The sequence below is a fragment of the Magnetofaba australis IT-1 genome (assembly GCF_002109495.1).
Lineage (GTDB): Bacteria > Pseudomonadota > Magnetococcia > Magnetococcales > Magnetococcaceae > Magnetofaba > Magnetofaba australis.
Genome location: NZ_LVJN01000014.1, coordinates 1 through 57,671, shown reverse-complemented (window position 1 = coordinate 57,671; position 57,671 = coordinate 1). Strand labels below are relative to the sequence as shown.

The following is a 57,671-nucleotide window of genomic DNA, read 5'->3' as shown; positions in this document are numbered from 1 at the left end:
GGCGCGGGCCGGGCCCTGGCCGTAGTCGTGATGATCGTGATCGTGGCTGTGACCATGCTCGTGAGGGTGTTCATGCGCATGTTCGTGATCGTGGCCATGGTCGTGGCCATGATCGTGCGAATGGTCATGGCTATGGGCGTGGCCATGATGGTGGTGATCATGGTCGTGATCATGCTTGTGGGCGGCATCGCCCTCGATGCGCGTTTCGCCCTGACCACATCCGCAAACGGTGCACATGTCGACTCTCCTCTACTCGACTTCCAACTCTTTGACTCGCATGGCGTCACCGGAGACCACCTGCAACTGAAACCCGCCGCACTCCGGGCAGGGGTCAAATCGCTGCTGGGTCTCCACCTGTTTGGAACAGGTCATACACCACGCTACGCCCGGCGGTTCGATGATCTCCAGCTTGGCGCCGTCGGCGATGGAGTCCCGCGCCACCGCATCGAAGCAGAAACGCATCGCCTCCACCTCCACGCCGGAGAGTTTGCCGATCTCCAGCCACACGGTTTTGACCCGTTTGAAGCCTTGGCTTTCGGCGTGCTCCTCGAGCAGTTGAATCACTCCCTCACACAGCGACATCTCATGCATCTGGCGCCACTTTCAGTTCAAATCCCACACAGGGGTCGATGGCGTAGATCGCCAATGTGGCCCAGCGTTGCAACGATTCGGCATCGCCGCGCAGGCTGGCCAACGTCTGCGCCGCCGCGCCATCGGGGTGAAAATTCCACTCGGTGGGGGCGAGGATGGCGTAGTCCAACGACACCTCGCCATCCAGTTTCACGCGATGCGCCAAACGGCCTCGCGCCGCCTCCACCACCCCCACGCCGTAGCCTTGCGGCTGCGCGCCGACGTCTGGCGTGAGCGCCTGCAGGCGGGCGTCGTCGCCGTCACGCAGGGCCAAAGCCAGTTGCGCCATCTCGGTGAGACGCGCCAGCACCCGCGTGAGTTGATCGTTGCCGTAGCGGCTCGCTTCTTCCAGCAGGGCGCTGCGGGTGCGGGTCAGCGCGCTGCTCTCATAACAGGCCCCCCGCCAGCGCGGCCGGGCGATGAAATCGCTATCCGACATCAGCGGGGCCAGCTCTTGCGCGCTCAATGTCGGTAGCGGCCCGACGCCGCTCTGCCCCCAGCCAGAGGGGGCGATATGCAGCGCCGCCGAAGCCATGGCCGCGCCCAGGGTCTCCACCGCATCATTCCAGTGGACGATCTTCTGAAGATGATGAAACGTCAGCCACTCTTCCAACTCCACGCCAAACACGGTTTCGCGCAGTATGCCAAGCAATGGCGTCCAGGCGGCGGCGTCCAGATTGGCGATGTCGCCCTCGGCCCCTGGCTGCATGGGGCTCTTGCCGTCACGCAGCAGCATGCTCAGTTTCAGATACTGCTTGGCGGCTTGGGCCATGGTCGCCTGTTGCGCCTGTTTGCCCAGCAGCGGCGGCCACTGCAGCAGGATCTGCCACAGATGCTCCTTGATGCTCTCCAGCGCCACCAGGCGGTTGCGTTGCGCCGCCATGGCGGGGGAGGGCGCAACGCCCCGAAACCCCTCCACAGCCCGCGCCGCCGCCACGCTCTGGGCCACGCCGCACACCACGAACAGCTTCGGCAGCAGCGCTAAGAGCTGCTCTACCGGCTTGCCCACCAGCATGCGCGACGCCCCCACCATACGTTGGGAGTCGATCACCGCCCGCGCCGGACCGCTGCGGTTCGGGTGCAGGGTGATGCGCAGGCCGCCGTCAAAACTCATGCAGGCTCCCCGCCGCGCAGACCCGTGAACAGATCGCGTCGGCTCACCGGCTGCGCCATCTTCTGCGCCGCGCCGCCCGAGGCGGGGCAGGCGCTGGAGCCCTCTTTGCTGACAAACCCATTTTCGGCCATCAGCGCCTGCCGCTCCTGCTCGAAGATATCGCGCATATCCTCGCCGCTGAGGAAGCGCTGCATGCGCGCCTCATCCAGCGGCGTATCGTCCAACGTGGGCTCTCTGTCGGCGCTGTCGGTCATCAGCACGTCGAGGAACGATTCGGCGCGGGAGACGGCGGAGTCGTGGGTGGGGAAGGGGTGCATGGGGGATTCCAGCGACAGCGTCAGGCAGCGCCCCACGCCATCGAACTCATTGATGGCCATCGCATGGCTGCGCTCGGGGAAGTCGATGTGGATCTTCTCGCCCAGCGGCGCGTTTTGCCAGGAGAGACCCGTGGGGTCCACCACCAGCAGGCTCATCAGCCAGGGGGTGATCACCACGCCGCACCACAGATCGCCGATGGGCTGCACCCCCACCGCTTCGACCTTGATAATCGGATTGAGCAGAGGCAGGCCGCGCATCTGATCGCGTTCGATGGCGCCAAACACGCTTTCCAGTTTGTCTTTCAGGGTGGTTTCATCCATGCCATCTCTCCGCTGGGTCTGCCGATGCGACGCCCGGGTTGGGCGCTGGGTGGTTGCCATACAGCAACGGCGGCGCCAAAACATGGTGAGAATAAGTTGATGAAACAGTAAGGGAAAAAATAGAATTTTTGAAATTACGATTTCACTGTGGATACCATTATTTCACGTCGACAAAATAATGGAAGCAAAAAAGACAGTGTTCACTGTGCGTGTTTCCACCAAACATCATTATTGGGGGGATGAAAGATATCGAGGGCTCCGCCCTCGAGCTCCCAACTTCCACACCGTGATTCAGGCCATCCTTGGCCTTCACCCTTTGGGCTCGCTGCGCGAGTCCGATTCGGCAATCCTGCCGAATCGTGGGGCCGCCCACGCCCCGCTGGGGGCGAAGCCCCCAGACCCCGCCGCCGACCAGTCGGCGGCCCATAGTCAGCGCTGGCCGGGCTTGCGTCACGCAAACATTGGCCGTTCAGAGCTTGTGTAAACTACGGGAGAAAAAAAGACGGGAGGGCCAAGGAGAGCCCCCCCGGTTGGAAGAGGAAAACAGGGAGAAGAAAAACTTAGCGCGGATCGAAAAACAGATCCAGATTGGCGTTGGGGTCGCCGTTGACAGCGGCGGTCAGTTCATCCATGGCGGCGTTGATGGCCTCAGCCTGCTCCGGCTCCAGCACCTCGCGCGCCGAACCCAGATAGTTGGAGACCCAGGTTCCCACCGGCTGCGGCCCCACCAACATCATGTTGACCTGCTGGCGACCCTGCCGCCCTTCGCAGATCGCCACAAAGTCATGGGACTCCACCACGCGCACCGGAATGCCTAGGCACATTTGGCCAGCTCCATCTGCGCTTGACGCGCCCAGTAGCCGATTTGCGGCGTCTCCTTGGGCGTCAGCGTTACGCCCAGGTCGGCCAGTTCCCGCACCAGTTGCGTCACCATGCGCTCCACCCCGGCTTCGCCCTCGGCGGTGAGGCCCAGTTGGTTCTCCAGCCCGTGGGGAACCAGACCGACGATGGTGACGGTTTGCGGCTGCTGTTCGGTGAGCGCCAGCAGGCCCAGCAGATCCGACAGCCCCAATTGGTGGTTGGAGAGTTTGGTCTGGAAGAATGCCGGGACCTGCTCATTGGCGATGCGCACCAGCGTGCCCAGGGGATCGCCGGTGTTGACCGCATCGGCCACGATCAGGTGTTTGACGTTGCGCATGGGCTCCAGCAGTTCAGTGCCGGTGGTGCCGCCGTCCATCACCGTCACCGTCTGCGGCAGGTGATAGCGGCACTCCAGCGCCTCCACTGCGCGCACGCCCACGCCTTCGTCCTGCATCAGCACATTGCCCAGGCCGATGAGCAGGATCTCCTTGTTATCAGGATACATGGTCCTTGGCCTTTTGCTCGGATTTGGCGGGTTTGCGCAGGGCCAGGAACACCACCCCGGCGACCACGACCATGGCCAGAATCGCCGCGGGGGGGTGGTCGGTGAGGAAGTGCAGCAGATTAAAGCCTTCGTGGTGACCGGTATGGGCCAGCGCGGAGGCGGGAGCCAGAGCCAAGGCGGCGGCAACAAGAGCAGATCTTTTCATTTGTGTCACTCCATCTCAATGCAACGACCGGGCGTCAGTCGATGCGAATAATAGCGTGCTTGCACGGAGTAAAACTAACGAGGGTCCAGGGAAATCGGGATTTGTCCCAATTTGGCCTGGCGGGTCCAGGGCGGCGCCCTGGCGGGGTGTGGGGCGGAGCCCCACTATCTTTTATCTCCCCGTTAGTTCTGCTCAATGTTAGTTCTCCGGCCCCAAGTTTACAGGGCTTTGACCTTGACGATTTCACGCTTCTCGGTATCCACCATGTGGATGGCGCAGGCGATGCACGGGTCAAAGGAGTGCACCGTGCGCAGCACCTCCAACGGCTTGTGCTCGTCGGCCACCGGCGTATCCAGCAGCGACATTTCGTAGGGGCCGGGGTCGCCGTTTTCGGCGCGCGGACCGGCGTTCCAGGTGGAGGGCACCACCGCCTGATAGTTGGCGATCTTGCCGTTGTTGATCACCACCCAGTGGGAGAGCGCGCCGCGCGGGGCTTCGTGGAAGCCGAAGCCGCGCACTTCGCCCTTGGGGAACACCGGCGCGTTGAAGGTGTCCAGATCCCCCGTGCCGATGTTGGCCACCAGTTTGGACCACTGCTCCTTGAGGGTGTCCATCATCACCGCGCAGCGCACCGCGCGGGCGGCATGGCGACCGATGGTGGAGTTAAGCGCCTCCAGCGGCACATCGCTCAGACCCGACACCGCCTTGAGGGTGCCGATGGCGCTGTTGAGGTGACGGATGGCGGGCTCATGCCCGGCGGCGACGCTGACCAGCACGTTGGCCAGCGGTCCCACCTCGGCGCGCTCGCCGTAGAAGGTGGGGGCCTTGATCCAGCTGTACTGACCTTCGGCGTTGAAGTCGTCATAGTTGGGGTCGGTCTCGCCCTGCCACGGATGCAGGGTGGCGTCGCCCTTGTACCAACTGTGCTTGGAGCTCTCGGCCACGCCGTCGCGGAAGTAGGCGTCGCCGTGGGTGAGAATGGGCTTGAAGGTGGATAGATCGCCGCCCTTGATGTAGCCGCCGGGAAGGTCGAACTTGGTCCCCTTGCTGTCCTGCGGGCAGTCGGGCACCGACAGATAGTTGGTCACGCCGCCGCCCACTTTGGTCCAGTCCAGATAGAACGCGCCCACCGCGGGCACATCCACCATGTAGACCTTGTGGATGAAGTTCTCCAGCTTGTCGATGAAGCCCTTGATGAACATCAGGCGCTCCATGTTCAGCACCGACGGCGCGTCGAAGCCGATGGAGTTGGAGACGCCGCCCACCGCCACGTTCTGAATGTGTGGGCTCTTGCCGCCGAGGATGGCGACGATTTTGTTGCAGTAGTTCTGCACCTCCAGCGCCTGGAGGTAGTGGGCCACCGCCATCAGGTTCACCTCCGGCGGCAGCTTCATGGCCGGGTGGCCCCAGAAGCCGGTGGCGAAGGGGCCGAGCTGACCGCTTTCGACGAACTTCTTCAGACGGTTCTGCACAGCGGTCATCTCGTGCACGCTGTTCAGAGTCCAGTCGGACAGGCTTTCAGCCAGTTGCGCCGCCTTCTTGGGGTCGGCTTGCAGCGCCGAGACCACATCCACCCAGTCCACCGCCGAGAGGTGGTAGAAGTGCACGATGTGGTCCTGAATGGCGTGGGCGGTCTGGATGATGTTGCGGATCAACTGGGCGTTGACCGGCACTTCCATGCCCAGCGCGTTCTCCACCGCGCGCACCGAGGTGATGGCGTGCACCGTGGTGCACACGCCGCAGAAGCGTTGGGTGTAGGTCCACGCCTCCAGCGGGTCGCGGCCCACCAGGATCTTTTCGATGCCGCGCCACATCTGGCCGGAGGACCACGCCTTGGTGACCTTGCCGCCATCGACCTCCACATCAATGCGCAGATGGCCTTCGATTCGGGTGATGGGATCAACAGTGATACGTTTCGCCACTTTCATTACTCCTTTGACAACGAATCAGGCGTGCTCGGGCCGATGCAGCACGGGCAGGGTTTTGACAACGACCAGATAGGCCATGATTTCAAACGCGATGATCCCCAGGGTCACCATGATCTCCGACACGGAGGGGAAGTAGCTGTAGCCGGGGCCGGGATCGTAGCCGATCAAAAAGGCGTTGAAGCGGTACAGCGAACCGGCCAGCAACAGGCTGGTGGCGGCCCACATCAACGGCTTGCCGCGAGTGCGCTTGGACGGGCTGAGCAGCACCCACAGCGGGAACGCGAACAGCGCGGTCTCGATGAGAAACATCAGGCTGTGCAGATCGCCAGCGAAGATGAAGCCCAGCTTGCCCCGCATGATCAGCTCGCCGAAGCGGATGACCAGATAGACGGACAACAGGCCGATGAGAATCTTGGCCAACCCTTTGAGCAGCGGCGTTTCGGTGGGGTGGTCGAGGCCGGTGGCGGCCAGCGAGGCTTCAAAAATCACCACCGCGAAGCCCATGCTCACGGCGGTGAGAATCGCCAGCACCGGCTGCATGTGCAGTGACTGCCACAGCGGGGTCACCTTGTAGCCCATGGCGATGAGCATGGAGCCCAGCGAGGATTGGTGCATGGTGGGCAGCAGCACGCCCAAGGCGATGAAGAAGAACAGCACTTTGTTCAGGCGCTTGAGTTTGTGCCCGGCCTTGGCTTTTTCAAACGGCACCGGGGCGAACTCAATGAGCAGCACCAGGATGTAGGTGAACACGCACAGGCCCACCTCCAGCATCACCGCGTTGAAGTTCCAGTTCCACGGCAGCAGGATGTTGTAGAACTGCCACCAGCGGCCCATGTCGAACAGCGCGCCGAAGCCGCCCAGGCCGTAGCCCAGCAGCGAGGCGAGGATGGCCGGACGGATCAGCGGGTGGTATTCGCCCTTGTTGAACACGTAGATGAGGATGGCCATGGCGTAGCCGCCGCAGGCCAGTGCGGTGCCCACCACCACGTCATAGACCACCCAGATGCCCCAGGGGTAGCCGCCGTTGATGTTGGCCACCGCGCCCATGCCGTCGGTAAAACGCAGGGCGATGTAGTAGAGGCCGATGGCCACGAACACGCCCAGCACCAGGAATGGCAGGGTGAAGATGCGTCCGCCCAGGGGGCGGTAGGTTGCGTGATGACTCATGACGCGCCCCCATTATTGTCAGCGCCCTCATCACTGCCCAGGTCGGTGTCCATGCCCGAGGCGTCGTGTTGGGAGCTGGTGTTGCGGCGCACGATGGCGGTGAGACCCGCCAACGCCACGGCGGGCAGCGCCAGATAGTTGTACAGGGTGTGCTGCACGCCCTCGGAGATGGAGGCGTAGGAGCGTTCGCCCAGCGGCGGCATGCCCAGTTTGTCGAAGGGTATGGCGGAGATGTGCATCACATTGGTTCCGCCCGCCTCTTTCTCGCCCCAGATGTGCTGCTGATATTCCGGCGCGCTCTTGGCGTGGTCGCCGGTGGATTTGACCACATTGCCGCGCGGGTAGGAGAGTTCGTCTCCCGCCTGGGCGGCCAGGCGCCGTTTGGCCTCCTTGAGCAGCTCCTCGCGGGGGCCGAACAGGGTGGCGCCTGTGGGGCAGACCTCGGCGCAGCCGGTGAGCTGGCCGTTGTCGATGCGCGACACGCCCTTCTGGTTGCACATCTGGCACTTCTGAATCTGCCCGAAGGGGTTGTCGTACTCGAACTGCGGCACGTTGTAGGGACAGCCGGTCATGCAGGTGCGGCAGCCGATGCAGGCGTCGGGGTGGTGGGTGACGATGCCGGTGACGCTGTGACGCCGCATGGCGGTCACCGGGCACACCGACACGCAGCCGGGATCCACGCAGTGCATGCAGCTGCGTTTTTCAAACGCAAAGCCGTCGGTGAGGGCGTCTTTGGTCTGGCCGCTGCCCTGTTTGTAGGCTTTGATCACGTTGAGGGTTTTACCCGACAGATCGCGCGCCGAATCCCAGGTGACGTTATCGCCATCGATCTCCGGCGGCATGCCGTTGACCTCTTTACACTTGCTCACGCACGCCTTACAGCCGATGCACAGGGTGGAGTCGAACAGCATCCCCACCGCCTGCGGCGCGGGTTTGAGATTCTCCCGCGCTTCGGCCGTCTGTGGCAGGGCCGCACACGCGACCGCGCCGCCAGCGACGCTTTTGAGAAATTCACGACGTTTCATACTCCGCCTCCTCACGCCTTGTCCGCGCTGTCGCCTTCCTTGTCGCCCAACTTCTTGGCGGCCATGACGCTGGCGCCGGCCACCGCGCCGACCACCGCGCCGGCCAGAGCCGCCGCGCCGACGCTGGCGCTGCTGGTCTCTTCCCGGCTATCGATGGCCGGGAAGGTGTTGGGCGCGGTGTGGGTCTCCACCTTGGCCAGGGAGAACAGCGGCTTGTTGAAGCCCACGCCGCCCTCGGAACAGCCGAAGCAGGGGTGGCCCACGCCGATGGGCCAGACGCCGCCGCCGAGGTTGTTGAACTCCAGGCTGGGGCAGTTGTTGTAGGTCTCCGGGCCCTTGCAGCCCAGCTTGTAGAGGCACCAGCCCTTCTTGTGGCCTTCGTCGCCGAACTGGGTGGCGAAGCGCCCGGCGTCGAAGTGGGGGCGGCGGTAGCAGTTTTCGTGGATCAGGCGGCCATAGGCCCACTTGGGACGGCCCTGGCTATCCAGCGGCGGCAGTTTGCCGTAGGTGACGAAGTAGAGCACCGTGCCCAGGAAGTTGGCCGGGTTGGGCGGGCAGCCGGGGATGGTGACCACGGTTTTGTCCTTGAGCACCCCGGGGGCGCCGGTGGCGCCGGTGGGGTTGGGGCCCGCCGACGGCACCCCGCCCCAACTGGCGCAGGAGCCAAACGCGACGATGGCGGCGGCGTGTTCAGCGGCCTCCAGGGTGGCGTCGAGCATGGTCTGGCCGCCGATTTTGCAGTAGATGCCGTTATCGGCGGTGGGGATGGAGCCTTCGATCACCAGCAGGTACTTGCCCTTGTTGGCTTCCATCGAGGCGCGCTTTTGCTCTTCGACGATATGACCAGCGCCCGCGTCCAGGGTCTGGTGGTACTCCAGCGAGATCAGATCCAGAATCAGCGTCTCCAGGCTGGGCTGTTCGGAGCGCAGCAGGGTTTCGGAGGGGCCGGTGCACTCCTGGCCGTGCAGCCAGATCACCGGCGGCCGTTTGCGCGCGGTGGCCACCGCTTCGGCCATGGCCAGACCGGCGTTGCCCGTCAGGCCCATGGAGGCGGCCACGCCTGCGCAGAATTTCAGAAACGCGCGGCGGGAGATTCCCAGGCGCTGTTCGACGTTGAGAAAGTCACTTTCAGTTGCTGCCATCGTACGGATCTCCGGCTGGGTGGGATGGGCGCAGGGAGGATTCACCTGACTGACATCTGGCCGTAACCCTTGAGCAATCGCAGGGCCAAATAAAAAAATCATAAAAGCAATGACTTGCAAAAATTGACACTTTAAGGCGCCGGATCAGGTGAAAGGCGATCAGTGTGTTGGCGGGCAACAGTGGAAGCTTGCTTATCAGTGGGCGGCGCAATGGGGGGACGCGCCTGCACTGGATGAGCGTGCGCTCGAAATGGCGCGCGCAGGCGCCGTCGTGGCGTGCAAAGTTGTCGCGCGCCATCGCGCTTGATGGAAAGAGTTGTTAATGTAACGCCTTGCGTCAAGAGGACGGGCGTGTCCGCCCGCAGTGGCGCACTCGGAGAGGCGGCATGGCGATTGGCGAATTCCACCCGCAAGAGGGCGCCTTCAGCGCGGTTGAGGCAACCAGCTGGGCGCGCGCAACGTGGCCCCTGGGCGTCAGTTTTGACAATGGCGACCTGCTGGTGGCGGTGTTCTCGCGCCGCGCCCAACGCATCCTGTTGGAGATTCATGACCGCGCCATCGGCGGTGATGTCGTCCACGACTACTGGCTGACGCGCAATCCCGATGACAACATCTGGCGCGCGCGCATTCGCCAGGCCCCAGCGCATAGCCTCTACGCCTTTCGCTGCTGGGGGCCCAACTGGACATTCAATCCGGCTTGGCGGCGGGGCGGCAGCGAAGCGGGCTTCATCGCCGACGTGGACGACGCGGGCAACCGTTTCAATCCCAACAAGCTGCTGTTCGACCCCTACGCGCGGGAGCTCTCCCACGACATGATCACCCCGGAGCTGCACGCGGCGGGGCTCGATTTCCACCTCTATCACACCGGCGCGTTTGAGTATCTGGGGCATGCGGCGCGCTGGCATGACACCGGCCCCTGGGCGCCCAAGGGCGTCGCGCTGCAGGATGCGCCGTTCCCCACGCCGCGCCCGCGCGTGCCGCCGGAGAAGGCGGTGATCTACGAAGCCCATGTGCGCGGGCTCACGCAACACCCTTCGGCATCGAACCTGAAGAGCATTCTCACAGGCTTGCCGGATTTTGCCGCGGTGGAGGATGTGCCTGAGGCGCTGCGCGGCACCTACGCCGGGGCGGCGTATATGGCGCCCTATCTCAAGGCGCTGGGTTTCACCACCATCGAGCTGCTGCCGATCCACTTCATCGCCAACATCCGCGATCCCGCCCTGCAGCCGCGCGATAACTACTGGGGCTACATGAGCCTTGGCTTCTTCGCCCCCAATCGGCGCTACGCCCACGACCAATCCCCCGGCGGCCCCACCCGCGAGTTCAAGGCCATGGTGGCCGCCTTCCACGCGCAGGGGATGGAGGTCTATCTGGATGTGGTCTACAACCACACTGGCGAGGGCGGCAACTGGTATGGCCGCCAGGACACCACCGCGTTTGTCAGTTTCGGCGGCTTCGACGCCCCGGAATATTACGTGCTCAGTCATGAGAACCATCTGCTAGACGGCGCCACCGGCTGCGGCAACCAGATCAGCTTCTCCAGTCCGGTGTGTCATGAACTGGTGATGGATTCGCTCCACTACTGGATTCACGATATGGGGGTGGATGGCTTCCGCTTCGATCTGGCGCTGGCGCTGGGGCGGTTGCCCAACCACTTCCAGAAGGATGACTGGGCCAATCAGCGCAAATTCTTCGATCAACACCCGCTGCTGCTGCGCATCGCCGAGTTGGGCAAGCGCGAAGAGGTGGAGATGATCGCCGAGGCGTGGGATCTGTGGGGCTATGAGGTGGGCGCCTTCCCGGCCCACTGGGGGGAGTGGAACGGACGCTTCCGCGACGCTTTGCGTATGTTTGTGCGCGGCGATGGCTCCGCCGTGGAGACGGTGCGCATGCTCAATGGCGACTACGAGAACTTCAGCGACAAGGGCGGCCCGCAACACTCCATCAATTTCCTGGTGGCCCACGACGGTTTCACCCTGGCGGATCTGGTCAGCTACGACCACAAGACCAACGCTGTGTTGGAATGGCCATTCGGCCCCTCCGACGGCGGCAGCGACGACAATCTCTCCAGCGGCTGGGGCGGCGACCACGCCCTGCGACGTCAGCAGATGCGCAATTTCTGGACATTGCTGATGTTCTCCCGCGGCGCGCCCATGGCGGTGGCGGGGGATGAGTTCGGGCGCACGCAAAACGGCAACAACAACACCTGGGACGTGGACAGTCCGGCCACCTGGAACAACTACGCCATGATCGCCAGCCACTGTCCGCAAGCGGTTCCCAGCGGCTGCGAAGCGCCCTACCATAATAACCTGGGCTGCGCCGAAGCGGCGCCGGAAGCGGTGAATCCGCTGTTTGTGTTCGTCCACTATCTGCTCAATTTGCACCGCGTCTCGCCTGCGCTGCAGCAGCGCCAGTATGCCGATATGGAGATGGACTCCGGCGCCGATGTGACCTATCAGTTCCTGCCCGAACATGGGCAGGGCCATATTGAGCCGCATCACCGCTGCATCCGCTTGCAGATCAATGGCCGCGCGGTGGGTGAGACCGACTATCTGTTGTGCATCAATATGGGCGAGCAGGCGGCGGACTTCGCCGTGCCTCTCGCACAGCCGGGATTGCGTTGGGTGCGCATTATCGACACCGACCGCTGGGCCGAGGCGCGCGGCAACTGCTGGCCCCAGGGCGAACGCGACGAGGTGATGCACAGCTATGGGGTCAATCCGCGCGCCATCGCCGTGCTGCATGAGGTGCCGCAGAAGAGCCCCGGATAAGGAAGCTGGCCGCCGCACAACCGAGGCGCAAATGCAAGATGGTAATTTTGCATGATTTCCTTATTATGATGTGTGGTTGATGGAGCAACCGCCCCAGCAGGACAATCCGCAGGAGTTTGGCATGAACGCCGTACCCGAATACTTGGTTGACGCCCCCAATCTGTGTGGTTCCCAAGAGGTTCTGCGGCAGACCACCGAAGCCGCCGCACAGGTGGCGCACTGGTTGGAGCGCAGTGACATCGATTGGAGTCGCGTGCGCGCCGCCAGCGCCGTGGCGCTGCGCATGCACCAGCCGTTGATCCCCTCCGAGCAGGGGCGCGAGCTGACCCAGGCGCGTCTGGTTTGCCACCTCAAGCACATGTTCGAGCAGCCCCATCTGGGCGATAACCACAACGCGCCCATCTACCACTGGTGCTACAAACGCATCGCTCAGTTTGTGCCGCAACTTCGCCATGAGGGGGCCTCGCCGCGGGTGATGCTGGACTACAGCGGCGCGCTGCTGCATGGGCTGCGCGTGTCGGGCTTTCATGATGTCCTCGACGCCCTGCGCGGGATCACCTGTAGCGACAGCTATACGCCCCAGGTGGAGTGGCTCGGCTCGGCGTGGGGCAATGTCTCCGCCAGCCACACGCCGCCGCAGGATTTCGCCCGCCATGTGGTCGCGTGGCGACACACCTTCGCCGCACAGTTCGGGCTGGAGGCGCTGGCGCGGGTGCGCGGTTTCGCCCCGCCCAACATGGAGCTGCCCAACCACCCGGAACACGCTTTTGAACTGGTTTCCACCCTGCGCCTGAATGGCTACCAGTGGATTCTGCTGCCGGAAGAGGCGGTGGAGGATCCCGCCAGCGGCGCCCAGCCTCACGGACCACACGGCGCCTATCGACTGGTTGCGCGCAACGGCGCGGGAGAGGAGGCGACCATCCTGGCGCTGCTCATCGGCCCGGGCAATCGCAACTTGATGGTGGGGCAGATGCAGTCCGCCCACGCCGCGCGCAGCATGCAGCGCATCGACCTCGGCGGCGAGTCAATCCCGCCTATGGCGGCGCAGTGGGGGCCGGGCGAGGAGGGCGGGGTGGTGATGAACGAATTCCCCCACGCCTTCCGTCAGGCCGCCCATGAGACCTCCGGCTCCGATACGCCGATGATGAATGGCGGCGAATATCTGGAGGCGCTGTTCGCCTCGGGGGTGGCGGTTGATGATCTGCCCATTGTGCAACCGGCGCAGCAGCGCGCGGTGTGGGAGCGGCATACGGCGGGGGCGGGCGCCGAGGTGCTGCAAGGGGTGATCGACGCCCTGCGCGCGGAGAATCCGCACTTTCCCATGAACCAGCCCCGGCGCACCGATGACGCCGCCTGGGTCGCCGCCCATGAGGCGGAGTTGAGCCCCGCCGAGCGTCTGAGCGCGCGCTTTGCGCAAGTGGTGGATGGCGGCGGTTTCGATGCGCAGTCGCCTGCGGTCAACCGCGCGCTGCTGCATCTGTTGTGCGCTCAGGAGATGGCGTTGGGCGGCGGCGAACAGGGGCTGTTGGGCGAATATGGTCGCGAGATCATCCGCCGTGGCCACGCGGTGCTGGATTATGATTTTGACGCCGAGCAGGCCAAACCGGTTGCGGCCCCTGGGAAGCCTTCCGCCGCGCCACTCGCGCCCAGCGTCCCCGTCGCGCCGAGCATTCCTGTCGCGCCTGCGTCGGCGTCGCCTGCGCTGGCCTCCATTACCGCCCCCGCGCCGCTGGACCCGGTGGTGACGCGCCTGAAACGCAAGCTGTTCAAAGATCCCTTTGGCGTATTGGGGCTGCATCTGGAGAGTGGCGAAACCGGCGAAATCGCCTGCGTGCGCGCCCATTTGCCGTTGGCGGAGAGGGTCAAGCTGTGGGAGGCCGACGCCGAGATGGAGCGGCTGGAGGGCAGCGACTTCTTCGAGTGGCGCGGACCTGCCGACCAGGTCCCCACCCGCTACCATCTGTGGAGTCAGGACGCCGACGGCCGCGAGCGCATCGATTACGACCCCTACTGCTTCCCCGACACCCTGTCGGCATTTGACGCGCATCTGTTCAACGAGGGCTCGAATCGGCAGGCGTGGCGCTTTCTCGGCGCCCATGAGATCGAGATCGACGGCATTCAGGGCGTGCGCTTTGCCGTGTGGGCGCCGTCGGCGTTTCGCGTCAGCGTGGTGGGCGAGTTCAACCAGTGGCACGGCCTGCGCCATCTGATGCGCCGCCATGAGGGCAGCGGCGTGTGGACGCTGTTCATCCCCGGTTTGGGCGGCGGCGAGTTGTATAAGTTCGAACTGCAAGCCACTGAGGGCGAACCGCCGTTCCTCAAATCCGACCCCTATGGCCGCGCTTTTGAGTTGCGCCCGGAGACCGCTTCCATCATCGTGCCCCCCAACGACTTCGCCTGGGGCGACGCGGCGTGGCTGGAGCAGCGCAAACAGTTTGACTGGCAGGGCGAACCCATCAGCATCTACGAGGTGCATCCGGGCTCCTGGCGACGCGGCGACGAGGGGCAGTTCCTCAGCTATCGCGAGCTGGCCCATGCGCTGATCGACTACGTCAAACAGATGGGCTTCACCCATGTGGAGTTGATGCCCATCACCGAGCACCCATTCGACCCTTCGTGGGGCTATCAGGCCACCGGCTACTTCGCCCCCACCAGCCGCTTCGGCTCGCCCGACGACTTCCGCTATCTGGTGGATGCGCTGCACCAGAACGGCATCGGCGTGATTCTGGACTGGGTGCCGGCGCACTTTCCCAAGGATCAGCACGCCCTGGCCCGCTTTGACGGCACCGCGCTGTATGAACACGCCGACCCGCGCCAGGGCGAACATCTGGACTGGTCGACGCTGATCTTTAACTATGGCCGCCATGAGGTGAAGAGCTTCCTCATTTCCAGCGCGGTCTACTGGCTCACCGAGTTCCACATCGACGGCCTGCGCGTGGATGCGGTGGCCAGCATGCTCTACCTGGATTACTCGCGAGAAGAGTGGATTCCCAACCGCTACGGCGGACGCGAGAATCTGGAGGCCATCGCCCTGCTGCGGGATCTGAACCGCGCCGTCCACCAGGAGGCCCCGGGGGCGCTGGTGTTCGCCGAGGAGTCCACCGCCTGGCCCATGGTGACCAAACCCGGCGAAGTGGGCGGGTTGGGGTTCAATCTCAAGTGGAATATGGGCTGGATGAACGACACCCTCTCCTACATGGCCATGGACCCGGTCTATCGCAAGCATCACCATGATCAACTGACGTTCAGCTTCGTCTACGCCTTTAACGAGAACTTCGTGCTGCCGCTCTCCCACGACGAGGTGGTGCACGGCAAGGGCTCGCTGCTGGGCAAAATGCCCGGCGACGAATGGCGTCGCTTCGCCAATCTGCGCGCGCTGTATGGCTACATGTTCGCCCATCCCGGCAAGAAGCTGCTGTTCATGGGCTGCGAGTTCGGCCAGCCCACCGAGTGGAGCAGCAGTCGTCCGCTGCCGTGGGAGCTGCTGGAGCAGGAGCCCCATCAAGGCATCCAACGCCTGATCGCCGACCTCAATCGCTTCTACTGCGCGCAGTCGGCGCTGCACGGGCGCGATTTTGATGCCGCCGGGTTTGAGTGGGTGGAGAGTCACGACCGCGACAATTCAGTCATCATCTTCGTGCGCAGCGGGCCTGAGGGGCATCTGGTGATGGCGGTCAACTTCACCCCCGTGGCCCATGAGGCGTATCGCATCGGCGCGCCGCAGTTGGTCCCTTACCGTGAGGTGTTCAACACCGACTCGGCCTACTATGGCGGCGGTAACATGGGCAATGCGGGGGCGGATTTGACCCCAGACCCCAGCCCGTGGATGGGCCGCGCGCAGAGCGTGATGGTGCGTCTGCCGCCGTTGGCGATGATCGCGCTACAGCCGGTGGCGGAGGCCGAGCGGGTGATTCAGCCTGCGCAACCGTCTGCCGACCAAGCGGAATAGGTCGTTTTGGCAGGTCGTCGCCTGGGACTGCGTGCGCAAATGGTGTGGCGCGTTGGGGCCTGGTGTGGTATAGAATCCGTCGTTCGCGCTAGCCATCCCAACGCCCCGCGCGGCGGGAAAGAGCGGTCTGTCTGCTCTCCTTCTCCGGTTGGGATGATGCGGGCTCGCGCCCGCTTCCGAATCCGTGCGCAAGAGGCGCCACATGACTCAATCTCGGAACGCTCCGACCGATCCGGCGTCGCCCCAGGGCCAGACGTCCGATGGCGCGCGCGATCCGGCGGTTGATGACAACGGCTTCGGCATGGCGCAAGCGGCGCATCACGCCCGCGAGCCGAGCGACGAACAGGCGCAACTGCGAGACCTGATTGCGCGCATCGACGCCCAGGCGCCGCCCGAGATGGATGCCGCTGTCGACGATGCGCCCTTCTCCTTGCCCGTCAATGAGGGGCAATGGTTTCTCTTCGAGAATGCCCCCGCAGCCCCTGAAGCCCTTGCCGATTCCGTCGTCGAACCTGCTCCCCGCGCGTTTCCCCTGCATGTGAGCGCGCCGGTGTTGACGCTTGCAGCGCAGCCTGTGGAGTCGCCCACCCCGGCGCCCCGCCATGATGCCGAACCCGTCCAGTCTGAGCCGCCTATCCAGCCTGAGCCGCTCCGCTCTGATGCGGCCCCAGTTCAGTCTGCGCCGCCCGACTGGTCGGAGCCTGCGCTGGCGCCGATCCATGGCGAGATGGCGTTTGTCCCGCAGCCGTCGTTTCCGCTGTGTGAGCCGCTGCGCGCGCCGCTGGAGCCTCTGTTCGCCGGCTCCGCCGCACTGCCGATGATGGCGCCGTTGGCTTCGGCGGAGGAGTGGGACGCCCGCGCCGAGCAGGCGCTCAACCGCTGGTTGCCGCCCACCGAGACCCAGAACACGCTGGTGGAGCTGGCCGCTTCGCCGCACTACTGGGGCCATCCGTTGGCGGCTGAAACCTTCCCCAATCCGCTGCAAGAGCCTGCGCCAACGCGCGCCGCGCCGTCTCAATGGCGTTCGGGCCATGGTCCGGCGTTCGACGCCCTGGAGTCGTAGGGTGGAGCCCGACCAATCCATACTGCAGGGCGCTTTTCTACTGGTTCTGCATGCGCATCTTCCCTACGCGCGCCATCCGGAACACCCGCGCGCGCTGGAGGAGTGCTGGCTGTTTGAGGCCATCAGCGAAACCTATCTGCCCCTCATCGAGATGCTCGAACGCCTGGCCGCCGAAGGACGGCGCGGGTTGTTGGCTCTGAGCGTCTCGCCGCCGCTGGCGGCGATGCTGGAGGATGAACTGCTGCAGAAGCGCTTCGATGACTATCTGCAGCGCCAGTGCGCACTCCTCGAGGATCTACTGGAGAAGCCCGATCCCGCCACCATCGATCTGGAGGCCCCGCTGCGTTGGCACTTGGCGCGCATCCAGGGGATCGCCGCGCGCTACCACGCGCGCGGCGGCGATCTGCTGGGGGCGCTGGCGCGACTGGCTCGCGCTGGGGTGATCGAACTGCTGCGCACCACCGCCACCCACGCGGTGCTGCCGCTGCTGCGCCACTGGCCGGAGTCGCTGCAGGCGCAGCTGTCGCTGGGCGCGCAGGCGCATCAACAGGCGTTTGGACTCACCGCGCCGGGGTTGTGGCTGCCCGAGTGCGCCTATGATCCCATGCTGCTGCCGCTGCTGCGCCGCGCGGGGGTCAACTACTGCTTCCTCGACGCCGCCTGTCTCACCAGTCAGGATCTGGGCGCAGGCGAGGCGCCGCCTATGGCGGAGCTGGGCGAGCGGGTGGTGGGATTTTTCCGTCACAATGGGCTTTCGCGTCTGGTGTGGGACGCGCAGATCGGCTATCCGCATCACGCCGCCTACCGCGAATTCCACCACGATCTGTCGGATCTGCTGCCGCTCAAACGCATCGGCCCCTATTTGGCCCACGCGCAGATCGCCTCGCCGTCGGGGGTCAAGCCCTACTGCGTTACCGGCGGGAGTGCGCCCAAGGCGCCCTATGATCCCGCTGCGGCGCAAACGCAGGCGCGCGCCGACGCTGCGCATTTCGTTGAACAGTTGGCCGCGCGCCGTGGTGACCACACACAGGGACCCATCGCGGTGCTGCCGTTCGACGCCGAGCTGTTCGGCCACTGGTGGTTGGAGGGGATCGACTGGCTGGAGGCGCTGCTGCGCGCCGCGCCGCAAGCTGGAGTGACGTCCACGCTGCCTGCGGCGGCCATGGGGCAGGCGGCGCCGACGCCGCTGCATCACCCCGCCCGCGCCGCCACCTGGGGTCGCGACGGCGACAACAGCGCTTGGCTCAATCCGCGCAACGCCTGGGTCTATCCGCTGTTGGATCAGGCGCATATTCGCCTGCGCGCGGTGTATGACGCCCCTGAAGCGGACTCCGACGCCGGACAGCGCGCGCTGTGCCACATGGGGCGCTGTCTACTGCTGGCGCAGGCTTCGGACTGGCCGTTTCTGCTGGACCACGGCGCCCATTCCGACTACGCCGCCGGGCGCGTCAAAAGCTATTTGGCGCGTTTTCACCATTTGGCCACACAGGTTCAAAGCGGCGTCATCTCGGCGTCGGAATTGACGCTGTTGGAGGAGCTGGACCCGATTTTTCCTCGTCTGACTGCGCAAATGCTGCAATGCTGTGAAATTGTAGGCGAATAGGTTGAGCGAGCGCGCGCCGTAGCGCCGTCTCGCGCCGATCAGGAGGGACCATGTATATTGTTCAGATCAGTTCCGAATGCGCGCCGGTGGCCAAAACCGGCGGGTTGGGCGACGTGGTCAACGGGCTCTCCTACGAGTTGGCCATTCGCGGCAATCACGTTGAGGTGATCCTGCCCAAGTACGACTGCATGCGCTACGACCGCATCGAGGATCTGCGCGTCTGTTATGAAGACCTGTGGGTGCCGTTCGATGGGCAGTGGATCCACTGCACCGTGCTGGAGGGGCGCTCCGAGGGGATCAACTTCCTCTTCATCGACGCCCATGGCGAGTGGAACGCCTTCAATCGCGGCGTGCTCTACGGCCACCGTGACGACGCCGCGCGCTTCACCTTCTTCTCCCGCGCGGCGCTGGAGTTTCTGTTCAAGAGCGGACGTCGCCCGGAGATCATCCACTGCCACGACTGGCAGACCGGCCTGGCCCCGGTGATGTACTACGAGATTTACAATGGCCTGGGCTGGAACGACGCGCGCTTCTGTTACACCCTGCACAATATGGGGCATCAGGGGCGCACCGGCGCTCAACTCTTGAGCCAATGCGGGCTCAACGCCCACGGTCTGATGAACCACGGGCAGTTGCTCGACGATCAGCACCCCCACACCGTGAACATGATGAAGGGCGGCATCGTCTTCTCCAACTTCATCACCACCGTCTCGCCCACCTATATGGAGGAGATCCGCTTCTCCGAGCAGGGGCAGGGGCTGCAAGGGGTGCTCAACCGCCATGGCGACAAAGTGGGCGGGGTGCTCAACGGCCTCAACTATGGGGTGTGGAACCCGGAGCTGGATCCCTTCATCCCCAGCCACTACGGCCCGGACAATCTACCCGCCAAATTCGCCAACAAGGCGGCGCTGCGCAATCGCTTATTGATGCGCGAGGCGTTCAAACCCATCGTTGCTGTCGTCAGCCGATTGGACCCGCAGAAGGGGGTGGATCTGATCCGCCACAGCATCTCCGTGGCGCTGGCCAACAACTGTCAATTCGTGCTGCTGGGCAGCGCCTCGGAAGCGTGGATCAACGATGAGTTCTGGCGCATCAAGCATCAGCTCAACGACAATCCTGACTGCCATCTGGAGATCGGTTACGACGAGGAGTTGTCGCATCTGATCTACGCCGGGGCCGATATGCTGGTCATTCCCAGCCAATACGAGCCCTGCGGTCTGACCCAGATGATTGCCATGAAGTACGGCGTGGTGCCGGTGGTGCGCAGCACCGGCGGTCTGGCCGATACGGTGTTTGACGCCAACTACGCCGACAAGCCGTTTGAAGAGCGCAACGGCTACGTGTTCAACGATCTGACCCACGATGGGTTGGAGTCGGCCATGGGGCGCGCCATCGGCCTGTGGCACCGCTTCCCTGACTACTTCCGCCAGTTGCGCTTGAACGGCATGCGCCAGGACTACTCCTGGAATCAGCCGGGGCAGGATTATATCAACATCTTCAATCACATCCGTGTGAAGTAATCCCGCCGTCCCGTTTGGGGCGGCATGCGTGCTTTCATTAAGCAACGATTTCGTCGCCCCATTTCCTTTAGTATGAGGTGATGGGGCGTGCGGCGCACCACGGGGTTTGGCGCTGCGCCAGAAATTCATTTTTCCTCCATTGTGATCTGGCGATGCGCGATTTCAAGCGGCTGCTCTCCAATGAGAACCACAAAGTCAGCCATGAGGCCCTGGGCTGGCTGCTGGCCCTGTCAGCCTACTTTTTCATGCACCATATCGTCTCCGTGTATGACGCCAGGGAGATCCCCTTCGGCGCCGTGACGCCTGTGCTTGGTCATGTTTTTGGCTGGGTCTACAGCATCGCCGACTATCATGAAATTCAGGGGTTGCTGACAGCGATCTACTATCTGTTTGTCACCACGCAGATCCTCATCACCTTGGCCTGGTTCTCTCTGTTTCATGAGAGTGGTCGCGAGCTGCTGCCGTGGGGGCTCAACAGAGGACGTCAGCGCGCGCCGAAAACAGCCTGGGTCGTACTGATGTTTGTGGCGTTGATCGGCTACGACACGGTGTCCATGGTGGGCGGCGAACCCTGGGATTCCTATCGCTCGGTGGATGACTTCATCTTCATCAAATCGGCGATGATTGTGTGTGTGCGCGGCTTGATGTACCTGGGGCTGGGGCTGGTTATCGCCTTTCGCGCAGTGCAGGATACGGACGTTTAGGCAAACGGCCTGATTGCAAAGGAGTCACGCGCGCAGATCGCTTGGATCTGCGCGCGTTTTGGTATAGTCATCGCAATCCAGAATTATACAGAGTACAAAATGTTTGCGTGACGCTGATTGATCTTGTGCTGACTATTGGCCGCCGACTGGTCGGCGGCGGGGCCTGGGGGCTGTGCCCCCAGCGGGGTTTGGGGCAGCGCCCCAAGGTTTGGCTTTTGGGGAGATCGAGGGCGGAGCCCTCGACATCTTCTGATTTCAAATGTCTTATTTTGGTTTGCGGTGACTATATTGGCTTAGGGCTTCTTCTTACGCGCCGTGCTGCGGGCGGGAGCCCGCTTGGACTTGGCCGGGGCTTTTGCCGGGGCGTTGGGAGTCGTTTTGGCGGGCGCGCCCGCCGCCGTTGTCTTTGCGGAATCGCTGGTCGCTGGGGCTTTTGCGTTGCTGGTCGATTCCGCAGGCGTGGCGGTGGCTTTGGGCGTTGTCGACGCAGCAGTTTTCGCCGCCACAGGTTTGGCCGGGGTTTTGGCGGCTGGCGGCTCTGCAGGCGCGGGCGCCGTGGGGGCTTTCGTCGTTGTCGACACAGTGGGTTTCGCCGTCGCAGGTTTGGTCGGGGCTGCTTTGGCGGCGGGCTTGCGCGCAGGACGTTTGGACGCGGTTTTGCGCGGCGCAGGCTTTTTTGTCGCCGGAGTGTTGGCTGTGGATTTGTCGCTGGCGGTCGCTTTTGGCGCCGCTGCCGCAGGGGGCTCGGCCGCAGCAGGCTTGGGCGTGGAAGCCGCCGCCGGGGCTGTGGCGCTTTTCTGCGCTTCAGGGGCGCTCTTTTGCGTCGCTTTGCTCTCCACCGGCGTCGCCGCCGGGGCGGGCGTCTGTGGCGTGGGCGCGGCGGATTTTGATTGGGGTGGCGCAGAGGCCTGTTTGGCGCCCTGTTCCGACTGCGTGAGCAGCGCTTCCACGGCGTCCAGATGGTCGTGCAGTTGCGGAACCCAGTCATCGCCCCAGAACAGATAGCAGCTGGTCTCCGACAGCAGCAGACGCTCCCGCGCCGCCTGCAAGGCGTCGGCGGCGGGGCCGGATTGGGTTGTGGTCGCCTCCTGCAAGCGCCAATAGCGGTCGCAGAGGGCGTGCAGACGGGTCAAGCCCGCCTGCTGGGTCTCACTGCCCGCCCACTGACTGAAATCCATCCCCGAAGAGGAGCCCACATTCCAGGCGCCGGTCTCCACATGGGCCGAGCGGGTGGGGGGATGCGCCTTCAGGTGGGCGCTCAAGGTCACCGGACGCAGCGGATATTCGGTGGTTTGGCAATGCTCCATGCAGGGGCTGAAGAAGTGGCCGAAGAAGCCAGCCTGTTCGTCCATCTGGCGGAACCAGCCGCCGTTTTCGCCATCGGACCAGGTGGTTAGCAGGCGCACGCCGTCGGGCAGCGGGCTCTGTTCATTCTTGTGCAGAAAATCGTTGGCCAGCCACGCGGCGTCCAACCCGCTCTCCTGGGCGTTGCTCATGTCGCGGTCCCGCGCCACCACCATGATGCGCGCGCCGTCATACTCCGCCCAGTAAGGGACGTAGGGGTCAAACGGCGCATCATCGGTCGGGCGCACATGCACCCCATCCACCACCACGTATTCATAGCCGCACTTCACCAGGGCGGGGATCATCTCCATGGTGAAGGCCATCTCCGCTGGCCAGAAGCCTTTGGGCGCGCGGCCAAACACGGAGGTGATCATGTCCCGCCCGCGCTGAATCTGCTCGGCCCAGTCGCGTTTGGGAATCAGCGGGGTGAGGGGGTGATAGTAGCCCATGCCCAGCAGTTCAATATTCTCTGCGTCGCGCCACTGCTGCAGCACCTCAGGGATCTCGACGATCTCTTCCGCCGCTTTTTGCACTTCGGGGTCCAGTAGCTGCTCCAACAGAACGCCGGAGAAGCCGACCTGGAATGCGGCCACATCGGCGTACTTCTCCGCATAGCGGGGCGGACGCGCATAGCAGCTGAGAATCTGCTTGGCCTCCCAGGGATTCTCCTCCAGCAGCAGCTTCAGATTGCCGGGGGGCTGGTGCATGTGCAGTCCTAAGGCGTGAAAACGCTTTCCGTTGAACATGGGACGTCTCCATTGGCGCCAAACAGCGCGCGGGGCGGGCGCTCAGGCGCGCAGCGCGGGGTCCGGCGACCATGCGCCGGACCCCGCTATCGGCTTAATCCACTGGTGTGGGCTGAACCTTCCAGATCTTCTCACAATACTCGCGAATGGCGCGGTCTGACGAGAATTTGCCAATGCGCGCCACATTGAGAATCGATTTGCGCGTCCACAAGTCCGGTTGCGCCCACAGATCATCCACTTGCGACTGCGCATGGCAATAGGCTTCGTAATCGGCCAGCACCATGAACGGATCGTGTTCCAGCAGGTTGTCAATGAGCGGCTTGAACACGTCCGCTTCACCATGGCTGAAGTAGCCGGAAGCGATCAGATCCATGGCGGCGCGCAGCTCGGCGTTGCCATCGTAGTAGTGGCGCGGGTGGTAGCCGTTGGTCTTCAGATGGACCACCTCTTCGGCGGTCATGCCGAACAGGAAGAAGTTCTCATCGCCCACCACTTCGCGAATCTCCACATTGGCGCCGTCCAGAGTGCCGATGGTCAGGGCGCCGTTCATGGAGAACTTCATGTTGCCGGTGCCGGAGGCCTCGAAGCCGGCGGTGGAGATCTGTTCGGACAGGTCCGCCGCCGGATAGATGCGCTGGGCGTTCTTGACGTTGAAGTTGGGGAAGAAGACCAGCTTCAGACGATCGCCCACCATCTGGTCGCGGTTGACCATCTCGCCCACCGCATGGGCCAGTTTGATGAACAGTTTGGCCATGGCGTAACCCGGGGCCGCCTTGCCGCCCAGGATGTGCACCCGCGGAGCCATGCTCAGGTTCGGATTGTTGATGATGCGGTTGTAGAGGGTGACCACATACAGTAGGTGCAGATGCTGGCGCTTGTACTCATGAATGCGCTTGGCCTGCACCGAGAACAGGCTCTGCGGATCCACGTCCACGTAGGTGCGCTCTTTGAGCAGTTTGGCCAGCGCCTCTTTGTTTTCGCGCTTGACCCGGCGCCAATCCTCGCGGAATCCGGCGTCGTCCAGGTGCGCCTCCAGGCCGCGCAACTTCTCCAGGTCGGTGATCCAGCCCTCGCCGATGCGGTCGCTGATCAGCTTGGACTGCTTGGGGTTGCTCAGCAGCAGGAAACGGCGCGGGGTGACGCCGTTGGTCACATTGAGGAACTTCTCCGGCCACAGATTGTGGAAGTCGTTGAGGGTGGTCTTCTTCAGCAGCTCGGTGTGCAGCGCCGCCACGCCGTTGATGGCGTGGGAGCCGACGCAGGCCAGATTGGCCATGCGCACCCGCTTGGGCTCGCCCTCTTCGATGATGGACAGGCGGGTCACTGCGCCACAGACGTCGTGGGTGAGCACGCGCACCTGATCCATAAAACGCATATTGATCTCGTAGATGATCTCCACATGGCGCGGCAGCACCTGTTGCAGCAGCGGCAGAGACCAGGTCTCCAGCGCTTCGGGCAGCAGGGTGTGGTTGGTGTAGGAGAAGGTGCGGCTGGCCACGCTCCAGGCCGGGTTCCAATCCATGTGGTGTTCGTCCACCAGCAGGCGCATCAGCTCCGCCACCGCGATGGCCGGGTGGGTGTCGTTGAGCTGGGCGGCGAACTTCTCATGGAAGTTGCTCAAATCCGGCTCCTGTTGCAGATGGATGCGGATCATGTCGCGCAGCGAGCAGGAGACGAAGAAGTACTGCTGCTCCAGACGCAGGGTCTTGCCGGAGATCGCCTCATCGTTGGGGTAGAGCACTTTGGAGATGGTCTCGGACTTGACCTTCTCCTCCACCGCTGCGTAGTAGTCGCCGGTGTTGAAGGCTTCGAAGTCGAACGACTGCTCGGCTTCAGCCTTCCACAGACGCAGCAGATTGGTGTTGTTGACGCCATAGCCGATGATGGGGGTGTCGTGGGCCACGCCCAACACCACCCGTTCCGGCTCCCAACGCACACGGTGGTTGCCATGATCGTCGGTGTAGTGTTCGGTGTGGCCGCCCAGATTGACGCGGAAGGTGAGCAACGGACGGGGCACCTCCCAGGGGTTGCCCAGGTGCAGCCACTGATCGCTGATCTCCTTCTGCCAGCCATTTTCGATGCGCTGGTGGAAGATGCCGAACTCATAGCGGATGCCATAGCCGATGGCGGGGATCTCCAGGGTGGCCAGGGAGTCCATGTAGCAGGCCGCCAGGCGCCCCAGACCGCCGTTGCCCAGGCCGGGCTCGGGCTCCTGCTCCAGCAGAACGTCCAGATCCTGGCCCAGAGCGGAGAGCGCCTCGCGCACCTCATCCTCAATGCCCAGATTGACCAGGTTGGAGCCCAACATGGGGCCGATGAGGAACTCGGCGGAGAGGTAGCAGACCGAACGGCTCTTCTGCTTCTTGTAGGTTTGCGCGGTTTTGACCCAGCGATGCAGCTGACGGTCGCGCACGGTGTAGGCCACCGCCTGATACCAGTCGTGGGGCGTGGCCACATCGGGGAAGCGGCCCTGGATGTAGAATAGATTGTCCAGGATCGCCCGTTGCAGGGTGTCCGCATTGGTGCCGGTGCGGCTGTGCAGATCCAGTTTCGGGTGGTCCAGATTATTTTGTTGCGACATGTGACGATCCTGTCTCAGCCCATTGAAATCAGGGCGCTGGTTTTATTAATGAAGGCGCTTGCGCGCGTTATTGGTCGGTTGGGTCCGACTCATCGACCTGAGCGGCCTCCGGCTGTTGCGGCTCGGGCGTGAGCACGAGACACCCCAGCGGCGGCAGGGTCAGATTCAGGGAGTAGGGGCGGTTCATCCACGGCTGCTCGTCGGCCATGAGCGGCGCGGCGCCGTTGCCGACGTTGCCGCCGCCATACAGCTCGGAGTCGGAGTTGAACACCTCCTGGTAGCGCCCGGGGGCGGGTACGCCGATGCGGTAGTCGTGGCGCGGCACCGGGGTGAGGTTGAGAATCACCACCGCATATTCGCCATCATCGCCTTGACGCAGGAAGCTCAGCACCGACTGCTGGCTGTCGTGGCAGTCGATCCACTCGAAGCCGCGCCAGTCGAAGTCATAACGATACAGCGCAGGGGTGGCGCGATAGAGGCGCGCCAGATCCTTGACCATGCGCTGCATGCCCTGGTGCAGGGGGTAGTCCAGCACGTACCAGTCCAGCACACTGGCGCTGTTCCACTCCACCCCTTGAGCGAACTCCAGCCCCATGAACATCAGCTTTTTGCCCGGGTGCATGAACTGATAGCCATATAGGCAGCGCAGATTGGCGTGCTGCTGCCACTCGTCGCCGGGCATCTTGCCCAGCATGGAGTGCTTGCCGTGCACCACTTCATCGTGAGAGAAGGGCAGAATGAAGTTCTCGCTGAAGCAGTAGAGCATGCTGAAGGTGAGCATGTCGTGGTGGTACTGGCGATGGATCGGCTCGTTTTCGATGTAGCGCAGGGTGTCGTTCATCCACCCCATGTTCCACTTCATGTCGAAGCCCAGACCGCCCAGGTAGACCGGGCGGCTCACCTGTGGCCAGGAGGTGGACTCCTCGGCCATCATCAGGATGCCGGGGCAGTGCTCGTGCACCGCCATGTTGAGTTCGCGCAGGAAGTCGATGGCGTCCAGGTTCTCGCGGCCGCCATGCTTGTTGGGGATCCACTCGCCCTCTTTGCGCGAGTAGTCCAGATAGAGCATGGAGGCCACCGCGTCCACCCGCAGGCCATCCAGGTGCAGCTCGTCGAGCCAGTAGACGGCGCTGGAGATGAGGAAGCTCTTCACCTCGTTGCGGCTGAAGTTGAAGATCAGCGTCGACCAGTCCATGTGTTCGCCCAGACGCGGGTCGGCGTGTTCGTAGAGCGGCGTGCCGTCGAAGCGGGCCAGACCATGGGCGTCCTTGGGGAAGTGGGCTGGCACCCAATCCAGGATCACGCCGATGTCGCGCTGGTGCAGGTAATCGACGAAGTAGCGGAAGTCGTCGGGGTTGCCAAAGCGGGTGGTGGGGGCGAAGTAGCCGGTGGTCTGATAGCCCCAGGAGAGGTCGTAGGGGTGTTCGGTGACCGGCAGCAGCTCCACATGGGTGAAACCCATCTCGGTGACGTAGTCGGCCAGTTGGTGGGCCAGTTCGCGATAGTCGAGGAACTCGCCCTCCTGCCCGCGTCGCCAGGAGCCCAGATGCACCTCGTAGATGGACATGGGGGCGTGCAGCCAATCGCGCTCCTGACGCGCTGAGATCCACGCGGCGTCGTTCCACTGGTGCGCGCTGGGGACGGGGACAATGGAGCCGGTGCGCGGGCGCAATTCATGGTGACGCCCCACCGGGTCGGCCTTGAGCAGCACCTCGCCGCTGTGGCGATTGCGCAGTTCATACTTGTAGACGCCGCCCGGGGCCAGATCGGGGATGAACAGCTCCCACACGCCGCTGGAGCCGCGCGCGCGCATGGAGTGGCGACGCCCATCCCAGTCATTGAAATCGCCCACCACGCTCACGCGCTCGGCGTTGGGCGCCCACACCGCAAAGCGCACCCCGCCCACGCCGTGGGCTTCATGATCGCGCGCGCCGAGAAACTTGAAGGCGTGGTGGTGCTTGCCTTCGCCGAACAGGTGCAGGTCGAAATCGCTGATCTGCGGTTCAAAGCTGTAGGGGTCGTGGGCGATGTGCTCCCGATTGTTGTGATCGCGCCAGATCAAGCGGTAGCGCTCGGGAATTGTCTTGCCGTCGCCGCGCCACTCAAACACGTCGGAGCCGGGGATGCGCGCTAGCGCATGGCCGCCCTCGGCGATGGTGACCGTCTGCGCCTGGGGGTTGAACACGCGGATTATCGTCTGCTCGCCATCGGGATGGCGACCCAACACGCTAAACGGGTCGTGGTGACGGGCATCCTGAATCAGGGCCAGGGACGCATCCAATTGCGGGGCGTTCATAAGCGTTTCCTTCCGTTCTGACAGGGGCGGCGCGGGATAGGCGATATGACGACGATCAGAAATCGTTGTCGATGATGGCGTCCACGCGGCGGCAGATCTCTTTACCGTAGTCGGTCCAGATCCCTTCGCCCCAGTAGCGGTAGCAGCTGGTTTGTGAATTGAGCAGGTGGAACAGGGCGTTGCGATAGCGCGGGTCATTGGTGGCTACGCCCGCCTTGATCACCTTTTCATAGAAGTGGCTGCTGGCTTCGTCCATGGGCTTGAGCACGTCTTCATAGCCGCGCACCCACGACAGGTCGCTGGTCCAGCTGCCGCCCTCCATGTGGAAGCGGTGATCCTCGCCGCGGATGGTCTCGATGGTCTGCGCCAGCTTCTCGGGGCCGTCGCCCGGGCTCATGCGATCCCAGATCATTTTGTGGAACAGCGGCTGAACCACCGGCAGATCCGCTTCGGTTATGCCCATGGCGAACAGATGCTCCAGGTACTCGGTGCCGTTCATGCCCACGGTGTCGGCGCCGGTGGTCTCGCGGCTGGCTTCGAGGAACTTGGGCGGGAATTCGTTCATCATCACGCCGCCGTTCTCGCCGTCGGCGATCTGGCTCACCAGCGGCGGAACCGATTTGCCCGCCAGCGTCGTGCGCGACAGGCTCTTGGCTTCATAGTAGGGCTGCATCTGCGCCACCAGTTTGGTGTCGGAGCCCTGGGTTTTGACCAGGGCGATGATGCTGGCCTCTTCGCCTTTGGAGTTCTTCACCACCAGGCGGTGGGGCAGATGCGGGTGGTGCGGGTGGTGGCCATCCTCGGGCTGCTCGACGGTGTGCTCCTGCACCAGCAACCACTGGAAGCCGCACTCCACCAGGGTTTTGACATACTCATAGGCCACATCCGGGTGGTTGGGCAGGGCCATCTCCGAGGGCGAGAAGCCGCGCACGCGGACCATGGCGTCGGTTCCAAAAATGGCGGCGAAGTGGTGCTGCCAGGCGCGCACGTGCAGACGGAAATCCTGCACCGGGGTGGAGGGTGCCACCGCATGGCCCCAGGGCGCGCCCAACCACTCCACGCAGCGGGCGTATTCGGGGGTGCAGGTGATGGTTTTCAGATGCTCGATGGTGTCATCATTGCCCATTTTGCGCAGGCCGTGCAGCAGCGAGCCGGAGTACTCCAGCATCACCCGCGGCTCGTGGCCTTCGCTCACCAACTGTGGGATGAATTCGCCCATGCGCTTGTAGCACCAGTCGAACACCGGGGCGTTGTGATTGTCGCCAATGCCCTGGTTCTCCATCATGTGCTGCAGATTGCTGATCAGCTCCGCCGTGTGTAGATCGCCGCCGCCGGCTGGGATCATGGGCTGGTGCATGTGCAGCGCAATGGTAAAGGCGCTCTTGATCTTGCCAAAGTCGATTTTGCTGTCGGGCAGAAACACCGGTTTGCCGCTGTGGGCGGCGATGAGGCGCTCGATCTCCTGCTCATTGCCGGAGATGTTGGGGACGTTGTCGATATATTCCGGCCAATCGGACATGCTGAGGTCTCCTTACGCCTGGGCTTGGGGGCAAGCGCCGAGGCGGGTTCGGTCGAGCGCCGCGCGCAATAGCGCGTCGGAGCGGTGTGAAGCCTGCGAGGCGACTCGCATCCGCCCAATATTAAGCGACTTGCGCCCGCGTCGAAAGGCGGCGCGGGCGCAAATGTGAGAGATTTGTCATGCTCGGGAAAAAAGTTCGTGACGCCGGTTCGTGAGCCTGGGGCTTAAAGGGTGTGTTGAAGGAGATGTCCCCGGGCCAGTTGCAACTGTGTGACGCTCTCATCCAGATCGCGGTAGGCGCGCTCCACCCACGCTTCGCCCCAGTAGAAGTGGCAGCTGGTTTCGGCCCGCAGCAGGCGCCAGGTGGCCTCCTCCAGCAGGCGCGCCAACTCGGCGTCCTCCTGGGCGCGAGCGGCGGTTTTGCGCTGGAAGTCGCGCAGGGTTTGGCTCACCTCGGCCACCCGCGTCAGGGCGTCGCGCTGGGTCTGCGAGCCGGTCCACTGCACAAAGCCGTGGCCGTGGTGCCAGCCGGTGTTCCAGGCCCCGGTGTTGACCTTCACTTCGCCATGGGCGCCGTATTGGTCCAGATAGTCGTCGATAAAGGTGGGGGTGATGGGGGTCTTCTCTTGGCGTCGCTCGGACAGCAGGGCGTTGTACAAGCCCCAGAAATTGGCCTCGGGCTCGGGGTTGCGGAACCAGCCGCCGTTGTCGCCGTCGGTGGCGGTGGTCACCAGCGGCGGGAAGTCGCACCACTGGGTGCGCTGGCGCAATTCGTTGTCGAACCAGCCCAGCTCCATGCCTGACTCCTGGGCGTCGGAGAGATCGCGGTCGCGCACCACGACGATGATCTCAGCGTCGCCATGGCGGGCGATGTGGGGGCGATAGCGCAACTCCTGCCACGACATCTCGGTGACCGCCTCCACATGGTTGCTGTCCACCAGCACATAGCGATAGCCGTGGCGCGCCAGCAGCGGGATCATCTCCATGCAGAAGCCCATCTCCGGCGGCCAGAAACCCTGAAAGTTGGTGCGCCAGAACAGGTGCTGGCCGATGCCGCGCCAGCGCGCCACCTGAGCATCGCGGTCGGCTTCGGGAATCAGCGGCAGCACCGGGTGGTAGTAGCCGGTGCCGAGGATGCGGAACAGCGATTCGTTCTGAAAGCGCCACAGCAGCGAGCCGCAATCCACCACCCCATAGACGCGTTGTTGAAACTCGGGGTTGGAGAGGGTCTCCAGCAGCGCGCCCGACAGCGCCAGATGCGCCCGCGCCAGATCCTCCTGCCCCTCCAGGGCGCGGGGAATGCGATCCAGGGCGTAGAGAATTTCACGCGGCTCCCAGGAGTTTTGGTCCAGCAGCTCTTCGAGGTTGCCGGAGGGTTGATGCAGGTTCAGTACAAGGGCGTGGTGGATGGCGTCCACGGGCGGGATCCTCTTGAATGAAGATATCAGGCGGCGTCGCCAAAGTCGTCGGGCGTACGCTGTTTCATCCTATCACGGTTTGCGATTTTAGCGCGAGATTGCGGCGCGATGATGACGCCGTTGCGCGCATTGCATTGAGGCGATGACGGGACGCAACAAAAACGCCCGCGTCAAATGGACGCAGGCGTTTATCAGCTATAAAAAAAGAGGAGGCGCCGTGAAGCTTAAGAGGCGAGCTCTTTGTAGGAGAGGTCATGGGTGTTGACGTGCACCAACAACCATTCGAGCAGCCATTTGCGCATCTGGATGATGTCTTCGTTCTGGCTGGTGACCGATTTTTGGAAGTCGTTCAACTCTTCCACCAAGCGGCTGTGCTGCGCGGTATGCTCGTTGATCTTGGCGTGCTGACGCGAGATGAGGAACTCCTCCTCTTCGGCGAAATGCTGCTTGGTGTAGGTCACCAGATCGTCCACGATCTCTTCCAGACGGCCCCAATATTTGGCGGTGTTGCCGGTGACCAGCATCAGGTCAAACAGCACGTCGGCATCCAGAATCAGATCCATCAGTTTGTTGTGGGAGTCGTTGAATTGGCTGAAGCCGACATCCACCACCTGATCTTTGAGCCTCTCCCGAAACGGCTGGCCGGGGAGTTTGTTCAAATCGGCGTCAGAAATCTCATCCAAAGGCTTGTCATACACCTCACTCATCCTATTGCTCCCTATTGCCTATCGCTGAAAAAAAATTTGCAGGAGGAGATAAAATAGTCGCTTGGCAGGGACGGCGTCAACAACAGGGGGCGGTAATCGGTGGCGCGCGTGGCGACAAAGGGCGGCGGTTGGCGGCGGTTCGACGGGATGCTCTCGTGGCGCGCGCTGTGAACCAGGTCGTGGTCCCGCGTCTTGCCTTGGGTGGAGTGGCCTGATTTAATGTGGCCACCTTGAACGCGATGGCGCAACTTCCCGTGAGGCGAATACGGCTTCGATGCGCTTGGCGCGTTTCCCCGGCGCTGTCTGGCGGCTGGGATTGCAGGCCCGGCTGTATCCCTTCCAACCTGAGATGACGTTGTGTCGGAGTTCCCTTATGATTTCCTCTTGGCGAGAACGGTTTGCCCCCACTCCTCCTGCGCAATCCCTGGATGCGGCGCTTGTGCGCGTGATGTGGATTTCGGCGATCATGGGGTTTGTGCATGGGGTGTTTTTGATGACGCCCATCTGGCTCAATAGCGTCATCAATGGGCAGTTGATGGCGCGGGTGGTGGAGTGCCCCCCCTGGGTTCCCAAGTTCCTCTATGAAGTCAATTCGTTCTCCCTGATTAGTCACGCCTATGCGGCGCTGTTTGCGCTGGGCGCGCCGGAGTGGCCGGTGTCGATTCTCAGCAGCGGCCTGTTTACCGCGCTGATGTTTTTTTCCACTGCTGTGGCGGGGCTGCTGATTCTGCGCAATGTGTGGATCGCGCTGCTTCTGCCCTTGGCGCTGGTGGATCTGCACATTCTGCCAGACCACTACTACCATATTGAATTCCCGCTGGATTCGTCCAACTACGGCATCATCGGGATGCACTTGACGCTGTATATTACCAGCCTGCTGGCCATGCGCAAATATGGCTGGGGGCTGTTTCTGCTGGGAATTTTGCCCGCCATCCACGCCTCCTGGGCCATCGCCGCTTGGGGCATGGCGGCGGCGTTGTGTCTGTATCAGCGGGTCAATCCGTTCAAGCTGCGGGAGTTGCGCTACTTTTTTCTCGGCGTGGGGGTGTTTCTGGCGGATATGGCGATCCACCACTTTTTTGTGCGCCATCCACTGCCGCCGTTGGATCCCGCCCAGACCCAGGGGGCGTGGGAGAGTTTTATGCGCGACTATGGGCGCCAGAAGCATCATAAGCTCATCAGCTCGGAGCCGCGTCTGTTGTGGGGATTTTGGAACTTCTTCGTGGCCGAGGCGGTGTTCCTGGCCATGATCGGCGCAGCGTGGTTGCGCCGGGGCGCGCAGTTGACCCCAGCGGCGCGCAATCTGCTCAAGACCATCATGACCTTGATGGCGGCGTCGTTCGTTGTGCGCATGATGCTGGAGTTCGCCCTGGAGTCGACTCCGCCCTTTTTGGAGATGCTGCTCACCGGGCGCTGGCTCAATCTGGATGTGACGTTGGGCTATGCGCTGATCTTTGGCTGGTCGATGCAGTTGGCGGTGGCGGAGCGCAATCGGCTGGGGCTGGCGGCGTTTGCGCTGGCGGTGTTGATCAATCTGGCCTCCTGGCTCTATCCCGGCGGCCTGGCGCTGATGCCGTGTCATGGGTGTGAGGCGTTTGGCGGCAATAAACTCGCCTACCTGGGGTTTGAGCTCTCTGTGTGGGTCATGGTGTTGGCGCTGCTGGCGGCGTTGTGGGGCGTGGGCAAACCGGGGGAGGCGGCGGCGCCAACGCCGCGCTGGCGCGCGCGCTTGCCGGAGGCGTTGGTGGCGATTCTTGCGCTCACCTACGTCGGCTCGGCGGCGGCGCAATTGACGCAGATTCGGCAGGTGTTCGACCGCCAGGAGTACTATGTGAAGAACGCCTTCGTCCCCGCCCAGTGTGATGGTTGGCAGGGATTTATTGACAAGCATATTGTGCACGGAGAGGGGGCGATTCTTGCGGCGCCGGCGGAGTTGTATGACACCAAAATCAGCATCGGCATCATGTGGGCCAATCACCGCTGTCAGGTGACGCCGCCCCTGCTGGGGGAGCTCTACTCGGTGGATTCCATTCTCAGCGCCCAGCAGGGCAATGTGGATTTGGCTTGCGCGCTGGACGCCAATACCCCCACGGAGGGGTTGCAGGAGGGGCTTAAAGCGTGCTGGGAGGGCAAAAGCGCCGCGCAGTGGAACGCCATCAGCGCTAAACTGGGCATCACGCAGATTTTGGCCCCGGGCGCCTGGCGTCTGGACCTGCCGGAGGCGGATCGGCTGTGCAGTCTGCGTTTGTACGAGCTGCCCAGTAGGGGGAGGCCGGAGGCGTCTGCGCCGCGCTGAGTCTTGAACATGTTGGGTCTGGGATGAGCCGTTGGGGGGCGGCTGTGTGATCTGGACTATTTGGAGGGGCGCTGATGCAGGTTGCGCGCGCGGCGGTTTGGCATATTGGATTGTTTGTGTTGATGATTGCCTCGGCCATAGTGGTCGATTTGGCGCTGCACTGGTCCGGGCGCCTGGCGTGGGGGCGCTATCTGGGCTATGTGGGCAGTCTGTCTATCCTGCTCGCCTTCCTCTATTCGCTGCGCAAGCGCAAGGTGATCACGGTGGGGCGTCCCGCCCGCTTTCTTGCCGGGCATGAGATCCTCTCCTGGCTGGGCGCCATGTTGGTGCTGGCCCATGGCGGCATTCACGCCAATGCGCTGCTGCCCTGGTTGGCCATGGCCGCCATGCTCACCGCGGTGGCCAGCGGCTTGACCGGCAAATATCTGCTGCAGCGATCGCGAGAAATCGTGCGACGGCGGCAAACCGATCTGCGCGCCCAGGGACTCTCAGCGCAAGAGCTGGAGGAGCGCCTCTACTGGGATGCGGCGGCGGTGTCGTTGATGAAACAGTGGCGGGTCGTGCATCTGCCCATCACAGCGGCGTTTGTCATTCTGGCGCTGCTGCATGTGGTCACCATTCTGCTGTTCTGGAGGTGGTGAGCCATGAGCAAACGTCTCGTTGTTTTCGTGTTGCTGTTCGCTGCAGGTCTAACCGTGGCGCTGCAATGGCCGGGGGTGTCGATTAATCCCGGCGCGCTATCGGCAGGGCACGCCAAACTTGCCGACGACTGCTTCCGTTGTCATACCCCGCTGTTGGGGCCCAGTGATGAGAAGTGTGTGAGCTGCCACGCGCCGGAGAAAATTGGGCGAGAGCGGCCCGGCAAAACGCCGTTCCACCACCTGCTCACGGAAAAGGCGTGCGTCGGTTGTCACACCGACCATCAGGGCGTCCAGGTCAAACAGGCGGTGCGCGCGTTTGATCACGATCTGTTGCCGCAGCAGGCGCGCCAGAGCTGCCGACAATGTCACCAATCCCCACAGGATCGTTTGCACCGGAAAATGGTCGCCGAGTGCAGCGATTGTCACTCAACGGAACGCTGGACGCCTGCATCATTCGATCACAGCCGTTGGTTCCGCTTTGACCGCCATCATCCTGCTGACGATTGCGCCCTCTGTCACGTTGGTGGACGCTATGACGCCTACACCTGCTACGGCTGTCATGAACACTCGGAGTCCAAGGTGCGGCGTGAGCATCTGGATGAGGGGATTCGGGATTTCGCCAACTGCGTGGCGTGTCACCGCAGCGGTGATGAGCATGAAGCGGAGCGTATGTGGCGCGATCAGCGCCGCAGCGGCGAGCGACGCGCCTCCTCCTGGGGGCATGAGCGCGAGCATGACGACGATGATGACTGAACCGAAAAGCGGGAGCGCGTAACGGCGGGAGGATCTGCGTTTGTATAACTGGCGTGGAGGCTCTGGAAGCGAGCCTCCACGCCGTGCGCTGTTACGCGTTGGACAGTTCGATCATGCGGCGGAAGTTCTCCTGCGAGAACAGGTGCGCCATGATCAATTTGTAGTAGCCATTCTTGATCAGCGGCAGAATCTGCTCTTCGCTCAGGGCATCCAGTTTCTGCTCGTCCACTTTCAAAAAGCTGCTGAATTTACTCTTGATGTCGCCCCGCTGCCACTCCACCTCGGAGGGGACCAGCAGCTCCAGCTTGTCCAGTTCGGCGGCAAACGCCTTCATGCGCGTCAAGCCCGCCTCAAACGTCGCCAGAAACTTGATGGCGTTGTCCAGCGTCGGCGATGGTTTGCCATCCTCTTCGAACAGGCGCGCGCCGCTCTCATCGTTGACCGCCGGGCACGCCATATCCATGCCCACGATGCTGCGCTCGCCCTTCTCATCTTTCATCTGAATAAACGGATAGCGGCGGAAAAAGGCGGGCATATAGGTCGCCTCGCGCCACTGATGTGTCTGCGGGTCCACGTATAGATTGTTCGCCCGCGATAGCCCCATCAGCGCGATGGCCACGGTCTCATCCTCGGGGGTCTTGGCAAACAGAATAGGGTGGCTGTGGGCGCAGCTGAAAAATTCGATATCCGTTAGCGGAGCATTTTGCGACTTGAGGGCGAATGCGGCGTTCATCTGTGCGCTCAGACGCAGGGCGCTATGGCGTTCGGCGATCAAGGGCTCCACGTTTTGATACATAACAGGCTCCATGAAATATGTCTCCGCTCTGAATGAGTTTTTTCTCGGGCGATATGATGTTTGCGGCACAGACTATACCAGAAGCGAGGATGAGGTGTTACAGGAATTCCTGGTTGCCCATACAAGTATTTCGCGGAAGGTTTTATCGAGAATGGGGGGTATAACTGTTTCGTGTTGGTGTGATGGGAGTGTTATTTTATGATGCTTTGTTTTGATATGTATCGTGCAACTTTGATACGTGTCGATAAAGCGTGGTCTGTGATTTGAAGTGTTTTGTATTGTTGTGAGAGTACGGATCTCCTCTGTCGGGAGGCGTCGGCCTGTGCTGCTGCGGTCTGACGACCGGTTACCTATTGATTCTGAAGGGTGTTCAGAGGGTGGCTGGTTTTCAGGTTGGATGTAAGGGAAGCGTTAAGTTCAGAGGTCGTAAGAGGGCTTGATTGGGAAAAGTTGGTGACTTTCCGTTGCATAAAGAGTTTTTATTTTGGTATAGTTTGTTGGTTTTTCCGGGCTTAGGGTAGTTTTGGATAGATTTGCAGGGCTTTCGTTAAAAAAATAGAATTTGGGTGAACCTTTGTGAATTTACTGACTTGTAAATTGGTTTCTTTTGCGCAGGCAGGGGTGTTGGGCCTCAGTATGAGTTGCTCTGCAATAGCCGCAGAGTCCGATTCAACGATGCCGTTGGATATCACGCCGCCGCCGAGCCGCTTTTTGGATCTGCGCACGTTAATTGATCGGGTGGTGAAAGATCACTACCAAATCGGCATGCAGATGCTCTCCGGGCGCATGGCCGAGCAGAGCGTGGTCAGCGCCGAGTCGGTCTTCACTCCCACCGTGAGCGCCAGCGCCAAAGCGTATTGGAGTAAAAGCCCCAACACCGTGGAGGAGGCGCTCAAACGCTCCTCGCTGCCCGTGTACGAAGAGGATGGCGCGGTCTTCGAATTGGGGTTGAGCAAGCGTTTTGAGCAGGGTTTCACCCTCAATATCACCAAAGAGTTGAGCATTCTGCGCAGCAACCTGCAGGCGCAGAGCTGGCCCGATGACGGCGAGCACTACGAGACCTTGAGCATCAGCGCCACTGTGCCGCTGCTCAAAGGGGCTGGCAAGGAGATCTTCCGCACCCAGGTGGATCTGGCGGTGGGCGAGGAGTTCATCGCCAAGCAGCGCAGCCGCCAGAAGAAGATGGAGATCATCGGCCAGGCGCTCAACGCCTACTGGGACTACTATCTGGCCAGCCGCAATGTGAATGCGCAACGCGAGGCGCTGGAGTTGGCCACCAAGATCCAGGCGCATGAGAAGAGTCAGGCGGGCAGCGGACGCATTCCGGGCTCGGAGCTGCTCAAAGCCTCGGCGCGGGTGGCGCAGTTGCGCACCGAACTGGCTTCGGCCAATCAGTCGATGATTCTGGCCGAAGAGAGTCTCAACAATCTGCTCTCCGAGCAGCGTAACGGCGCCGAGATCGGCTCCATTCAACTCACCTCCCGGCCGCGGCGCGCGTTTACCCCGCCGGATCCGGGCGAACTGCTCAAAGCGGCCATGGAGAGTCGCCCGGAGGCGCTCATCGCCAGTCGCCGGGTGGAGATGTCGCGTAAGCGCATCCGTTACTATGAAAACCAGGTCAAGCCGCAGCTGGACTTGGAAGCGGGGGTGGACGCCAACGGCTTGGACTCCAATACCGGCGACTCCCTCAAGCAGTTGATCAATCGCGACTACGTGGGTAGCTATGTGTCGCTCTCCATGTCGGCGACCCTGGGCAAGAGCAGCGACGATGCGGAGTTGGCCTCCGCCCGCCTCGGGTTCCAGTCGGCCAAGCTGGAGCAGGTGGGCGTGGAGCGGGCGTTGGGCAACGCCATACATGCGCAATTGAAGAATATTTTGTCGCTGCAGGAGTATCTGGCCGAAGCCAGTAAAATGTTCGGGACTGCGGAGCGCTTGCTGGAGATTGAACGGCGGCGGCTGGCGGCGGGCAAGAGCGATATGCAGCAGGTGTTGGAGCGCCGCGAGCAGCTCAATCAAGCGGGGAATTTCCGCACCCGCGCCGAAGTGGCGCTGGAGAAGGCGGTGGCCATGTTGGATATCACCTCCGGCAGCGTATTGGGGCAGTACGGATTGGAATAATGAAGCCGAAAGCATCTTTTTGGCAGGGAATAATGCGCGTGAATGTCCTGCATAAGTGGGCTCTAGGTTGTGCGATTTTGCTTGTGGTTTTCATGGCTTTGGCGTCCCGCGCAGAGGCGGTGGATGCGGCGCGCGCAGCCCTAGAAGCCCCCTTGGGCGCGTCTGCGGCGCTGCGCTGTTTATCCACTCCGGCGCGGGATGTGACGCTGACCATGCCGGTGACCGGGCAGATTCAAGAGTTGGCGGTGATGGAAGGGGATCGGGTCAAGCCCGGCGATCTGCTGCTGCGGGTGGATGACCGTCTGGCCGACATCGAATACAAGCGCCGCAAAATGATCGCCAATGACGCCTCGGAGCTGAAGGCGGCCAAAGCGCGTTTGCGCAGCGTCAGTCAGCGCCTGAAGGCGGCCATGGAGCTGCTGCAAAGCACCCACTCCATCAGCCAGGATGAGGTGGACGAATTGGCCCTGGAGCGGGTGTTGGCCAACAGCGATGTGACCCGCCTGCTGCATGAACAGAGCGTGCAAGCCATCGAAGCGCGTCGCGCCAAGTTGGAGAAGGAGAGCCATCGGCTGACTGCGCCGTTTGACGGCACGGTGGTGGAGATTCTCACCGAGCAGGGCGCTACCATTCATGCCGACCAGCCGCTGATTCGGTTGGTCGATACCCGAACCGGGGTGTTGGAGTGCAGTCTGGAGAGCGACGGCGACGCCGATTTGAAAGTCGGCGGCAGAATGACCATCGGCTTCCCGGCGCACAACCCCACCACGATGCGGCACGGGGTGGTGAGTTTTGTCTCCCCCTTGCAGGACTCCGCCAGCCATCTGCGCAAGATCAAAATTCGGTTTGACAACGCCGATGGCGCAGTGCTGTTGGGGATGGCGGGAATCATTTTGGCCAACGTTCAGTCCCCGGCGGAAGAGGCGCGCGTCGGCGCGCGCTCGGAGGCGTCGCCGCGAGAAAAACCGGCGCGCGTTGTTCAGCAGTGATGGTTTGAGTTTTCCATAGTCGAATTAATTGTTGTGCCAAGTGAGCAGTAACCGTCGATCGATATCCGGTTGGCGCTTGGGTCCCAATTTGAGGTGACGCCATGTTTTTCGGCAAACGTTCCGCCAGCGCGCCGCGCGCGCCGCGTAAACTCTTTGAGCTGGAGACGCTGGAAAATCGCGTTCTGCTCTCCGCCGACCCCCTGGGGGCCGCCATCGTCGCCGACGAGTGGCGGCGGCAGGATCTGGACGCCGCCGCGCAGTCGCTGGAAGACGCCGCCCTGGCCGACGCCCTGCTCGCCGAATCCACGCCCACCCCCGCCAATAGCAACGACGCCACGCTTTCGCCGACGGCGTTCCGCGCCGAAGCGTTGGCGCAACTGCAAACCGTTGTCTACCCTCGACTCCACCCATCTGACCCCGGAAGAGTTCCTCAGCGGCGACTACCTGCTGGGCGGCGACGCCGTGCTCTCCGGCAGCGGCCAGATCGATGGCCACCTCTTCAGCCAAGGGACCTTCAGCCCCGGCAACTCGCCGGGCATCGTCAATGTGGCGGACTTCACCCAGGCTGCTGATGGAGTGTTGCAGATCGAGCTGGGCGGTCTGACCGCCGGGCCCGGGACCGACAACATCAACGACGGCTTCGACCAGGTTAACGTCACCGGAACCGCCACCCTGGACGGCGCGCTGGAGATCGTGCTGCTGGATGACTTCCTGCCCCAAGTGGGGCAGACCTTCGACATCATGACCTGGGGCGATGTGAGCGGAAGCTTCGCCGACGCCAGCGGTCTGTTTGCGTTTGGCGACGGCGATCTGTTTCTGAAGATCAACCAACTCAGCGACCGCCTGCAACTGGAGGCGGTGGAGCTGCCAGGGCTGGCCGTGCAGACCATGGACGGCGCCGCCGACGACGCGCTGGGGGTCTACTTCAATAAGGAGTACTTCACCAACGCTGCGCTCGATCCGGTCACCAGCTATTCGCGCCTTACTCTTGGCGACTACATGGAGGTGGTGGGGCAGCTGGATTTCAAATTCAGCTTCGAGTCGATCACCCTGCAGACCGACGACCTGACCCTGGCCGATGTGGGCGAGATGATGACCGTGGGCATCGCCGACGCCGACGCCTTCTTCGGTCTGGACGCCCCCTATCTGCTTGAGTGGGATAGCGATCTGCTCACCGACGCCGACAATGACGGCGACCCGACCAACGACCACACCTACAGCAGCGACGCCTCCGGCTTGCGGGTGGAGAATATCAATGGCGCGGCGGTGTGGTTCGACGGCGTGTTGGGGGAGTACTACGCCCTGAATCTGACCGCCGACAACATCCAGAGCGTGGGGCTGGACGGTCTGGATGTGAGCTCGGACAACGTCTCGGCGGTGATCAACTCCGGCAAAATCACCGGCGCCAAGGCGGCCATCGACTTTGTCGACAGCTTCGGCGCGGGCGGTCTGACCATCGCCACCGGCAATGGCGACGTCACCATGGAGTTCAGCGCGCCGCCGCAATACGACCTGCAGGCGCTGGGCGCGACGCTGGTGGTGGACGGCTTCGCCTATGTGAGCGGCGACGTCACCTTCTCCATGGGCGATCGCGAAACCGTGGACGTCCACTATGATCTGGGCGGCGAAATCAGCGGCGACATCACCGATGTGGATATGGCGGTGATGAGCGTGGGGGTGGCCAATGGCCGCCTGTTCGCCGGTTATGTGGGCAACGATGAGAACTATCTGGCGGTGGCCGATCCCGGCCCCACGCTGGAGGCCGACGAGCTCAACGACACCGCCGTGGGCGTGGCCATCAACGATCTGTCGGTGGGTTTTGTGGTGATGAAGCCCGACGTCTTCCTCATCGACAACGCCATGCCGTCGTTCTACGCCGCGCGCATTGAGGCGACACAGGCGGCGCTGGTGGGCATCGACGAGTTGACCCTGTCGGCCACCGGCATCGAAGCGCGCTACAACGGCGGCAGCAACAGCGCCTTCACCATCGACTGGGCCGCCAGCTACGGCGTGGACGGCTACGCCATCGCCACCAGTGGCGACCCCATCATCATCGACTACGGCGCCGACCCCTTCCTGGGGGTCTATATCGATCAAGCCACCCTGGCGGTGGGCGGCTTCCTGCATCTGTCCGGCGCGGTGGCCATTGAGAAGGGGCGTCAGGAGACGGTGACCGTGGCCTACGACACCGCGGGCGCGCTGATCACCGGAACCACCGAAGCGGTGGTGGAGATGTTCACCATCGGCGTCTCCAACGCCTACGGCTTCGCCGGATACGTCACCGATGGCGGCGCGTATGTGACCGCCGCCGACCCTGGCCCCACCCTGGAGGCCGACGAGGTCAACGACAGCGCGGTGGGCCTGGTCCTCAACGACATCGATTTCGGGCTGGTGCTGGCCACTCCCCATGAGGTGATCAGCGGCGCGTGGCTGCCGAGCATGGGCGCGGCCCGCGCCACCGTGGGCGCGCTGGAATTCGTCGGCATGGACACCCTGGATCTGAGCGCCACCGGCATCGAGATCCAATACAATATGGAGGGCGCTGGTACGCTGGTGAACGCCAGTATCGACTGGGCGACCAGCTTCGGCGACGCCGGGTTTGAAATCGCCACCGGCGGCGACCCGGTGGTGATCGACTACGGCGACGACCCGTTCCTGGGCGTCTATGTGGCGCGCGGCACACTGGCCATCTCCAGCTTCCTGCACGTGACCGGCGCGTTCGCGTTTGAGAAGGGCGGCAGCGCCGACGTGGTGGTGGCCTACGACATCGGCACGACATTGAATGATGTCACAGTGGAGTTCGCCACTTTCGGCGTCTCCAACGCCTACGGCTTTGCCGGATATCTGGGCGACGGCGGTAGCTATCTGGCCGTGGACGACCCCGGCGAGACCCTAGACGACGGCGAGATCAACGACAGCGCAGTGGGCCTGGCGCTCAATGACATCGATCTGGGTTTGGTGATGGCCAGCCCCGATAGCGTGGTGGCGGATCTGATCATGCCCACCATGTACGCCGGGCGCGTCACCATCGGCTCCATGGGGCTGGTGGGCATCGATGAATTCGAACTCAGCGCCAGCGGCATCGAGGCGCAGTTCAACTTGAGCGGCAGCGGTCTGCTGCCTGCGGTGATCGATTGGCAAGCCAGCTTCGGCGCCGACGGTTTTGAGATCGCCACCGGCGGCGCGCCGGTGGTGATCGACTATGGCGACGATGAGTTCATTGGCGTCTATGTGGAGAAGGGGACGCTGAAGGTCTCCGACTTCCTCTATGTGACCGGCGCGTTCGCCTTTGAACAGGGCAAATCGGCCAGCGTCAACGTCTCCTATGATCTGGGCGGCATCGGCGGGACCTCCGATGGCGTGGAGGTGGATCTGATCAATGTGGGCGTCTCCAACGCCTACGGTTTCATCGGCTACACCGGCGGGCGCGACTATCTGACCGTGGACGACCCCGGCGATACCCTGGACGACGGCGAAGTCAATGAAGAGGTCATGGGCTTTGTGCTCAACGACGTCGATCTGGGGTTGGTGATGGCCACCCCCCACGACCTCATCGACTCCAGCCTGCTGCCCAGCATGTACGCCGCGCGCCTGACCATCGGCAGCACCGGGGTGGTGGGCATCGACGGCTTCACTCTGGAAGCCGAAGGGGTGGAGGTGCAGTTCAACGGCAGCGGCAGCAATGGCGCCCTGGGGCTGCGCGCGGTGGTGGATTGGGAGTCCACCTTTGGCGTCGACGGCTACGCCATCCCCACCGGCGGGGCCGACCCCATCATCATCGACTACAACGATGACGAGTTCATCGGCGTTTACATCGACAAAGGCACGCTGAAGATCTCCGACTTCCTCTATGTCACCGGCGCGTTTGCCTTCGAGAAGGGCGCCACCGCCGACGTCACCGTGGCCTACGACCTGGGCGTGACCCTGGATGTGGGGGTGGAGTTCATGACCGGCGGCCTGACCAACGGTTACGGCTTCATCGGCTATATCGGCGACGGCGGCGACTATCTGACCGTGGACGACCCCGGCGACACCCTGGAGGCGGAGGAGGTCAACGGCACGGTGACCGGCTTCGTCCTCAATGACGTCGATCTGGGGCTGGTGATGGCCTCGCCCGAGAGCGTCATCGACGGCTTGGTTGTGCCCAATATGTACGCCGGGCGTCTGACCATCGGCCAGACCGGTCTGGTGGGCATCGACGAGTTCGAACTGAGCGCCGCAGGGGTGGAGGTGCAGTTCAATCTCAGCGGCGCCGGGATCAACCCGGCGGTGGTGGATTGGCAGACCAGCTTCGGCCTCGACGGATTTGAAGTGGCCACCGGCGGCGATCCGGTGATCATCGACTACGGCGATGACGAGTTCATCGGCATCTATGTGGAGAAGGGGACGCTGAAGGTCTCCGACTTCCTGTTTGTGACCGGTTCGTTTGCGTTTGAGCAGGGCAAGTCCGAAAACGTCACCGTGGCCTATGAGAGCCACGGCATCGAAGGGACGCTGGACGATATCGAAGTCGACCTGATGACGCTGGGCATGACCAACGTTTACGGCTTCATCGGCTACACCGGCGGCGGCGACTATCTGACCGTGGACGATCCCGGCGATACGGTGGAGATCGACGAGATCAACCCCGACGCCATCGGCTTCGCCCTGAATGATATTGACCTGGGCATGGTCATCGCCACGCCGCACTCGCTGATCGACTCGCAACTGCTGCCCACCATGTACGCCGCGCGCCTGAATGTGGGGCAGGCGGGCTTTCTGGGCATCGACGGCTTTGAGCTGGACGCTTCGGGCATCGAGGTGCAGTTCAACGGCAGCGGCTCCTCCGGGCTGCTCACTTCGGTGGTGGATTGGGAGAGCACCTTCGGCGACGAGGGCTTCGCCGTGGCCACCGGCGGCGAGCCAATAATCATCGACTACGGCAACGACGAGTTCATCGGCCTGTATGTGGAGCGCGCCACCCTGCGCGTGGCGGAATTCCTCTATGTCACCGGCGCGTTTGCGTTCGAAAAGGGCGCCAGCGAAAACGTCGATGTGGTGTATGAGATCGACGGCCTGGTCAAGGACACCCTCTCCGACGTGCAGGTGGAGGTGATGACCATCGGCATGTCCAACGCCTATGCGTTTGCCGGCTACATCCCCGACGGCGGCGACTACCTCACCGTGGACGACCCGGGCGAAACCCTGGACGAAGGCGAGATTAATGAGAGCGCGGTGGGCGTGCGCATCAACGACCTGGACGCTGGGTTCGTGCTGATGAAGCCCATCGTGCCGCTGGTGGGCGACTACGCCCCCAGCATGATGGCCGCCTCCATGAGCGCCGCCAGCGTGGGGCTGGTGGGCCTTGACGGCATGCAGATCGAGTCCGACGAGGTGGAGATCCGCCTCAACCACGGCTCCAATGCATGGGTCGATTTTGAGAGCAGCTTCCCCGACGATCCCGATGGCGACGGGCCGTTCAGCGCCGGTCTGGCGGTGGCCACCGGCGGCGAGCCGGTGGTGATCGACTTCGGCGGCGACGAGTTCCTTGGCGTCTACATGAACAACGCGCGCATGAACCTGTTCAACGCCATGGCGTTGCGCGGCAGCTTTGCGCTGGAGAAGGGGGGCGGTCAGACGGTGGATGTGATCACCGGCCTGCCCGATGAGGTTGCGCTGATTCCCACCCCCATCGTCTCGGTGTTGAACGATCTGGACGTCAGCGGCGGGGCGACGGTGAGCGGCGATCTGAGCCGCATCGAAGGTCTGGCGGTGGAGACCATGACCATCGGCGCGCGCGACGTCAGCGGCTTCGTCGGTTTTGACGCCGATGACTACTTCACCCGCGACGCCAGCGCCGAGGGCGGCTGGCGCGCCAGCAGCGACGCCGTGGGTCTGGCGTTTACCGACCTGGATCTGGGCTTCGCCATGATGACGGCGGACGTCAATCCGGTGTTCAACAAATATTTCCCCACCATGGTGGCCGCCACCGGTGACGTGGATTTCGCCGGTCTGGTGGGCCTCTCTGATCAGATCTCCGCCGAAGCCTACAATGTGCAGTTGGACCTGAACTGGGGCGTGGATTGGTTCCCCTCAGCGGACCCCTACACCCACTTCAACCCGGCGGTGGACTTCGCCAGCAGCTTCCCGGCGCAGAACGGCGAACCGATGGGGATGGCGGTGGCCACCGGCGCGACAGGCTCGGAGCCGGTCTATCTGACCATGGATGACCGCATCATCCGCGCCAGCGTGGAGGACCTGCATATGCAGGCGCTGGGGGTGGTGCAGGTGGTGGGCAGCGCCGCCTTCACCATGGGGACCACCGAACGCTTCACCCTCACCGACGGTTCGCAAAAGGATATGACGGTGATGACCGTGGGCGTGGCCAACGCCTCGGCCTTTGTGGGGGTCAACGGTCCGTACTACACCGATACCAATGGCGATGGCCGCGTCACCGCCGATGATGGCGTCAACAGCAGCGCCGTGGGTCTGGCGGTGCAGAACCTGGATGCGGGCTTCATGCTGATGAAGACCCCGTCGGCGTTCTCCCAGGAGACCTTCCTGGCCGGTAAGCTGGATATGGCCCAGGCGGGTCTGGTGGGCATCGACGGCGCGGTGCTGGAAGCGCGTGAATTGAGCTTCGACATCAACACCGCGCTGAACCTCGGCAACGCCTTTGAGGCGGTGGACTTCAGCGAGCTGGATGGCCGCCACTACGCCATTGAGACCGGCGATCCGACCTCGCCCATTCGCATCGATTTCGATGAGTTCCTGCTCAAGGCCCAAGGGCAGGCGCTGTTGGCGATTCAAGCCGCTGGGCAGGATATCCTGTCGCTGGATGGCGCGTTCGACATCGAACTGACCGACGATGCGTTGCAGATCTTCGTCGACGCCACCCTCAATGTGGGCTCGCGCGGCTCGCCGGTGCTCACCTTCGACGCCACCGGTCTGTTCCTGGCCAAGTCCGGCGGCTTCGCCATCAAGCTGGACGTGGACGCCAAGGTCAATCTTCTGGACGACCTGAACTTTGATGTTGAGTACCGCTTCCAGGCCAACACCCTGATGCAGGATGTGGTCTACGAGCTGCCCGAGACCTTCCTCAGCGTCGATGGCCAGCGCACCGTCACCATCGAGGCGATTCCGCCCAATGTGGGGGTCTCCACGCCGCAGCCCTACTTCCTGTTGGAGGCCGAGGGGAGCTTGACCGTAGCCAGCATCTTCGAGCTGGAGGGGCGCTTCTCCTTCCTGCTGGCGCCGGAGGTGATCAACGTCAAGATCGACGCCGGTTTCGAGTTCATGAACATCGGCGCTACGGTCAGCGGCGATGCGCTGCTCTACACCAGCGGCGACGCCGGGTTGGTGATCGACCTGGAGATGGACACCAGCCTGGGTCTGCCCGGGGTCTCCGGCGTGTTCGACATCAACGCCAATTTCCGTTTGCAGGTCAACACCACCGGCCGCGAGCAGTTGGGCATCGAAGCCCACAGCGTGCGCGCCAGCCTCGAAGAACTCTCGGTGCGTCTGCTCGACGGCCTGCTCACCCTGGAGGGCTCCGGCTACGTCGATCTGGGCCAGGCGATCCAGGAGGTGCACGCGGAGATGCACACCGACTTCTTCGGCGTGGGAACCATCTCGGCGGAGGCCACCTTCGACTCCATCGGCAACTTCGATGTGAGTCTGCATGGCTCGGTGCATCTGGGCTGGTCCAGCTTCGGCCTGTATGGCGACGCCGACTTCAGCATGTCGATGCAGAACGGCGTGTTCGACATCAGCGGCTCGGTGGGGGCCAAGATCAAGGCGTTCGGCGCCACGCTGAACTTCCCCGATCTGGAGTTCACCTACAACAGCGAAGAGGGCTTCTTCTACGCCGGGGTGCACATCAAGCTGGATCTGGGCCTGTTCAAGATCGACAAAACGGTCAAATTCCCGGTGGCCTACTTCAAGGTGGGCGGCGGCGGCGATGGCGGCGGCGTGGAGGAGGAGGAGCCGTTCTATCTGGCCGGCAGCGCGGGCGACCCCACCAGCTTCAACGGCGGCGTGCTGCACCTGAACATGGGCGATCGCGGCGATAAGCGCAACTATCAGGACGACGACATCCACGAAATCTTCACCCTCTATCATCTGCCCAGCACCACCAAGAACATCATCGGCTACTGGTGGTGGGGCGACCCGATCTACGAAGAGGTGGTCGATGAGAACGCCACCACCGAAACCATCATGGTAGAGTATGCGGGCAAGCGGCAGATCTTCGAGGGGGTGACCGGCATCTACGCCGAAGGCGGCATTGGCTCCGACTACATCGAGATCAAGCCGGGCGTCACCTCGGACGTGGAGTTCTGGGGCGGCTACGAGATGTCCATGGAGATGTACAACGGCAACCAGAACCTGATGGATGAGGAGCTGGTTGACTACTGGTCCAACGGCATCGCCTCGCGCGGCAGCGGCGACCATCTGATCTACGGCGCCCAGGGCAGCGATGAGATCGAAACCGGCAGCGGCAACGATGTCATCTACACCGGCGGCTCCTCGCGCCAGTTCAACGCCATTGGCGATATCGTCGACGTGGGCGACGGCGACGATGTGATCCACGTTCGCGACTCCAGCTTGTTCGCCCTGGATGGCGGGCAGGGCAACGACACCTTCATCTTTGAGACCGATGTGCTGGGCCGCTTCTCCGGTTCGGGGACCATCAAGGACAGCTCCGGCCTCAACGTGCTGGACTTCAGCGAATTCAGCAACGACATCGACGCCAAACTGATGGCGCGTACGGCGGTGGTGAAGGGGCTGCTCAATGATGGCGCCACCGATATGCGCCTGAGCGTCTCCGAAGTCCGGCTGGGCTCCGGCAACAACGCGCTCTCTCTGGAGAGCATGAAGAATGATGTGACCGTCATCGGCCAGGATGGCGATGATGAGATCTCCGCTGAGGATATCGGCGGCAATCTCACGGTGGAGTTGGGCGAGGGGGCCAACTCGCTGCAAGCCGAAGGCGTGGATGGCGCGGTGAGCTATACCGGCGGCGATAGCGTTGACTGGCTGAATCTGGAGGATGTGCTGGGCGACGTGACGCTGGAGCTGGGCGATGCGGGCGGCGGCAGCACCATTAAACTGGATGGCATCGGCGACTATGACGTGGTCGCTTCGGTGAGCATCACGTCCGGCTGGGGCAATACCTGGATTACCGGTGATGACATCACCGGCGATCTCACCGTCTTCAATGAGGATGATAGCGGTCTGGCTGGCGTGTCGGTGAATGTGGACACCCTGGGCGGCAACGCCTTGATCGACGCGCAGGGCGCCTACACCTCGGTCAATCTGGAGGATGTGGGCGGTTGGGTCGAAATTTTCGCCGGAGAGAGTGACGATTACGTCACCCTGGACAATGTGATGGGCAGCCACGTCCTGGTGCGTGACCTGGGCGGCAGTGACAAACACCGCTTCTATGACATGCCCGATGAGTTCACCTACGAGGATCTGGGCGAAGGCAATGAAAACTGGCTCCATTTCGACCGGCCCAAGGCCTACGCCAACGACTCGCTGATTCAGATCTCCAACGACCTGTTCAAAGTGGGCGCGTTGGAGTTTGACATCTCCAAGTACATCCATGTCGGCTTCTCGGACTTCGACACCAACTTTGTGGTGCAGTCCTTCGACGGGCAGGATCTGAATCTGGATTATAGCTTGGAGATTGGCGGCTATAGTGTTGATCTGCAGAACAATATCAACTCTGCGGGCATCAAGATCGTCTCTCAGCTCACCTTCGACGCCGACGTCGAACTGAACTCCTGGGAGAGCGGTAGCGTGGAGTTCGAGACCCGTGGCCTGGACGCCCACATCAACCTCTACCACGACCTGCTCACCTCCACCGGGCGCTCCCACGACGGCCTGGGCGGCGGCGATATCTCCATTATCGCCACCGGCGACATCAACCTGGTCAATCCCATCAACCTGTTTGCGCCGGAAGGGACCCTCACCCTGCACGCCAACCGCCTGCTGGCGGGCGCCCCGGACTTCATCCTCAACACCCGGGTGGACACCCTGGACGTGGCTTTTGGCAGCGGCGACGTCATTGTGCGCGAGTTTGATGATCTGAATCTGCTGGGGTTGACCACCGGCGCGGGCGACATCGACGTTGCTTTGAACGCAGGCTACACCCTGACTCTGTTGGAAGGGGAGATTCGCACCGATAGCGGCGCTGTCACCCTGGTTGCCGATGGCATGAACTTCCTAACCGGCAACAACGTGATCAATGGAACCGGCGCCTTGACCATAAGCACCGCCGATGCCGCCCTGCACTACCGTCTGGGCGGCATGGGGGAAACCGCCGATGGCGTCGATCTGGACAACCTGAAGGCCGACGAAGATCTCAACGAGAATGGCCAATTGGATGCGGGCGAAGACCTCAACGGCAATGGCGAGCTGGATTCAGCGGCGCTGAACCTCTCCATGAAGGATATGGGCGCCATTGGCGACGACTTCTCCAGTCTGACCATCGGCCATGACAACGGCCAGACGCAAATGCTGGTCGCCGATCTATTTGATAACTATCGCCATCTGAGCAACGGCCATACGCTGGCCAATCTGCAGGTCGACACCCTGCTGGTGGCCGATTCCGTCACCCTCTCCGGGCAGATCGAAATTGATGACAGCGCGCTGACCATCGAAAGCCGCCTGTTGGAGATGGGCGCTGGCGGCTGAATGCGGTTGACCTGACGCTGGATGTTGGCGAACAGGCGGTGCTGGGCGGGTATATCGGGGCGGCGCGCGCGCTGAACATCAGCGTCGACCAGACCACGGGCCAGCGCAATCTGAACAGCGCCGTCACCGATACGCCCAACAGCCTGTTCGTTATCGGCTATCTGGACTCGGGCCAAAGCTTGGATATTGATACCGTCGGCACGATGCATATGACCGGCTCCATCTACGCCGATGGGGGCGCCGTCATCCACTCTGGCGACAACTTCTCCATGGCGGAGGGCTCCAGCATCGAGACCTCCGGCGGCGCCTTCGCCATCGACTCCGACGCCGATATCTTTATGGATTATAACGCATCCATTCAGGCCGGCGCTGAACTGACCTATGAGTATGACTCTTTCAACCGGCCCATAGGTTATACCTACAAAATTCTGGCCGCTGACGCGGATATCCGCCTCAACGCCGAGCATATGGAGCTGCGCGGCGCGGTGATCGCCAGCGGCGCGCTCAGCGCCACCGCCGCCGCCACGGTTGCCGAGGAGACCGGCATTCTGCTCAAGGGCGGCTCTTTGAGCGCCGTGGGAACAGACGCCGACGTGACCGTGAGCGCCGATTCGATTATCGACATTCAGGGCAACATGCTGGCCAATGGCCAGGGCGGCGAACTGGTGATTGAGAGCAGCAGCTGGATCAATCTGAAAGGCCTGCTGGAAGCCAATGCGGGCATCGACGTGGCTGCTACCGGTGCCAACGCCGACGGCGTGAGCGTGCACACCGACCTGCAAGGCTATTTGAAAACCGTGGAGCGCGATAGCGCCATCACCATCACCGGCGCCGAGGATGTGGAGCTGGAGAGCCTGATGCTGGCCGGTCAGCAGAGCGGCGACAATCGTTGGGCGCTAACCCTGGATACCGATATCGAGGTGACTGCGGGCGGACAGTTGCTGCTCAACACCGGCCTGACCGCCTCGCGCAACATCACCTTGAACGCGGGCGCAGCCGATGACGATGACCTCGGCGCGGGCTTCTCCATGACCACCCTGGGCGGCCTGGTCTCCAGCGGCGCGACCACTGGCGCTGGCGGCGTGATCACCATCAACGCCGCCGGAACCCAGGATATGTTTGGCCGCATCATCTCCGGGGCCATGGTGCAGCAGACCCTGGACGCCGACTTCAATCTGCTCGATGAGACCTTCCTGTGGGCCGACAGCTCTGGTCAGGTGGCGCTCAACACCACCGAGACCGCGCAGATTGGCGGCCTGACCGAAGACGTTGACGGCAATACCGTAGAGCTGGGCGCCACCATCCTCGCCAACAGTGAGATCATCATCAATGGCGGCATCGACGCCGACGGTCTGAGCGTGGCGCTGGCGGGCAGTTCGGTGCTGGCGACCCACAACGCCGACGGCGCGGTGGTGATCAACAGCAGCGGCAACGCCGTACTCAACGGCGTGATCATGGCGGGCGGCGACGTCGATATCATCCGCGACGCCGATGGCGACCTGCTGGGCTTTGATAAAACCGTCACCGGCGATCTGGGCGAGATCACCATCAACAGCGCCGGAACCATCGAACTGGGCCGCTCGCTGGCGGCTGGCCACGCCATCACCCTGCATGGCGGGGTGAGCGGCGACGCCGAACCGGTGGTGGATCTGAGCGGCTCGATTCAACTCACCACCTGGGGCGATGACAGCGTGATCCGCGTCGATGGCGCGGGCGATCTGCGTCTGCAAGCGCCCGCCCACGCGCAGTTCCTCACCGCCGATAGCTGGATTCCCAGCGCCACCGGCGTATTGCCCGCCGACGTCACCCTGACGCTGAGCCTGGACCATGTGGACTTCATCGCCCAGGCCGATGTGACCTTGAGCGCGGCGGCCACCGCCGATAACGCAAGCGTGCTGGATCTCATTGACGACCTGCAAGCGGCCATTGTGGCGGCCAACTTCAGCGTTACCGAAACCTTCGATGCGGTCAACCACGCTATCGGCTCCAACTATGTGATGGACGGCAACGCGCCGGATATCGGCGTCAAGCTCAAGGATGGGCGGCTGAATCTGACCAGCGCGTTTGAATTCAGCCTGCTGGACGCCTCGGCCAATGGCGACTTGCTGGGCTTTGAACAGGCGGGCGAGAGCCAACGCTTCACCAGCATCGAGGCGCTGGGCGAGGGCTCGCGGGTGGTGTTGGGCAAGGCCGACGGCAGCGGCGGCGACATCACCATCGCAGGCGGCGTGCGCGCCCATTCGGGCATCGATATCACTGGCCCGGACAGCGCCACGGCGCTGGGCTTCACCCTCGCCAGCAGCGGCGTGTTGGAGACCCTGGCGGGCGACATGACGCTGGATATGGGCGAAGAAGCCACCTTCAGCGGTTCTCTGATCGCTGGCGGCGCGGGCTCCGATATCACCATGAGCGCCAGCGGCAGCCTCACGCTGGCGGGCTCCCTCTCGGCTGACCACAACATCGAGGTCACGGCGGGCGATGAGAACAGCGTCACCCCGGGCGACGTGAGCCTGACCACCACGCCCACCAGCGAGCTGAACATCACCGGCGCTTCCGGCGGCATCTATCTAACCGGGGTCAATGACGTGGTGATCAACTCCGCCATCGGCGCGGGGCAGGATGCGCTGGAGGTGGTGGATATTCGCTCGCTCAATGGAACCCTGCTGCTGGACGCCGAAGCGGGCCGGCTGGAGACCAGTGGCCGCCTGGTGCTGCAGGGGGATCTGGATCTGCAAGGGGTGGTGGCCACCACCGGCTCCTCCGCCGGAGCCGACGAGTATGACGTGACGCTGATCGCCAACAGCGATCTGGAGCTGAACGGCGACATGTCCTTTGCCGGCTCGGTGTCGCTGGTGGGGCAGGGCGATGTGACCCTGGCCAACTACAGCGCCGAATCCGCCGTGGGCGAGAAGCTGCGCATCGAAGCGGCCGGGGATCTGACCCTGGGCGCCCAGGGGTACGACGCCAATAACCAGTTGATTCAATACGGCGCCAGCATTCACGGCGGCGCGCTGGTGGATCTGGTGGCGGGCGGAACCATCACCGTCAACTCCGGCTCGCTGGTGATGAGCCGCGGCGTGGGCAGCGATATCTCGCTCAGCGCCGAGGGCGCCGTCATCATCGGCTCCCTCAAGGCGGGGGCCGAGTCCGACGGCGCGGGCGGCAGTCAGTGGGCCGCCGCGGACGCCACGGTGACGCTGAACATCGCCGATCAGTTGGTGATGGGTGGAACCGGCCTCGACGCCAACGGCGCGGAAGTGGATCGCGGCGGATTGCTGGCGGCCACCGGCGGGGTGGATATCAATCTGTTTGGCGGCGCTTCGGCCACCGCGTTTAGCATGGACGCGCTCAGCGTCATCCGCACCGACGCCAGCGGCGACGGCGCGTGGAGCGCGTCCGGCGGCAGCGCCATCACCATCGACTCTGACCGCGCCATTCAATTCAACGGCCTCACCGAGGCGGTGGACGCCGACGGGCGGGTCGCGGTCAATAGCGCCGACCTGATTCTGCTCAACGGTCAGGTGCATGGCGGCTCCGAAGTCGCGCTGACCAGCACCATGGCGGATTTGAGCCAGGCGGGCATCATCGTGCCCACGTTGGTCTATAACGATCTTGGCGGCGGCGTGGTGGAGCGCGTGGCGGGGGGCATCCTCTCCACCGGCGCGGGCGGCAGCCTGACCCTGAGCAGTGAAAACAGCATCGTGCTGGGCGGTGAAATCGGCCACCTCTACACCGACGCCAACAACCAGACCGTGCTGGATACCGACACGGTTTCCGTGGTCAGCCACAGCGGCGACGTGACCGTGAGCGGGCAGGTGGAGGCCAACAGCGTCCTCACCCTGCGCGGCGCGGATGTGAGCGTGCTGGCCGAGGCGCTGGTGAAGACCCGCGACGCCAGCGGCGCCGAGCTGCTGCTGGACGCCACAGGGACGCTGCTGGTGATGGATGGCGGCGACGGGCTGGATGGAACCGTCGCGGGCGGCGGGCTGTTGCATCTGCGCGGCGATGTGGTGCAGATGGACGGCTTCGTCAACCAGAACGCTGCCGATGGCCGCGTGCTGATGAGCGCCGTTTCCAGCGTGACGGTGAACGGGCTGGCGCAGTCCGTCGGGACCATCGATGTGCATGCGGGGGTGGCGGCGGACGCCGATCTGGCCACCCTGCAAGGGGCGATGGTTCGCGCCGATCTCACTGGCGGGAGCGTCACCCTGGATGAGACCGCCTCGTTGCAAGCCACGGGGGATGTGTCGATTCTGGCCGGGGGCGACGTGTCGCTCACCGGCGGCGCGGCGATGCAGGGCGGAACCACCACCGTGCTGACCCCGGTGATCACCACCGCCACCCAGGATATCTCGGTGGTGACCGGCTATCAGCAGGTGGTGGACGGCTTTATTGAAACCCCGGTGATCGAGTGGGTCACCACCACCGAGACCGCCGAAGTGGGCCGCGCCCAGGTGGCGGTGGGCTACACCTACAAAGTGTATGATGTTGAATTGAAACAGCTCGGTTACGCCAGACAGAGCGAGCCGACAGTCACCTTGTCCGGCGGCTCCAAGTTGTCGGATCTGGATTACCGCACCTTCTTTGTGCCCGGGGTGGATTATCAACTGGATGATCCCATCGATTGGGCCGCTTACGGGGCGGACCCATGGGTACCGAGTACGGACCCCAACCTGGCAATGTATCTGCCGAAGTCCTCGCCCCAGCAGAACGACGCCATTGCCGCCTTTTTGGGCTACCAACCCTCGTATCAGCCCAATATCACTTCGGTGACGAGCTATTCCGTGGTCAACGGGGTCACCACCGAGACGGTGGAATCCGCCTATGGGCAGTTCATGCCGGACGCGAAATATACCTACGCCTATAGCGTGGGAGGGCAGGCGGATGTGTACTACTCCGGCGCCCTGGCGGACACCTACGAGTGGTTCGAGGGCTCTGCGGGCATGACCGTGGCCGAGGCCAAGGCGTCTGGCCTGTACGCCAGCTATAATGAGACGATTCCCGATTTCTCTAAGTATCTCGGTACCCCGGAAATCGTGACGAACCCCCAGGATGCGATCAATGCCGTCTACAAAAAGCCCGATCCCTTCCTGTCCTACGATCCCTCTCTGTATACCTTGACCGATACGAGTTTGACCGAAATCGATCCGAACACCGGGGGGTATATCTTCCAAGGCGGCGGCATCGCCGCATATGGCGAATACACCCTCTCCGCAGGAGCGCAGGGCGGGGCCTGGGAGGGGATGCTCATCGAGCACAACACCAGCGAGATAGGCAGCGATCTGTTTACCAACCCCAACCATCAGGTTGTGTTCAATGGCGACTTGGGCGGCATCACGACACAACAGTATGGGTACTGGAACTCCTATATTGTCTACGCGGTCTACGACGCAGCGGAGTCGGCAACCTATTCCGATAATATTTGGCAACTCTACTACGGTGGCGACGACACCTCTTACCTCTCGTTTGCTGGGAGCGATTATGGCATTAGCAGCGGCAACATAAGCAATGGGATGAGTCGTGGAACCGATATCGTTGTCACCATTAACGATCGACCCAGTTGGGTTGGCGACAATCTTGTCGGCGTGACGTTGGGCTCCACAGATGTCGTCGGTTATTACGACCCCTCTGTCAACCAAACGGCGGAATTTGCGTATGTGTACAACAACTCAGTGACGGAAGGATTGACGGAGGCAAACGCCTACCCACAGTTTAACGGGACCAATCGAAATCTTCTCGCTGACCAGAGTATGAACTGGTTGCAAGTTTGAGGATTTTATAAGCCATTGCATTACTGAGTGAAATTACGAATCCTTGATTGGGAAGCGGTGCTCAATCAAGGAGGCCAAGGATGGCGGACAAATCGAATAATACTCAGCAATACAAACAGATACCTGTTCAACTGACGGAGCAGGAATTTACTGAATTCATCTTACCCCACCTGTCTCTGCCCAAACGTGGTCCCAAGTGCAAGATCGGCTACCATCAAGCGTTCAACCTGATTCTCAAGGTGCTCTACACCGGCATGCAGTGGAAGGAGCTTCCCATCCCCAAGGAGCCTTCTGGCAAGCCTGGGATCCATTACACAGGGATCTATAAACTGTTTGCTCGTTGGGCCGATGACGCCTCATTGGCCAATGCCTTCATTGCCTCAGTCAAACACTTGGATGAACACAAAAAACTGGATCTCTCGGTGCTTCATGGCGATGGCTCCAACACCGTAGCCAAAAAGGGGGCGATGGCATCGGCTATTCGGGCCATAAACACCAACGCGGGGAGAAAGTCGTCGCCATCTGTGAAAGCAACGGCTACATCCTCGCTCCGTTCTCGGTCGCGCCAGTCAACCAGCACGACACCACGCTCCTCAAAGATAGTCTCGAGTGGCTTGCCCTGATTTGTCAGACACTTGGCCTGTCCTTGATTGGCTCTGTGCTAAACTTGGATCCAGGGTTCGACTCCAAGGCTAACCGCCGCGCCATCTTCAATCGACGCATGAAACCTAACATTAAGCCGGTCAAACGCGCTCGCAAGAATCCAAAACGTGGACGAAAGCGTCATTTCGATGAGGCGACCTACGCCTTACGCCAGCGAGTAGAGCGAACCTTCGCCTGGGAGGACAAATTCAAACGCTTGCTGATCCGTTTCGAGCATATCCAATGGCGACACCTGGGCTTCAAACTGATGGCCTACACATTGATCAATATCCGAGACTTTTGTCAGCACTGAAACTTGCAACCAGTTCAAGGTGATTCATCAAATCACTCTGCCATATAGCCAGTTCTTTTCCGTGTTCGAATCTCCTCAGTTGCTGGTATCCATCCTCGCCAGGGCGCGGGGAGGCGTTTAGTTCAGTCACCGTTTCATCTAGAATTTGAATTAAGAGTTTACGACGTTCGTCGGGCGTTTTATGGGCAAATACTTTGTTGACCTCCTCGGAAAGTACTTCTCTATATGCGGATGTTACAGTTGTTTTGGATTTTACTTGTTTGAGTTCGTCGCTGTCAGAGTCAGTTAGCGGTTTTGCGGTCTCATCGTCCAGATTTGGTGGCGTCGACTTGTCTTTATCATTGACCATGTGAGTCTCTCCTCATTATAGCCTGTTTGCGGCGCTGCGTTGCGGGGGCGTCTGAACACCAACGCAGCGGGTTCTTCAAGGCCGGGCGCCCCTCAAGGCCGGGCGGGCTGACTGGGGCCGCTCTGTGGGGCGGCTGGCGCCGGGTCCGATGAAATGGTTGGCGTTTGGGTTTCAGGCGACGGCGCGCTGGGCGGGCGCATCTGGGCGATCTCCTGGCGCAGTTGCTGGATGCCCTTACGCATCTCCGCCAGCGCCGCCTTATCCGTCTGTTGCCCGGCGCCGATCTGGTAGCCGATAAACAGCACGCCGAAGAGCGCCACCACTCCGCTTAAAATTGCAGCGATCAATTTCAAGGGTGAGTCCAGACCACAGTGCTCCCAAAAGGGCTTCTGCGGCGGCGGCGGGGCAGGCTTGGCAGGCGATTGTGGCGGCGGCGCGAGGACGCGCACGATATTGCCATGCTCCAAGGCCAGGCGATTGCGGATTTTCGACTTGGCAAGCAGGGCGTTGGCCTCCTCTAGAGTGCAGAGCGCTATGGGGATTGAGATATCTGGGTAAAGGTCCGGCCATTTGTGTCGAAACAACCACGCCTGCGCTGTTTTCCTCTCCTCGTGGTAATCCGCTTGTTTGAGCAGTGCTTGCAGCTCCCGCCCCATGCTCTGAAACTGCTCTTTGCTCAACTCTGGCTCACTCATCGCGGTTCATCCTGCGGCGGCAAAGGGTTAACGGGGCGCACGGTGGCGGGGATGGCGTCGGGTCCGCCGTCGCCCGCGCCGACCAGGATCGGATGTAGCCAACGCACATCGAGGCGACGATTTTCCGGCGTGTGGCGCGGTCCATGCCAGAAGGCGTGCCAGTGGGCGCGGCGCACATGGGGCCGGGGCGAGGCG

35 protein-coding genes and 1 pseudogene (1 of these 36 running past the window's edge) are annotated in these 57,671 nt (G+C 62.7%); 15 read left to right on the top strand and 21 right to left on the bottom strand.

Annotation, left to right across the window (positions count from 1 at the left end; translation table 11 throughout):
• The 11 genes from hypB to MAIT1_RS01810 all read right to left on the bottom strand — a co-directional run.
• On the bottom strand, positions 1-237 hold the start of the coding sequence (hypB, locus tag MAIT1_RS01860) for a hydrogenase nickel incorporation protein HypB (protein ID WP_085440320.1). It extends 708 nt beyond the left edge of the window; only the first 237 of its 945 coding nucleotides appear in the window; its start codon is at positions 235-237; its stop codon lies off the left edge, out of view.
• A gap of 12 nt (positions 238-249) precedes the next feature.
• A complete protein-coding gene (hypA, locus tag MAIT1_RS01855) occupies positions 250-591 on the bottom strand; it encodes a hydrogenase maturation nickel metallochaperone HypA (protein WP_085440319.1) in 342 nt (113 codons plus the stop codon).
• Entirely contained in the window at positions 584-1,744 is a 1,161-nt protein-coding gene (locus MAIT1_RS01850; protein WP_143814600.1) for a nickel-dependent hydrogenase large subunit, read from the bottom strand. The genes hypA and MAIT1_RS01850 overlap by 8 nt, the downstream gene beginning before the upstream one ends.
• On the bottom strand, positions 1,741-2,382 hold the full coding sequence (gene hybE, locus MAIT1_RS01845; RefSeq protein WP_158089253.1) for a [NiFe]-hydrogenase assembly chaperone HybE: 642 nt from the start codon (positions 2,380-2,382) through the stop codon (positions 1,741-1,743). The genes MAIT1_RS01850 and hybE overlap by 4 nt, the downstream gene beginning before the upstream one ends.
• A 560-nt stretch (positions 2,383-2,942) precedes the next feature.
• A complete protein-coding gene (locus MAIT1_RS01840) occupies positions 2,943-3,206 on the bottom strand; it encodes a HypC/HybG/HupF family hydrogenase formation chaperone (protein ID WP_085440316.1) in 264 nt (87 codons plus the stop codon).
• Positions 3,197-3,748 (bottom strand): HyaD/HybD family hydrogenase maturation endopeptidase, encoded by a 552-nt coding sequence (locus MAIT1_RS01835; protein WP_085440315.1) that lies wholly within the window; start codon positions 3,746-3,748, stop codon positions 3,197-3,199. Before MAIT1_RS01835 ends, MAIT1_RS01840 begins: the two co-directional genes overlap by 10 nt.
• The gene (locus MAIT1_RS01830; protein ID WP_085440314.1) at positions 3,738-3,953 is read right to left on the bottom strand and encodes a hypothetical protein; all 216 of its coding nucleotides are present in this window, start codon (positions 3,951-3,953) and stop codon (positions 3,738-3,740) included. The genes MAIT1_RS01835 and MAIT1_RS01830 overlap by 11 nt, the downstream gene beginning before the upstream one ends.
• A 218-nt stretch (positions 3,954-4,171) precedes the next feature.
• Positions 4,172-5,875: a nickel-dependent hydrogenase large subunit gene (locus MAIT1_RS01825; protein WP_085440403.1), complete on the bottom strand. Its 1,704-nt coding sequence runs from the start codon at positions 5,873-5,875 to the stop codon at positions 4,172-4,174.
• A 24-nt stretch (positions 5,876-5,899) separates the two neighbouring features.
• A complete protein-coding gene (gene hybB, locus MAIT1_RS01820) occupies positions 5,900-7,048 on the bottom strand; it encodes a Ni/Fe-hydrogenase cytochrome b subunit (RefSeq protein WP_085440313.1) in 1,149 nt (382 codons plus the stop codon).
• Positions 7,045-8,073: a hydrogenase 2 operon protein HybA gene (hybA, locus tag MAIT1_RS01815; protein WP_085440312.1), complete on the bottom strand. Its 1,029-nt coding sequence runs from the start codon at positions 8,071-8,073 to the stop codon at positions 7,045-7,047. Before hybA ends, hybB begins: the two co-directional genes overlap by 4 nt.
• A gap of 11 nt (positions 8,074-8,084) precedes the next feature.
• Entirely contained in the window at positions 8,085-9,215 is a 1,131-nt protein-coding gene (locus MAIT1_RS01810) for a hydrogenase small subunit (protein ID WP_085440311.1), read from the bottom strand.
• A gap of 386 nt (positions 9,216-9,601) precedes the next feature.
• Between MAIT1_RS01810 and MAIT1_RS01805 the strand changes: the two genes are divergently transcribed.
• The 6 genes from MAIT1_RS01805 to MAIT1_RS01780 all read left to right on the top strand — a co-directional run bounded on the left by MAIT1_RS01805 (position 9,602) and on the right by MAIT1_RS01780 (position 20,825).
• On the top strand, positions 9,602-11,986 hold the full coding sequence (locus MAIT1_RS01805) for an isoamylase (protein ID WP_085440310.1): 2,385 nt from the start codon (positions 9,602-9,604) through the stop codon (positions 11,984-11,986).
• A 1,702-nt stretch (positions 11,987-13,688) separates the two neighbouring features.
• A complete protein-coding gene (gene glgB, locus MAIT1_RS22550) occupies positions 13,689-15,935 on the top strand; it encodes a 1,4-alpha-glucan branching protein GlgB (RefSeq protein WP_414673625.1) in 2,247 nt (748 codons plus the stop codon).
• Positions 15,936-16,137: 202 nt separating this feature from the next.
• On the top strand, positions 16,138-16,998 hold the full coding sequence (locus MAIT1_RS01795; RefSeq protein WP_085440309.1) for a hypothetical protein: 861 nt from the start codon (positions 16,138-16,140) through the stop codon (positions 16,996-16,998).
• Positions 16,967-18,601 carry a 1,4-alpha-glucan branching protein domain-containing protein gene (locus MAIT1_RS01790; RefSeq protein WP_085440308.1) on the top strand — a complete coding sequence of 545 codons (1,635 nt, stop codon included), beginning with the start codon at positions 16,967-16,969 and terminating at the stop codon, positions 18,599-18,601. Before MAIT1_RS01795 ends, MAIT1_RS01790 begins: the two co-directional genes overlap by 32 nt.
• A gap of 50 nt (positions 18,602-18,651) precedes the next feature.
• Entirely contained in the window at positions 18,652-20,121 is a 1,470-nt protein-coding gene (locus MAIT1_RS01785) for a glycogen synthase (protein WP_085440307.1), read from the top strand.
• 152 nt (positions 20,122-20,273) lie between these two features.
• Complete coding sequence (locus MAIT1_RS01780) at positions 20,274-20,825, top strand: hypothetical protein (RefSeq protein WP_085440306.1); 552 nt, start codon at positions 20,274-20,276, stop codon at positions 20,823-20,825.
• A 293-nt stretch (positions 20,826-21,118) separates the two neighbouring features.
• Here the strand turns inward: MAIT1_RS01780 and MAIT1_RS01775 are convergent, their stop codons facing one another.
• From MAIT1_RS01775 to MAIT1_RS01750, 6 genes are all read right to left on the bottom strand, one after another.
• The gene (locus MAIT1_RS01775; protein WP_085440305.1) at positions 21,119-22,915 is read right to left on the bottom strand and encodes a hypothetical protein; all 1,797 of its coding nucleotides are present in this window, start codon (positions 22,913-22,915) and stop codon (positions 21,119-21,121) included.
• Positions 22,916-23,009: 94 nt separating this feature from the next.
• Positions 23,010-25,496, bottom strand: a complete 2,487-nt coding sequence (locus MAIT1_RS01770) for a glycogen/starch/alpha-glucan phosphorylase (protein WP_085440304.1) — start codon at positions 25,494-25,496, stop codon at positions 23,010-23,012.
• A 67-nt stretch (positions 25,497-25,563) separates the two neighbouring features.
• Positions 25,564-27,792, bottom strand: coding sequence for a 1,4-alpha-glucan branching protein GlgB (glgB, locus tag MAIT1_RS01765; RefSeq protein ID WP_085440303.1), 2,229 nt, complete (start codon positions 27,790-27,792; stop codon positions 25,564-25,566).
• A gap of 55 nt (positions 27,793-27,847) precedes the next feature.
• Positions 27,848-29,311, bottom strand: a complete 1,464-nt coding sequence (locus MAIT1_RS01760) for a polysaccharide deacetylase family protein (protein ID WP_085440302.1) — start codon at positions 29,309-29,311, stop codon at positions 27,848-27,850.
• A gap of 224 nt (positions 29,312-29,535) precedes the next feature.
• Positions 29,536-30,729: a polysaccharide deacetylase family protein gene (locus MAIT1_RS01755; RefSeq protein WP_085440301.1), complete on the bottom strand. Its 1,194-nt coding sequence runs from the start codon at positions 30,727-30,729 to the stop codon at positions 29,536-29,538.
• Between the two features lie 224 nt (positions 30,730-30,953).
• Entirely contained in the window at positions 30,954-31,436 is a 483-nt protein-coding gene (locus tag MAIT1_RS01750) for a bacteriohemerythrin (protein WP_085440300.1), read from the bottom strand.
• 373 nt (positions 31,437-31,809) lie between these two features.
• On the opposite strand from MAIT1_RS01750, the gene MAIT1_RS01745 reads away from it, so the two are divergent.
• The 3 genes from MAIT1_RS01745 to MAIT1_RS01735 all read left to right on the top strand — a co-directional run bounded on the left by MAIT1_RS01745 (position 31,810) and on the right by MAIT1_RS01735 (position 35,126).
• Positions 31,810-33,732, top strand: a complete 1,923-nt coding sequence (locus tag MAIT1_RS01745; RefSeq protein WP_085440299.1) for a hypothetical protein — start codon at positions 31,810-31,812, stop codon at positions 33,730-33,732.
• Positions 33,733-33,806: 74 nt separating this feature from the next.
• Entirely contained in the window at positions 33,807-34,373 is a 567-nt protein-coding gene (locus MAIT1_RS01740) for a hypothetical protein (protein ID WP_085440298.1), read from the top strand.
• 3 nt (positions 34,374-34,376) lie between these two features.
• Positions 34,377-35,126: a cytochrome c3 family protein gene (locus tag MAIT1_RS01735; RefSeq protein ID WP_085440297.1), complete on the top strand. Its 750-nt coding sequence runs from the start codon at positions 34,377-34,379 to the stop codon at positions 35,124-35,126.
• Positions 35,127-35,217: 91 nt separating this feature from the next.
• Here MAIT1_RS01735 and MAIT1_RS01730 read toward each other — a convergent pair whose 3' ends face one another.
• Positions 35,218-35,922, bottom strand: a complete 705-nt coding sequence (locus MAIT1_RS01730; RefSeq protein ID WP_158089252.1) for a SapC family protein — start codon at positions 35,920-35,922, stop codon at positions 35,218-35,220.
• Positions 35,923-36,597: 675 nt separating this feature from the next.
• Between MAIT1_RS01730 and MAIT1_RS01725 the strand changes: the two genes are divergently transcribed.
• The 6 genes and pseudogenes from MAIT1_RS01725 to MAIT1_RS22545 all read left to right on the top strand — a co-directional run bounded on the left by MAIT1_RS01725 (position 36,598) and on the right by MAIT1_RS22545 (position 56,432).
• The gene (locus MAIT1_RS01725) at positions 36,598-38,040 is read left to right on the top strand and encodes a TolC family protein (protein ID WP_158089251.1); all 1,443 of its coding nucleotides are present in this window, start codon (positions 36,598-36,600) and stop codon (positions 38,038-38,040) included.
• A 92-nt stretch (positions 38,041-38,132) separates the two neighbouring features.
• Positions 38,133-39,029 (top strand): efflux RND transporter periplasmic adaptor subunit, encoded by an 897-nt coding sequence (locus tag MAIT1_RS01720; protein ID WP_158089250.1) that lies wholly within the window; start codon positions 38,133-38,135, stop codon positions 39,027-39,029.
• 101 nt (positions 39,030-39,130) lie between these two features.
• A pseudogene (locus tag MAIT1_RS22620) lies at positions 39,131-39,217 on the top strand (hypothetical protein); the annotation flags it as partial.
• Positions 39,218-39,416: 199 nt separating this feature from the next.
• The gene (locus MAIT1_RS01710; protein ID WP_158089249.1) at positions 39,417-49,706 is read left to right on the top strand and encodes a hypothetical protein; all 10,290 of its coding nucleotides are present in this window, start codon (positions 39,417-39,419) and stop codon (positions 49,704-49,706) included.
• A 38-nt stretch (positions 49,707-49,744) separates the two neighbouring features.
• Entirely contained in the window at positions 49,745-55,477 is a 5,733-nt protein-coding gene (locus MAIT1_RS01705; RefSeq protein WP_085440291.1) for a beta strand repeat-containing protein, read from the top strand.
• 472 nt (positions 55,478-55,949) lie between these two features.
• The gene (locus MAIT1_RS22545; RefSeq protein ID WP_085440289.1) at positions 55,950-56,432 is read left to right on the top strand and encodes a transposase; all 483 of its coding nucleotides are present in this window, start codon (positions 55,950-55,952) and stop codon (positions 56,430-56,432) included.
• On the opposite strand, the gene MAIT1_RS21410 is transcribed toward MAIT1_RS22545, so the two are convergent.
• From MAIT1_RS21410 to MAIT1_RS01685, 3 genes are all read right to left on the bottom strand, one after another.
• Positions 56,404-56,781: a hypothetical protein gene (locus MAIT1_RS21410; protein ID WP_143814598.1), complete on the bottom strand. Its 378-nt coding sequence runs from the start codon at positions 56,779-56,781 to the stop codon at positions 56,404-56,406. The genes MAIT1_RS22545 and MAIT1_RS21410 overlap by 29 nt on opposite strands.
• Positions 56,782-56,873: 92 nt before the next feature.
• Positions 56,874-57,476 (bottom strand): hypothetical protein, encoded by a 603-nt coding sequence (locus tag MAIT1_RS01690; RefSeq protein WP_085440288.1) that lies wholly within the window; start codon positions 57,474-57,476, stop codon positions 56,874-56,876.
• A partial coding sequence (locus tag MAIT1_RS01685) for an AcrVA2 family anti-CRISPR protein (RefSeq protein WP_198947773.1) occupies positions 57,473-57,671 on the bottom strand: 199 nt, incomplete at its 5' end. The genes MAIT1_RS01690 and MAIT1_RS01685, both read right to left, overlap by 4 nt.

Excerpts from the sequence above, each read along its gene's own strand:
- hypA (WP_085440319.1), bottom strand. The coding sequence starts at position 591 with ATGCATGAGATGTCGCTGTGTGAGGGAGTGATTCAACTGCTCGAGGAG.
- MAIT1_RS01850 (WP_143814600.1), bottom strand. The coding sequence starts at position 1,744 with ATGAGTTTTGACGGCGGCCTGCGCATCACCCTGCACCCGAACCGCAGC.
- hybE (WP_158089253.1), bottom strand. The coding sequence starts at position 2,382 with ATGGATGAAACCACCCTGAAAGACAAACTGGAAAGCGTGTTTGGCGCC.
- MAIT1_RS01840 (WP_085440316.1), bottom strand. The coding sequence starts at position 3,206 with ATGTGCCTAGGCATTCCGGTGCGCGTGGTGGAGTCCCATGACTTTGTG.
- MAIT1_RS01835 (WP_085440315.1), bottom strand. The coding sequence starts at position 3,748 with ATGTATCCTGATAACAAGGAGATCCTGCTCATCGGCCTGGGCAATGTG.
- MAIT1_RS01830 (WP_085440314.1), bottom strand. The coding sequence starts at position 3,953 with ATGAAAAGATCTGCTCTTGTTGCCGCCGCCTTGGCTCTGGCTCCCGCC.
- hybB (WP_085440313.1), bottom strand. The coding sequence starts at position 7,048 with ATGAGTCATCACGCAACCTACCGCCCCCTGGGCGGACGCATCTTCACC.
- hybA (WP_085440312.1), bottom strand. The coding sequence starts at position 8,073 with ATGAAACGTCGTGAATTTCTCAAAAGCGTCGCTGGCGGCGCGGTCGCG.
- MAIT1_RS01810 (WP_085440311.1), bottom strand. The coding sequence starts at position 9,215 with ATGGCAGCAACTGAAAGTGACTTTCTCAACGTCGAACAGCGCCTGGGA.
- MAIT1_RS01805 (WP_085440310.1), top strand. The coding sequence starts at position 9,602 with ATGGCGATTGGCGAATTCCACCCGCAAGAGGGCGCCTTCAGCGCGGTT.
- MAIT1_RS01795 (WP_085440309.1), top strand. The coding sequence starts at position 16,138 with ATGACTCAATCTCGGAACGCTCCGACCGATCCGGCGTCGCCCCAGGGC.
- MAIT1_RS01790 (WP_085440308.1), top strand. The coding sequence starts at position 16,967 with ATGGTCCGGCGTTCGACGCCCTGGAGTCGTAGGGTGGAGCCCGACCAA.
- MAIT1_RS01785 (WP_085440307.1), top strand. The coding sequence starts at position 18,652 with ATGTATATTGTTCAGATCAGTTCCGAATGCGCGCCGGTGGCCAAAACC.
- MAIT1_RS01780 (WP_085440306.1), top strand. The coding sequence starts at position 20,274 with ATGCGCGATTTCAAGCGGCTGCTCTCCAATGAGAACCACAAAGTCAGC.
- MAIT1_RS01775 (WP_085440305.1), bottom strand. The coding sequence starts at position 22,915 with ATGTTCAACGGAAAGCGTTTTCACGCCTTAGGACTGCACATGCACCAG.
- MAIT1_RS01770 (WP_085440304.1), bottom strand. The coding sequence starts at position 25,496 with ATGTCGCAACAAAATAATCTGGACCACCCGAAACTGGATCTGCACAGC.
- glgB (WP_085440303.1), bottom strand. The coding sequence starts at position 27,792 with ATGAACGCCCCGCAATTGGATGCGTCCCTGGCCCTGATTCAGGATGCC.
- MAIT1_RS01760 (WP_085440302.1), bottom strand. The coding sequence starts at position 29,311 with ATGTCCGATTGGCCGGAATATATCGACAACGTCCCCAACATCTCCGGC.
- MAIT1_RS01750 (WP_085440300.1), bottom strand. The coding sequence starts at position 31,436 with ATGAGTGAGGTGTATGACAAGCCTTTGGATGAGATTTCTGACGCCGAT.
- MAIT1_RS01745 (WP_085440299.1), top strand. The coding sequence starts at position 31,810 with ATGATTTCCTCTTGGCGAGAACGGTTTGCCCCCACTCCTCCTGCGCAA.
- MAIT1_RS01740 (WP_085440298.1), top strand. The coding sequence starts at position 33,807 with ATGCAGGTTGCGCGCGCGGCGGTTTGGCATATTGGATTGTTTGTGTTG.
- MAIT1_RS01735 (WP_085440297.1), top strand. The coding sequence starts at position 34,377 with ATGAGCAAACGTCTCGTTGTTTTCGTGTTGCTGTTCGCTGCAGGTCTA.
- MAIT1_RS01730 (WP_158089252.1), bottom strand. The coding sequence starts at position 35,922 with ATGTATCAAAACGTGGAGCCCTTGATCGCCGAACGCCATAGCGCCCTG.
- MAIT1_RS01725 (WP_158089251.1), top strand. The coding sequence starts at position 36,598 with ATGCCGTTGGATATCACGCCGCCGCCGAGCCGCTTTTTGGATCTGCGC.
- MAIT1_RS01720 (WP_158089250.1), top strand. The coding sequence starts at position 38,133 with ATGGCTTTGGCGTCCCGCGCAGAGGCGGTGGATGCGGCGCGCGCAGCC.
- MAIT1_RS21410 (WP_143814598.1), bottom strand. The coding sequence starts at position 56,781 with ATGGTCAATGATAAAGACAAGTCGACGCCACCAAATCTGGACGATGAG.
- MAIT1_RS01690 (WP_085440288.1), bottom strand. The coding sequence starts at position 57,476 with ATGAGTGAGCCAGAGTTGAGCAAAGAGCAGTTTCAGAGCATGGGGCGG.